General features: G+C 68.1%; 58 protein-coding genes, 1 tRNA gene and 1 pseudogene (1 of these 60 running past the window's edge). 25 read left to right on the top strand and 35 right to left on the bottom strand.

Annotated features, from left to right (window positions below):
* A protein-coding gene (locus ACQUQR_RS16800; RefSeq protein ID WP_435197549.1) for a MutS-related protein crosses the window boundary here: on the top strand, window positions 1-562 show its end. It extends 1,406 nt beyond the left edge of the window; the window shows 562 of its 1,968 coding nt (coding positions 1,407-1,968); its start codon lies off the left edge, out of view; it ends in the stop codon at window positions 560-562.
* A 46-nt stretch (window positions 563-608) separates the two neighbouring features.
* Window positions 609-1,727: an ORC1-type DNA replication protein gene (locus ACQUQR_RS16795; protein WP_435197548.1), complete on the top strand. Its 1,119-nt coding sequence runs from the start codon at window positions 609-611 to the stop codon at window positions 1,725-1,727.
* On the opposite strand, the pseudogene ACQUQR_RS16790 reads toward ACQUQR_RS16795, so the two are convergent.
* A pseudogene (locus tag ACQUQR_RS16790) lies at window positions 1,724-2,485 on the bottom strand (SDR family NAD(P)-dependent oxidoreductase). The gene ACQUQR_RS16795 and the pseudogene ACQUQR_RS16790 overlap by 4 nt on opposite strands.
* 134 nt (window positions 2,486-2,619) lie before the next feature.
* Between ACQUQR_RS16790 and ACQUQR_RS16785 the strand changes: the two are divergent.
* On the top strand, window positions 2,620-2,778 hold the full coding sequence (locus ACQUQR_RS16785; RefSeq protein ID WP_435197547.1) for a DUF7563 family protein: 159 nt from the start codon (window positions 2,620-2,622) through the stop codon (window positions 2,776-2,778).
* A gap of 6 nt (window positions 2,779-2,784) precedes the next feature.
* On the opposite strand, the gene glmM is transcribed toward ACQUQR_RS16785, so the two are convergent.
* Genes glmM through ACQUQR_RS16770 form a run of 3 tightly spaced genes read right to left on the bottom strand, consistent with a single transcriptional unit; the run spans window position 2,785 to window position 4,935 of the window.
* Entirely contained in the window at window positions 2,785-4,077 is a 1,293-nt protein-coding gene (glmM, locus tag ACQUQR_RS16780; RefSeq protein ID WP_435197546.1) for a phosphoglucosamine mutase, read from the bottom strand.
* A gap of 38 nt (window positions 4,078-4,115) precedes the next feature.
* On the bottom strand, window positions 4,116-4,739 hold the full coding sequence (locus tag ACQUQR_RS16775) for an SDR family NAD(P)-dependent oxidoreductase (protein ID WP_435197545.1): 624 nt from the start codon (window positions 4,737-4,739) through the stop codon (window positions 4,116-4,118).
* Between the two features lie 22 nt (window positions 4,740-4,761).
* A complete protein-coding gene (locus ACQUQR_RS16770) occupies window positions 4,762-4,935 on the bottom strand; it encodes a hypothetical protein (protein WP_435197544.1) in 174 nt (57 codons plus the stop codon).
* Between the two features lie 70 nt (window positions 4,936-5,005).
* Between ACQUQR_RS16770 and rpiA the strand changes: the two genes are divergently transcribed.
* A complete protein-coding gene (gene rpiA / locus ACQUQR_RS16765; RefSeq protein WP_435197543.1) occupies window positions 5,006-5,695 on the top strand; it encodes a ribose-5-phosphate isomerase RpiA in 690 nt (229 codons plus the stop codon).
* A gap of 27 nt (window positions 5,696-5,722) precedes the next feature.
* Here rpiA and ACQUQR_RS16760 read toward each other — a convergent pair whose 3' ends face one another.
* Window positions 5,723-5,890: a DUF1931 domain-containing protein gene (locus tag ACQUQR_RS16760; protein ID WP_435197542.1), complete on the bottom strand. Its 168-nt coding sequence runs from the start codon at window positions 5,888-5,890 to the stop codon at window positions 5,723-5,725.
* Window positions 5,891-6,028: 138 nt separating this feature from the next.
* On the opposite strand from ACQUQR_RS16760, the gene larB reads away from it, so the two are divergent.
* The 4 genes from larB (at window position 6,029) to ACQUQR_RS16740 (ending at window position 8,128) form a co-directional block, all read left to right on the top strand.
* Window positions 6,029-6,799 (top strand): nickel pincer cofactor biosynthesis protein LarB, encoded by a 771-nt coding sequence (gene larB, locus ACQUQR_RS16755; protein WP_435197541.1) that lies wholly within the window; start codon window positions 6,029-6,031, stop codon window positions 6,797-6,799.
* Window positions 6,800-6,908: 109 nt separating this feature from the next.
* Window positions 6,909-7,064: a DUF7563 family protein gene (locus ACQUQR_RS16750; RefSeq protein ID WP_435197540.1), complete on the top strand. Its 156-nt coding sequence runs from the start codon at window positions 6,909-6,911 to the stop codon at window positions 7,062-7,064.
* Between the two features lie 42 nt (window positions 7,065-7,106).
* Window positions 7,107-7,355 (top strand): GIY-YIG nuclease family protein, encoded by a 249-nt coding sequence (locus ACQUQR_RS16745; protein ID WP_435197539.1) that lies wholly within the window; start codon window positions 7,107-7,109, stop codon window positions 7,353-7,355.
* Window positions 7,356-7,426: 71 nt separating this feature from the next.
* Window positions 7,427-8,128, top strand: coding sequence for a helix-turn-helix domain-containing protein (locus ACQUQR_RS16740; RefSeq protein ID WP_435197538.1), 702 nt, complete (start codon window positions 7,427-7,429; stop codon window positions 8,126-8,128).
* On the opposite strand, the gene ACQUQR_RS16735 is transcribed toward ACQUQR_RS16740, so the two are convergent.
* Window positions 8,104-9,036, bottom strand: coding sequence for an alpha/beta hydrolase (locus ACQUQR_RS16735; protein ID WP_435197537.1), 933 nt, complete (start codon window positions 9,034-9,036; stop codon window positions 8,104-8,106). The genes ACQUQR_RS16740 and ACQUQR_RS16735 overlap by 25 nt on opposite strands.
* A 92-nt stretch (window positions 9,037-9,128) precedes the next feature.
* Between ACQUQR_RS16735 and ACQUQR_RS16730 the strand changes: the two genes are divergently transcribed.
* The 6 genes from ACQUQR_RS16730 to ACQUQR_RS16705 all read left to right on the top strand — a co-directional run bounded on the left by ACQUQR_RS16730 (window position 9,129) and on the right by ACQUQR_RS16705 (window position 15,681).
* Window positions 9,129-10,529: an ABC transporter substrate-binding protein gene (locus ACQUQR_RS16730; RefSeq protein WP_435197536.1), complete on the top strand. Its 1,401-nt coding sequence runs from the start codon at window positions 9,129-9,131 to the stop codon at window positions 10,527-10,529.
* Complete coding sequence (locus tag ACQUQR_RS16725) at window positions 10,529-11,290, top strand: ABC transporter ATP-binding protein (RefSeq protein WP_435197535.1); 762 nt, start codon at window positions 10,529-10,531, stop codon at window positions 11,288-11,290. The genes ACQUQR_RS16730 and ACQUQR_RS16725 overlap by 1 nt, the downstream gene beginning before the upstream one ends.
* Window positions 11,287-11,982: an ABC transporter ATP-binding protein gene (locus ACQUQR_RS16720; protein WP_435197534.1), complete on the top strand. Its 696-nt coding sequence runs from the start codon at window positions 11,287-11,289 to the stop codon at window positions 11,980-11,982. Before ACQUQR_RS16725 ends, ACQUQR_RS16720 begins: the two co-directional genes overlap by 4 nt.
* Window positions 11,982-12,974, top strand: a complete 993-nt coding sequence (locus tag ACQUQR_RS16715) for a branched-chain amino acid ABC transporter permease (RefSeq protein ID WP_435197533.1) — start codon at window positions 11,982-11,984, stop codon at window positions 12,972-12,974. The genes ACQUQR_RS16720 and ACQUQR_RS16715 overlap by 1 nt, the downstream gene beginning before the upstream one ends.
* 121 nt (window positions 12,975-13,095) lie before the next feature.
* Window positions 13,096-14,259 (top strand): branched-chain amino acid ABC transporter permease, encoded by a 1,164-nt coding sequence (locus ACQUQR_RS16710; RefSeq protein ID WP_435197593.1) that lies wholly within the window; start codon window positions 13,096-13,098, stop codon window positions 14,257-14,259.
* A gap of 51 nt (window positions 14,260-14,310) precedes the next feature.
* Entirely contained in the window at window positions 14,311-15,681 is a 1,371-nt protein-coding gene (locus tag ACQUQR_RS16705; RefSeq protein ID WP_435197532.1) for a phosphoglucomutase/phosphomannomutase family protein, read from the top strand.
* Here the strand turns inward: ACQUQR_RS16705 and ACQUQR_RS16700 are convergent.
* Together ACQUQR_RS16700 and samp2 are read right to left on the bottom strand one after the other, a co-directional pair.
* Window positions 15,673-16,017, bottom strand: coding sequence for a GNAT family N-acetyltransferase (locus tag ACQUQR_RS16700; RefSeq protein WP_435197531.1), 345 nt, complete (start codon window positions 16,015-16,017; stop codon window positions 15,673-15,675). The genes ACQUQR_RS16705 and ACQUQR_RS16700 overlap by 9 nt on opposite strands.
* Window positions 16,014-16,214, bottom strand: a complete 201-nt coding sequence (gene samp2, locus ACQUQR_RS16695) for a ubiquitin-like small modifier protein SAMP2 (protein WP_435197530.1) — start codon at window positions 16,212-16,214, stop codon at window positions 16,014-16,016. The genes ACQUQR_RS16700 and samp2 overlap by 4 nt, the downstream gene beginning before the upstream one ends.
* A gap of 92 nt (window positions 16,215-16,306) precedes the next feature.
* Here samp2 and ACQUQR_RS16690 point away from each other — a divergent pair, with 92 nt between their 5' ends.
* Entirely contained in the window at window positions 16,307-19,366 is a 3,060-nt protein-coding gene (locus ACQUQR_RS16690; RefSeq protein ID WP_435197529.1) for a replication factor C small subunit, read from the top strand.
* Between the two features lie 6 nt (window positions 19,367-19,372).
* On the opposite strand, the gene ACQUQR_RS16685 is transcribed toward ACQUQR_RS16690, so the two are convergent.
* Complete coding sequence (locus ACQUQR_RS16685; protein ID WP_435197528.1) at window positions 19,373-19,861, bottom strand: TspO/MBR family protein; 489 nt, start codon at window positions 19,859-19,861, stop codon at window positions 19,373-19,375.
* 30 nt (window positions 19,862-19,891) lie between these two features.
* Window positions 19,892-20,929 carry a sensor histidine kinase gene (locus ACQUQR_RS16680; RefSeq protein ID WP_435197527.1) on the bottom strand — a complete coding sequence of 346 codons (1,038 nt, stop codon included), beginning with the start codon at window positions 20,927-20,929 and terminating at the stop codon, window positions 19,892-19,894.
* A gap of 179 nt (window positions 20,930-21,108) precedes the next feature.
* On the opposite strand from ACQUQR_RS16680, the gene alaS reads away from it, so the two are divergent.
* The 4 genes from alaS to ACQUQR_RS16660 are packed head-to-tail and all read left to right on the top strand — an operon-like array spanning window position 21,109 to window position 25,966.
* Complete coding sequence (gene alaS / locus ACQUQR_RS16675; RefSeq protein ID WP_435197526.1) at window positions 21,109-23,883, top strand: alanine--tRNA ligase; 2,775 nt, start codon at window positions 21,109-21,111, stop codon at window positions 23,881-23,883.
* 44 nt (window positions 23,884-23,927) lie between these two features.
* Window positions 23,928-24,665: an alpha/beta fold hydrolase gene (locus ACQUQR_RS16670; RefSeq protein ID WP_435197525.1), complete on the top strand. Its 738-nt coding sequence runs from the start codon at window positions 23,928-23,930 to the stop codon at window positions 24,663-24,665.
* Complete coding sequence (locus ACQUQR_RS16665) at window positions 24,655-25,227, top strand: NUDIX hydrolase (RefSeq protein WP_435197524.1); 573 nt, start codon at window positions 24,655-24,657, stop codon at window positions 25,225-25,227. Before ACQUQR_RS16670 ends, ACQUQR_RS16665 begins: the two co-directional genes overlap by 11 nt.
* A 43-nt stretch (window positions 25,228-25,270) precedes the next feature.
* Window positions 25,271-25,966 (top strand): type 1 glutamine amidotransferase, encoded by a 696-nt coding sequence (locus tag ACQUQR_RS16660; RefSeq protein WP_435197523.1) that lies wholly within the window; start codon window positions 25,271-25,273, stop codon window positions 25,964-25,966.
* Between the two features lie 5 nt (window positions 25,967-25,971).
* On the opposite strand, the gene ilvA is transcribed toward ACQUQR_RS16660, so the two are convergent.
* The 10 genes from ilvA to lipA form a co-directional block, all read right to left on the bottom strand.
* A complete protein-coding gene (ilvA, locus tag ACQUQR_RS16655) occupies window positions 25,972-27,183 on the bottom strand; it encodes a threonine ammonia-lyase (RefSeq protein WP_435197522.1) in 1,212 nt (403 codons plus the stop codon).
* A gap of 168 nt (window positions 27,184-27,351) precedes the next feature.
* Window positions 27,352-27,762, bottom strand: coding sequence for an Hsp20/alpha crystallin family protein (locus tag ACQUQR_RS16650; RefSeq protein WP_435197521.1), 411 nt, complete (start codon window positions 27,760-27,762; stop codon window positions 27,352-27,354).
* A gap of 55 nt (window positions 27,763-27,817) precedes the next feature.
* Entirely contained in the window at window positions 27,818-28,624 is an 807-nt protein-coding gene (pheA, locus tag ACQUQR_RS16645) for a prephenate dehydratase (RefSeq protein WP_435197520.1), read from the bottom strand.
* A gap of 44 nt (window positions 28,625-28,668) precedes the next feature.
* Window positions 28,669-29,463 (bottom strand): hydroxyethylthiazole kinase, encoded by a 795-nt coding sequence (gene thiM, locus ACQUQR_RS16640; RefSeq protein WP_435197519.1) that lies wholly within the window; start codon window positions 29,461-29,463, stop codon window positions 28,669-28,671.
* Window positions 29,460-30,086, bottom strand: coding sequence for a thiamine phosphate synthase (gene thiE / locus ACQUQR_RS16635; protein ID WP_435197518.1), 627 nt, complete (start codon window positions 30,084-30,086; stop codon window positions 29,460-29,462). The genes thiM and thiE overlap by 4 nt, the downstream gene beginning before the upstream one ends.
* A gap of 76 nt (window positions 30,087-30,162) precedes the next feature.
* Complete coding sequence (gene lpdA / locus ACQUQR_RS16630) at window positions 30,163-31,587, bottom strand: dihydrolipoyl dehydrogenase (RefSeq protein WP_435197517.1); 1,425 nt, start codon at window positions 31,585-31,587, stop codon at window positions 30,163-30,165.
* Window positions 31,587-33,101, bottom strand: a complete 1,515-nt coding sequence (locus ACQUQR_RS16625) for a dihydrolipoamide acetyltransferase family protein (RefSeq protein WP_435197516.1) — start codon at window positions 33,099-33,101, stop codon at window positions 31,587-31,589. The genes lpdA and ACQUQR_RS16625 overlap by 1 nt, the downstream gene beginning before the upstream one ends.
* Window positions 33,101-34,081: an alpha-ketoacid dehydrogenase subunit beta gene (locus ACQUQR_RS16620; protein WP_435197514.1), complete on the bottom strand. Its 981-nt coding sequence runs from the start codon at window positions 34,079-34,081 to the stop codon at window positions 33,101-33,103. Before ACQUQR_RS16620 ends, ACQUQR_RS16625 begins: the two co-directional genes overlap by 1 nt.
* On the bottom strand, window positions 34,078-35,181 hold the full coding sequence (gene pdhA, locus ACQUQR_RS16615) for a pyruvate dehydrogenase (acetyl-transferring) E1 component subunit alpha (RefSeq protein ID WP_435197513.1): 1,104 nt from the start codon (window positions 35,179-35,181) through the stop codon (window positions 34,078-34,080). The genes ACQUQR_RS16620 and pdhA overlap by 4 nt, the downstream gene beginning before the upstream one ends.
* A gap of 296 nt (window positions 35,182-35,477) precedes the next feature.
* Window positions 35,478-36,404, bottom strand: a complete 927-nt coding sequence (lipA, locus tag ACQUQR_RS16610; RefSeq protein WP_435197511.1) for a lipoyl synthase — start codon at window positions 36,402-36,404, stop codon at window positions 35,478-35,480.
* A gap of 96 nt (window positions 36,405-36,500) precedes the next feature.
* Here lipA and ACQUQR_RS16605 point away from each other — a divergent pair, with 96 nt between their 5' ends.
* Together ACQUQR_RS16605 and ACQUQR_RS16600 are read left to right on the top strand one after the other, a co-directional pair.
* A complete protein-coding gene (locus tag ACQUQR_RS16605; RefSeq protein WP_435197510.1) occupies window positions 36,501-36,971 on the top strand; it encodes a TIGR00725 family protein in 471 nt (156 codons plus the stop codon).
* A 199-nt stretch (window positions 36,972-37,170) separates the two neighbouring features.
* A complete protein-coding gene (locus tag ACQUQR_RS16600) occupies window positions 37,171-39,006 on the top strand; it encodes a PAS domain S-box protein (protein ID WP_435197509.1) in 1,836 nt (611 codons plus the stop codon).
* A 6-nt stretch (window positions 39,007-39,012) separates the two neighbouring features.
* Here ACQUQR_RS16600 and ACQUQR_RS16595 read toward each other — a convergent pair whose 3' ends face one another.
* The 6 genes from ACQUQR_RS16595 to ACQUQR_RS16570 form a co-directional block, all read right to left on the bottom strand.
* A complete protein-coding gene (locus ACQUQR_RS16595; RefSeq protein ID WP_435197508.1) occupies window positions 39,013-39,864 on the bottom strand; it encodes an ABC transporter ATP-binding protein in 852 nt (283 codons plus the stop codon).
* Window positions 39,861-41,006 (bottom strand): FecCD family ABC transporter permease, encoded by a 1,146-nt coding sequence (locus ACQUQR_RS16590; protein WP_435197507.1) that lies wholly within the window; start codon window positions 41,004-41,006, stop codon window positions 39,861-39,863. The genes ACQUQR_RS16595 and ACQUQR_RS16590 overlap by 4 nt, the downstream gene beginning before the upstream one ends.
* Before the next feature lie 69 nt (window positions 41,007-41,075).
* The gene (locus ACQUQR_RS16585) at window positions 41,076-41,972 is read right to left on the bottom strand and encodes an FAD-dependent monooxygenase (protein ID WP_435197506.1); all 897 of its coding nucleotides are present in this window, start codon (window positions 41,970-41,972) and stop codon (window positions 41,076-41,078) included.
* Window positions 41,969-43,123, bottom strand: a complete 1,155-nt coding sequence (locus tag ACQUQR_RS16580; RefSeq protein ID WP_435197505.1) for an ABC transporter substrate-binding protein — start codon at window positions 43,121-43,123, stop codon at window positions 41,969-41,971. Before ACQUQR_RS16580 ends, ACQUQR_RS16585 begins: the two co-directional genes overlap by 4 nt.
* Window positions 43,124-43,188: 65 nt before the next feature.
* Window positions 43,189-44,355 (bottom strand): ABC transporter substrate-binding protein, encoded by a 1,167-nt coding sequence (locus ACQUQR_RS16575; protein ID WP_435197504.1) that lies wholly within the window; start codon window positions 44,353-44,355, stop codon window positions 43,189-43,191.
* Window positions 44,356-44,410: 55 nt separating this feature from the next.
* Window positions 44,411-45,574: an ABC transporter substrate-binding protein gene (locus ACQUQR_RS16570; RefSeq protein ID WP_435197502.1), complete on the bottom strand. Its 1,164-nt coding sequence runs from the start codon at window positions 45,572-45,574 to the stop codon at window positions 44,411-44,413.
* 120 nt (window positions 45,575-45,694) lie between these two features.
* Between ACQUQR_RS16570 and ACQUQR_RS16565 the strand changes: the two genes are divergently transcribed.
* Window positions 45,695-46,558, top strand: coding sequence for an SDR family NAD(P)-dependent oxidoreductase (locus ACQUQR_RS16565; RefSeq protein WP_435197592.1), 864 nt, complete (start codon window positions 45,695-45,697; stop codon window positions 46,556-46,558).
* Window positions 46,559-46,561: 3 nt separating this feature from the next.
* Here ACQUQR_RS16565 and ACQUQR_RS16560 read toward each other — a convergent pair whose 3' ends face one another.
* Window positions 46,562-46,951, bottom strand: coding sequence for a winged helix-turn-helix transcriptional regulator (locus ACQUQR_RS16560; RefSeq protein ID WP_435197501.1), 390 nt, complete (start codon window positions 46,949-46,951; stop codon window positions 46,562-46,564).
* A gap of 351 nt (window positions 46,952-47,302) precedes the next feature.
* On the opposite strand from ACQUQR_RS16560, the gene ACQUQR_RS16555 reads away from it, so the two are divergent.
* Entirely contained in the window at window positions 47,303-47,473 is a 171-nt protein-coding gene (locus ACQUQR_RS16555) for a hypothetical protein (protein ID WP_435197500.1), read from the top strand.
* Window positions 47,474-47,475: 2 nt separating this feature from the next.
* Here ACQUQR_RS16555 and ACQUQR_RS16550 read toward each other — a convergent pair whose 3' ends face one another.
* The 4 genes from ACQUQR_RS16550 to ACQUQR_RS16535 form a co-directional block, all read right to left on the bottom strand.
* Window positions 47,476-48,978 carry a hypothetical protein gene (locus ACQUQR_RS16550; protein ID WP_435197499.1) on the bottom strand — a complete coding sequence of 501 codons (1,503 nt, stop codon included), beginning with the start codon at window positions 48,976-48,978 and terminating at the stop codon, window positions 47,476-47,478.
* A gap of 100 nt (window positions 48,979-49,078) precedes the next feature.
* Window positions 49,079-50,158 carry a DUF3179 domain-containing protein gene (locus tag ACQUQR_RS16545; RefSeq protein ID WP_435197498.1) on the bottom strand — a complete coding sequence of 360 codons (1,080 nt, stop codon included), beginning with the start codon at window positions 50,156-50,158 and terminating at the stop codon, window positions 49,079-49,081.
* A gap of 100 nt (window positions 50,159-50,258) precedes the next feature.
* Window positions 50,259-50,393: a hypothetical protein gene (locus ACQUQR_RS16540; protein ID WP_435197496.1), complete on the bottom strand. Its 135-nt coding sequence runs from the start codon at window positions 50,391-50,393 to the stop codon at window positions 50,259-50,261.
* Window positions 50,394-50,598: 205 nt separating this feature from the next.
* Entirely contained in the window at window positions 50,599-50,835 is a 237-nt protein-coding gene (locus tag ACQUQR_RS16535; protein ID WP_435197495.1) for a helix-turn-helix domain-containing protein, read from the bottom strand.
* A 154-nt stretch (window positions 50,836-50,989) separates the two neighbouring features.
* On the opposite strand from ACQUQR_RS16535, the gene ACQUQR_RS16530 reads away from it, so the two are divergent.
* Window positions 50,990-51,790, top strand: coding sequence for an SDR family NAD(P)-dependent oxidoreductase (locus ACQUQR_RS16530; protein ID WP_435197494.1), 801 nt, complete (start codon window positions 50,990-50,992; stop codon window positions 51,788-51,790).
* Here the strand turns inward: ACQUQR_RS16530 and ACQUQR_RS16525 are convergent.
* The 3 genes from ACQUQR_RS16525 to ACQUQR_RS16515 form a co-directional block, all read right to left on the bottom strand.
* A complete protein-coding gene (locus tag ACQUQR_RS16525) occupies window positions 51,787-52,155 on the bottom strand; it encodes a DUF2237 family protein (protein WP_435197493.1) in 369 nt (122 codons plus the stop codon). The genes ACQUQR_RS16530 and ACQUQR_RS16525 overlap by 4 nt on opposite strands.
* Window positions 52,156-52,217: 62 nt before the next feature.
* Window positions 52,218-52,290: transfer RNA gene (locus ACQUQR_RS16520), tRNA-Gln, on the bottom strand.
* 93 nt (window positions 52,291-52,383) lie between these two features.
* Complete coding sequence (locus tag ACQUQR_RS16515) at window positions 52,384-53,253, bottom strand: homing endonuclease associated repeat-containing protein (RefSeq protein WP_435197492.1); 870 nt, start codon at window positions 53,251-53,253, stop codon at window positions 52,384-52,386.
* A gap of 96 nt (window positions 53,254-53,349) precedes the next feature.
* Between ACQUQR_RS16515 and ACQUQR_RS16510 the strand changes: the two genes are divergently transcribed.
* A complete protein-coding gene (locus ACQUQR_RS16510; protein WP_435197491.1) occupies window positions 53,350-53,976 on the top strand; it encodes an IMP cyclohydrolase in 627 nt (208 codons plus the stop codon).
* Here ACQUQR_RS16510 and ACQUQR_RS16505 read toward each other — a convergent pair.
* Window positions 53,959-54,455: RNA-guided endonuclease InsQ/TnpB family protein (locus tag ACQUQR_RS16505; RefSeq protein WP_435197490.1), on the bottom strand; the 497-nt coding region annotated here is incomplete at its 5' end. The two genes, ACQUQR_RS16510 and ACQUQR_RS16505, sit on opposite strands and share 18 nt — an antisense overlap.

Raw genomic sequence — 54,455 nt, 5'->3', positions numbered from 1 at the left:
GGTGGGTGGCGTGGCGATCCTCTCCGGCGTGAACTCCGGGGGGAAGACCTCGCTGCTCGATCTGGTGGGGCTCGTCGCCGTGCTCGCGCACATGGGGATGCCCGTGCCCGCGCGCTCGGCGCGCATCGAGCGGTTCGACGCCGTCCACTACCAGGCGAAATCGCAGGGCACCCTCGACGCGGGGGCCTTCGAGTCCACGCTCCGGGAGTTCGGCGATCTGGTGACGGGGGAGGGGACCCGCCTCGTGCTCGTGGACGAACTGGAGTCCATCACCGAACCCGGGGCGTCGGCGCTCATCATCGCCGGCATCCTGGAGGCGCTTTCTGAAAGCGATTCCACCGCCGTCTTCGTCTCCCACCTCGCCGGCGAGATCCGGGACGCCGCGGGCATCGACGTGACCGTCGACGGGATTCAGGCCGTCGGACTGGAGGACGGCGAGCTCGTCGTCGAGCGCTCCCCGAAGAAGGACCACCTCGCGCGCTCGACGCCCGAACTCATCGTCGAGAAGCTCGCACGCGGCGACGAAACGGGGTTTTACGCCCGATTGCTGGAGAAGTTCTGAGCCGCGGGAAAGGGCTAAGTAGCCGCGGAAGCGTGGTGAAAGTGAAATGGGCGAGGACATGCTCGGCTGGGACGAGTCGGTGTTTCGTGACGAGCACGTCTTCGATTTCGAGTACGTCCCCGAGACGTTCCGCCACCGCGAGACGCAGATGGAGACGCTGAAATACGCGCTCCGGCCCGCCGTGCGTGGCTCCCGCCCGCTGAACGTGATGGCGCGGGGGCCGCCGGGCACGGGGAAGACGACGGCCGTGAAGAAGCTGTTCTCCGAGCTGGATACCATCTCGGGCGTGCGACCCGTCAGCGTGAACTGCCAGGTGGATTCGACTCGCTACTCCGTCTTCTCCCGGCTGTTCGAGGGGCTGTTCGACTACGAGCCCCCCACCTCCGGGATCTCGTTCAAGAAGCTGTTCGGCCAGATCACGGACAAGCTCGTGGAGGACGACGAGGTGATGGTCGTCGCGCTCGACGACGTGAACTACCTCTTTTACGAGAACGAGGCGTCGGACACCCTCTACTCGCTCCTCCGGGCGCACGAGGCCCACTCCGGCGCGAAGATCGGCGTCATCGTCATCTCCTCCGATCTCGATCTGGACGTCATCGACGAACTCGATACGCGGGTGCAGTCCGTCTTCCGGCCGGAGGAGGTGTTCTTCTCCCGCTACGGCGAGGCGGAGATCGCCGAGATCTTAGAGGAGCGCGTGAACCGGGGGTTCCGCGAGGGCGTCCTCGACACGCGGGTGCTCGACCGCGTCGCCGAACGCACCGCGGAGTCCGGTGGCGACCTCCGCGTCGGCATCGACCTCCTGCGCCGCGCCGGGCTGAACGCCGAGATGCGCGCCTCCCGCGAGGTCGCGGTCGAGGACGTGGACACGGCCTACGAGAAGGCGAAACACGTCCACCTGTCGCGGCATCTCCGGGGGCTCTCCGACTCCGAGACGGCGCTCGTGCGCGTGCTCGCCGAACACGACGGGAAACGCGCCGGCGACGTGTACGAGGCGTTCACGGAGGAGACGGGGCTGGGCTACACCCGCTACTCCGAGCTCATCAACAAACTCGACCAGCAGGGGCTCATCGACGCCGAGTACACGAGCGTCGAGGGGCGCGGGCGCTCCCGGCAGTTGACGCTGGCGTACGACGCCGAGGCGGTGCTCGACCGGCTCGCTTAGAACTCTTCGACGGACGGCCTGAGGTCCAACTCCAGCGTCCACGCCGTCCGGTCCTGCTCCACGAGCCGCCAGTACTCCCGGGCGATGGCGTCGGGGTCGAGGAAGGAGTCGGCGTCCCGACCCTGCTGCTGTTCCCGCGCGCTGGGGGTGAGAATCTGCCCGTCGATGTCTTCGAGCGGCTACGCCGCTCGAACGGCCCGAGGCGGCTTTGCCGCCTCGCTGACGACGTGCGCGACGTGGATCCCCTCGGGCCCGACCTCCCGGGCCATCGACTCGGCCATCCCGCGGGCGGCGAACTTCGCGGCGGAGAAGCCGAGCGCGCCCTTTCGTCCCCGCGTCGCGGTGGTCGCGCCGGTGAAGATGACGGTGCCGCCCGAGCCGTCGAGCATGTCCGCGACCGCCTCGCGCGCACAGGAGAGCGCCCCGCGGACGTTCACGCCGAGCGCGTGGTCGAACTCCGCGTCCGTAATCGACGTGAGCCCCTTCCACGGCGCGGCGCTGGCGTTGAACACGAGCGTGTCGACGGGGCCGAGCGTGGTCCGCACCTGTTCGAACGCCTCCTCGACCGCGTCGGGGTCGGACACGTCCGTCGGGACGGCGAGCGCGTCGTACCCCGACTCCTGCAGTTCAGCCTCCAGGTCGCCGATGTAGTCGGGTGAGCGGGCGAACAGCGCGACGGCACAGCCCTCCGCGGCGAACGTCCACGCGAGCGAGGCACCCAGCCCGGGACCGACCCCGGCGATGACGACGGTGTGCATGTGTCACCCACGAGAGGGACACACATAGCCGTTGGGCGAATCCCACTCGTTCGCGGGTCTCCGGAGGGAAACGTCCCAACCGTGCGAGATGTTGCCACACTATTATTATGGGGGACCGTACCGTCTACTCTCGTATGCCGGAATGCCAGAACTGCGGTTCGTTCGTAACAGCGGCGTACGCACGGGTGTTCACTCCGAACGGTATCGAGGACCCTCGTGTCTGCCCTCGGTGCGAGGACAAGATCCGCGACGGCGCGAGCGTTCGGGAGGCTCGGTCCACCCGACGAACGTAGTTCTGGTCAGGAGACGAGGCCGCGCGCCTCGTCGAACAACTCGCGGGTCCGTTCTTCCTCGCGTGCCTCCGCCGTCACCCGGACGAGCGGCTGGGTTCCCGACGCCCGCAACAGGAACCAGCCGTCATCGAGTTCGACGCGGACGCCGTCCATCGTCGTCACCTCGTCGTACCGCTCTAACACCTGCTCCTCGATCCGCGCCATCACGGCCGTCTTGTCTTCGACCTCGATGCTGTCGCGCTCGATGGGGTAGGTGGGAATCTCCGCGACGCGGTCGTCCAGCGGGCGCTCGCTCGCCAGTTCCGCCAGCCGCAGGGCCGCGAACGGGCCGTCCGGACAGAGCGTCTCCTCGGGCCAGATCCACGCGCCCGAGGGCTCCCCACCGAACGCCACGTCCGCCTGCGTGGCCGCGGCCGCGACGTACACGTCACCGACGGGGGTTCGTTCCACCCCGACGCCGCGATTCGCGAGGAAGTCCTCGACGGCGAGGCTGGTGTCGACGGGGACGGCCACGCGCTCGCCCGCGCTCGCGGCGTCGGCGGCGAGCAGCGCGAGCAGCGTGTCCCCGGAGAGGAACTGCCCGGAAGCGGTGACCGCCCGCATCCGGTCGGCGTCGCCGTCGTGGGCGATGCCCACCTCGAAGGTCCCCTCGCGGACGAGCGTCGTCAGCGACGCGCAGTTCTCGGGTTTCGGTTCGGACGGGCGACCCGGGAACGCGCCGTCCGGCTGGGCGTTCAGCGTCTCCACCCGGCAGCCGAGGCGGTTCAGCGCCTCGACGGTGACGCCGCCCGCCCCGTTGCCGAGGTCGACGGCGACGTCGAGGTCGGCGACGGAAACCGACTCCAGGAGCGTCTCGACGTGCCGGTCGAAGGCGCTCGTCTCCGTCAGGCCGCCGAGCCCCGTCCAGTCCTCGAGCGCCGGGTCGTCCGCTGCGATGCGGGCTTCGATCTCCTCCCGGAGAGGTTCGTCGAACGCCTGCCCCGAGGGCTGCCAGAGCTTGATGCCGTTGTCGGGTGCGGGGTTGTGACTCGCCGTGATGGAGACCCCGGCGTCCGCGTCCTCCCACGCGACGGCGCGGGCGACCGTGGGCGTGGCTGCCAGGCCCAGCTCGACCACGTCGGTGCCGACCTCGCGCAGGCCCGCCGTCAACGCATCCGTGAGGAGCTTCCCGGAGTCGCGGGGGTCACGCCCGACGACGACGCGGTCGGTGTCGGCACCGAGTGCGCGTCCCACGTCGAGTGCCAGCTCCGCCGTGACGGCGTCGCCGACCGGTCCGCGGATACCGCTCGTTCCGAACATAGCGGGAGGTCACGCGGGGGAGAGAAGAATCACCCGACTCACGCGATGGTCTCGGCGTAGAAGCCGGGCGTCCGGTCGAGCCACGCGAGGTACCGCTCCGCCACGTCGTCGGCGTTGACGGCCTCGGCGAACTGGCTGTCGGCGGGCGCGACCGCCCGCGCGATCTCGGCGTAGACGACCGTCGCCTCCAGATCGCGGGCGACGGAGCGGGCGAGCCCCTTCGTCGCGGCCGCGGCGCTCCCCCAGTCCACGAGGTCGGCGGACCCCTCGCTCGCGTAGTTCGTCCCCGAGAACAGGACGGCGCCGCCGGCGAGGTCGTCCGCGGCGGCCTGCAGACAGCAGAAGGAACCGAGGGTGCGGACGCGCCACGTGCGCTCGAAGTCGGCGGGCGAACACCCACGGAGGGAGCCGCCCCCGGGGGCGCTGGCGTTGAGGACGAGGGTGTCGATACGCCCCAGCTCACGGATGCTCGCGAACGTCTCCCTGACGGCGTCGGCGTCGGTGATATCCACCCGGTGAGCGTGGGCGTCGAGGTCCGCGGCGAGCGGCTCGATGGTGTCGCTCGACCGGGCCAGCAGGACGAGGTCGTGGCCCGCGCTCGCGAAGCGCCGGGCGATGGCGCTGCCGAGCGTGGGCCCACAGCCGGCGATGACGGTGACCATGCGAGCTGTAGGTTCCCGAGGATTATGAGGGGGACCACTCGCAGGCGTTCCCCGTCGTCAGCCCCTCGTCGTCGATGTACGACGCGAGACAGGCGTAGTTGCAGAACGCCCCCCTCTCCTCGCGGTCGGTCCCCTCCTGGACGAAGACGGGGTCGTGTGCCTCCACCTCACTGCCGCAGTAGTCGCAGTCGGTCATGGCTGTGGGTGGGTCGGCGAGGAAAAAATGACTGACGGGGTTTTTGCTCCCCGCGCACGCGGGGTGAGCTATGAAATCTACAGGTGGAAGCGAGGAGGCGAAACGCCGCGCGGGTCGTGCCGCCGCCGACCGCGTCGCGGACGGGATGGTCGTCGGGCTCGGGACGGGCTCGACCGCGGCCCACGCCATCCGGGCACTCGGCGAGCGCGTCGACGCGGGGCTCGACATCGAGGGGATTCCGACCTCGTTCCAGTCGCGGCAGCTGGCCCGCGAGGCCGGGATTCCGCTCACGACGCTCGAAGACGCGTTTCCCGACGTCGCCATCGACGGCGCGGACCAGGTGGCGAACGGCGACCTCGTGAAGGGTGGCGGCGCGGCCCACGCCCGCGAGAAGGTGGTCGACGCCGCGGCGACGGCGTTCCTCGTCGTCGCCGACGAGACGAAACTCGCCGACACGCTCGACCACGCCGTCCCCGTGGAGGTGCTCCCCGACGCCCGACCGCTCGTGGAGTCACGGGTGCGGGACATGGACGGCGAACCCACCCTCAGGGCGGCCGAGCGGAAGGACGGCCCCGTCGTGACGGACAACGGGAACCTCGTGCTCGATTGTGAGTTCGGCGAGATCGGCGACCCCGCGAAGCTCGCGTGGGGGCTGGCGGAGGTCCCCGGCGTGGTGGCCCACGGGCTGTTCGTCGGGCTGGCGGACGCCGTGTTCGTCGGCTCGGAGGAAGGAGTGCGAACGCTGTCGCTGGAGGAGTGATAAATAACAGAAAGTGTTCGGACCGGGTTACAGGTCGCGGGGCTGGACGGTCTTCCGGTCGTTCTCGGAGGCGCGGCGGGCCGCGTCCTCGAGGAGCTCAGCGACCTCCTCGTCGAGGGCCTCGTAGAAATCCGAGGCGACGTTCATGTTGTCGAGCGCGTCCTTGACTGCGGCTTTGACGATCAGGTCTGCCATACGGAGCGTGTCTTGATGTGCCCCCTTTATAATATTTCCCACTTGACGCCGTCCTCACCGCTTCTCGCGCCCGTTCTCTATGCAGAATCATGCGAGTTAGGCCGATAGGTCCGAGTATCCCCCCCGCCAATCGCCGGTATGCGCGACATTCTGGAACGTGTAGCGGACGGGACGCTGACGCCCGCACAGGCGGAAGCCGAGCTGCGAGGCCACGCGCGCAACGACGCGGGGCGGTTCGACGCCGCGCGCGAGGGGCGCACCGGGATCCCGGAGGCCGTCCTCGCCGAGGGGAAGACGGCACGGGAGACGGCGACGATGGTCGCGACCAGCGTCGAGACGACGGGCCACGCGCTCGCGACGCGCGTGGTCCGCGAGCAGGCGGAGGTCGTGGAGGAGCATCTCGCCGACGAGCATCCCGAGGCGAGCCTGGAGTACGACGACCGGGCGCGGACGCTCGTGGCCCACGCCCCCGACTACGAGCCCCCCGAGCTCGCGGCGACGGTCGGTGTCGTCACGGCCGGGACGAGCGACGCGATTCCCGCGGGGGAGGCCGCCGTCACGGCCGGGGAGATGGGGGCGACTATCGAACGCGTCGACGACGTGGGCGTGGCGGGCATCCACCGGCTGTTCGACTCGCTCGACGGGATCCGGGAGGCGGACGTGCTCGTCGTCGCCGCCGGGCGGGAGGGGGCGCTCCCCACCGTCCTCGCCGGACTGGTAGACGCCCCACTCATCGCGCTCCCCGTCTCGACGGGCTACGGCCACGGCGGCGAGGGGCAGGCCGCACTCGACGGGATGCTCCAGTCGTGTACGCCCCTCACGGTCGTCAACATCGATGCGGGGTTCACCGCGGGAGCACAGGCCGGACTGGTCGCACGGGCCGTCTCGGCGGCACGGACGGGCGAATAGATGTGCTAGCACGATCCGAAAGCGGCACCCTGTCACCGTTTGCCGAGGGTATTTGTAGCGGCGGGGAGAAGAGAGAGTACCGACAGGGGGTATCCGTGTCGGGACAACAATGGCAAAGTGCGACCACTGCGACGCGCACGTCTCGGACAGGTTCGCCCGGGTGTTCGCGGACGAAACCGGGCAGATTCACGCGTGTCCCAACTGTTCGGCCAACGCGGGCATCGCGGAAGTCTCGAGAGAACGCGCCTACGAATCACGGCTCTGATCGGAGAGTCCCGGACCGCCAACGATTTTCGACATCGATAGCATGCACTACGTCTACATCCTGCGGTGTGCCGACGACACGCTCTACACCGGCTACACCACCGATGTCGAGCGCCGCGTGAGCGAGCACGGCGCCGGCGAGGGGGCGAAGTACACCCGCGGGCGCACCCCCGTCGAACTCGTGCACACGGAGGCGTACGAGGACAGGTCGACGGCGATGCGCCGGGAGTACGAGATCAAACAGCTCTCGCGGGCACGCAAGGAGCGGTTGGTCGGCGATGCTGAATGGTAAATAAGACTGACTGTCCAAGGGTAAGCGATTTCACCAGCGGTGTCGGTTGTTGTGACACCGCGGGCAGAACCATGATAGATCTCACCCTCGACATGGAGCAGTACGACTGCCCCTTCATCGACACCACCGTCGACCACGAGGTCTCCTTCTCGGCCGTGCACTGGGAGTTCGACGGGGCCGCGCGGGAGCTGGAAACGCGGATGCTCGTCGAGGGAGCCGACCGGGAGGCACTCGAGAACGGCCTCGATACCCTGACCAGTCACCAGAGGATGACCGGCTGTACCCTCCTCGCGAAACAGGAGGACGTTGCCCACATCCGCACCACCATCGAGGAGACGCAGGCGATGGGCGCGATTCGGAGTCACGACGGCTACGTCACCGGGCCGTTCCACATCGAGGCCGGGAGCGAACTCTGGCACGTCGGGTTCGACCGCGAGGTCGTCGCCGACGAGGCGCTCTCCCGGCTCGAGGACCACAACGACTACCGCGTCCTCGCCCGCGACCGCACCGACCTCGCCGACCTCACCGATTTCGTCCAGAACGTCGGCGCGGCGATGACGCTCATCGAGGGGTGTCGCGAGCTCTCCGACGCCGAGCGCCGCACCCTCGAGGCCGCCGTCGACGGGGGGTACTTCCGCTCGCCCCGCGGCGCGACCCTCGGCACGCTCGCCGAGGAGTTCGGCATCTCGAAACCCGCCGTCTCCAAGCGGCTCCGACGGGGACAGGAGAAGCTCTCCGAGCGGGCGATTCAGGCGCTCTCCGATTTGGAGTAGCGGTCCTGGAACGCCGCGACCGCGTCGTACAGTTCCTGCCTGCGAGCGCCGTGCATCGCGTAGTGGTCCGCCCCGCCGAGTTCGAGGTACTCCTTCTCCTCGTGGGGGAGCCGAAGCCGGTCGTACAGGCCGACCGCATCGTCACGCACCGAGATGGCGTCCTGGCTCCCCCGAACGACGAGCGTCGGGAGGTCGAGCACGCGGGCGTCGTAGGCGGCCGTGCCCGAACACGCCTCGCGGGTGTCGGCGAGCGCGCCCGCGGGGACGAGATATCGGTCCGCGCTCTCGCCCTGGCCCGACTCGACCTGCGTGGTCCAGATGGCCTCGAACAGCGCGTCGTCGCCGCCCTGTCGCTCGGCGACGGCGTCGTACCGCTGGTCGTAGTAGGCACCCAGATTCCCGTCGACGTTGAGCGCAGCGGCCACCTCGTCGAACGACCACGGCGGGAGATAGACGGGTGCGACCTGCGCGAGCGAGGCCGCGTCGTGCTCGTGGTCGGCGAGGAAGCGCCCCGCGGTCATCGTCCCCCACGAGACGCCGACGAGGTGCACCGTCTCGAACCGGTCGCGGACGTGGTCGAACGCGGCCCGGACGTCCTCGGCGGCGAGGTCGGCCCGCGGGGTCGCGGGATTGGCCGCCGGGTCCTCGGCCATCTCGGGCGGGCGCTCGCTGTCGCCGTACCCCCGGACATCGAGGGCGAACGCCGCGCGGCCGTCGCGCGCCGCGGCGTGGAGCCACGAGTAGGAGTCGTCGTTCTCGACCGGCGGCGCGAACAGCGCCCGCGAGCAGGTGATAGAGCCGTGCAGGAAGCAGACGGCCTCGTCGGCACCCTCGGGGACCAGTTCCCAGAGACGGAGCGTCGTGTCATCAGCGGCGGTGACCGTGCCGGGCGTCGGGGTGGGGTCCATGCAGGGAGGAACACACAGCGAGAGCCTGTACCCCGGTGTTAACATGTTAACCTCGGGGCACTTGGAGGGGTGGTGTCTCTAGTGAGTGTGTCATGGATGGCAATATCTCACGCAGACGGGTGCTGGCAGGACTCGGCGCGGCAGGAATCACCGGCCTCGCGGGCTGTGCGAGCGGGGATGGAACGCCGGAGCCGACCGACGGCGGCGGTGACAGCACCGAACAGAACGGAACCGTGACCGCCGGTGGCTCGGTCTCCGGCTCGGTGAAGATCGGCGTCCTCCAGCCGGTGTCGGGGGACCTGAAGTACTACGGCCAGCAGGCGCTGTGGGGCTTCTATCAGGGCTTCGACTACAAGGGCGAAGGGGGCTTTACCCCCCCAGCCGAGACGGGAACGCACACCGCGACGGTCGGCGACGTGGACTACGAGCTGGTCGTCCGCGACACGCAGCTCTCGGCGGACCAGGCGCAGACGCTCGCCACGGACCTCGTGCAGAACGAGGGCGTCGATATGCTGTTCGGCTGCACTTCCTCCGCGTCGGCGACGCGCGTCATCAAGACCGTCTCGACGCAGGCGAACATCCCGACGCTCATCGGCCCGGCCGCGAGCGCCAGCATCACCGCGAACGCGGAGACCTGCTCCGACGTGGTGTTCCGCACCTCCGAGAACACCGCGATGGACGCCCGGTCCGGCGGGAAGTACGTCGCCGAGAACACCGACGTGGAGAAGGTGTATCTCTTCGGCGCGGACTACTCGTTCGGCCGTGCGGTCGTCAACAACTACAAGACGGTGTTGCGGGCCAACGGCGTCGAGATCGTGGGCGAGAAGTTCGTCCCCCGCGGGTACAGCGAGTGGGATGGCCTCCTCGACAACGCGGCGGCCGCGGGCGCGGGCGGCATCGTGGCCGGGTTCACCGTCGCCACGCTCCCGCAGCTCTTTACGACCTACCTCAACGGCGGCTACGACTTCTCCGTCTTCGGCGGCTTCGCCACCCAGATCACGACGAGCATCATCGGCCAGACGCTCCAGAAGGTGCTCGGCGAGCCGCTAACGAGGGAGAAGCTCCAGAACGCGGGGCTCGGCCCTTTCACTTCCCGCTACCACTGGAACCAGTACGACAACCCCATCAACGACGCCTTCGTCGAGTCGTACACGAACGCCTACGGCATCGTCCCGGACCTGTTCACCTCGGGGACGTTCGCGGCCTCCTCGGCCATCGTCCAGTCCGTCGAGGCCTCCGGCTCCACCGAGGGCGCGGACATCGCCGCCGCGATGCGCGGGATGACCATCGCCGAGACGCCGAAGGGCGAGGACGCCTACACCTTCCAGAGGTACAACAATCAGGCCCGGTCGGCGATGACCATCGCGGACGTCGTGCCGAGCGACGAGAAGAACTGGAACGCGGCCATCATGCCCAGCGAACCGCTCGCGCGCATCGGGAAGGACCAGACCACCATCCCGGCCGACAGCGACGAGATGGGCTGCTCGCTGTAATGCTCCGAACGGCGGGCCTCACCAAGCGGTTCGGCGGCCTCACCGCCGTCGACGACGTGGACTTCGAGCTGTCGGACGGGGAACTCTGCTCGCTCATCGGCCCCAACGGCGCGGGCAAGACCACGTTCTTCAACCTCCTCACGGGGGCGCTCGAACCCACCGAGGGGTCGATTCACCTCCAGGGAACGGAGATAACGGGGACGCCCCCGCACGCCGTCGCCCAGCTCGGCGTCCACCGCTCGTACCAGATCACGAACGTCTTCCCCACGTCGACGGTGCTGGAGAACGTCCGTATCGCCGCGCAGGCCCACGGCGAGGACTCCTTCCGGGCGTGGCGGAACGTGAACAGCTTCGAGCCCTATCTCGAGGAGGCCCACGCGATTCTGGAGCGCGTGGGGCTCGCGGACGACGCCGAGACCATGGCCTCGACGCTCTCACACGGCGAGAAGCGCCAGCTCGAAGTCGGGGTCGCGCTCGCGGGCGACCCCGACGTCCTCCTCCTGGACGAGCCGAACGCCGGCGTCTCCTCCGAGAGCGTGGACCGCGTCATCGACCTCATCGAGGACGTGGCGACGGACCACGCCGTCCTGCTCGTCGAGCACAACATGGACATCGTGATGAACGTCTCCGACCGCATCGTCGTCCTCAATCGCGGGGCCGTCATCGCCGACGGCACCCCCGAGGAGGTCCGGGATGACCCCGCGGTGCAGGAGGCGTATCTCGGCGGGTACGAGCCCGGAACGCTGGAGGTGTCGGGATGATCCTCGAAGTCGAGGACGCCCACACCTACTACGGCGAGAGCCACATCCTCGAGGGCGTCTCCATCGAGGTGGCGGAGGGTGAGACCGTCGCGCTCATCGGCCGGAACGGGGTCGGGAAGACGACGACCCTGCGGACGGTGCTGCAGCTCACGCCGCCGCGGGAGGGCTCCGTGCGCTACCGCGGCGAGGAGCTGGTCGGGCTCGGCACCCACGAGGTCGCCGAGCGCGGCATCGGCTGGATTCCCGAAGATAGGAGAGTGTTCTCCCAGCTCACCGTCGCCGAGAACGTCCGCATCGCGGTGCCGAAGGGGGGTGACACCGAGGCCGCCATCGCCCGCGTCTACGACACCTTCCCCGCGCTGGCGGAACGCAAGGACGCGAAGGCCGGGGCACTCTCGGGCGGACAGCAGCAGATGCTCGCCATCGCCCGCGGGCTCGTCAACGAGAACGACCTGTTGCTCATCGACGAGCCGTCGGAGGGGCTAGCGCCGCAAATCGTCGCCGACGTGGGACAGGCCATCGCCGACGTGGCGGCAGACGACACCGTCCTGCTCGTCGAGCAGAACCTCCCGCTCGCCATGGACCTCGCGGACCGCTTCTACCTGCTCGACAACGGGAACGTCATCACGGAGGGCGAGGCCACCTCCGGCGTCGCGGACGACGAGGAGATACGGAGGTATCTCTCCGCATGATGCTCGTTCTCGACGCGCTCGGCCAGTTCCTCCGCCCGGAGGTGCTCTTCGGCGTCGCGGTCGACGGCCTCGCGAAGGCCGCGTTGTACGTGATGATCGCCTCGGGACTCACCCTCATCTTCGGCCTGATGGGCGTGCTCAACTTCGCCCACGGTTCGCTGACGATGATAGGCGCGTATCTGGGCGGCCTGTTCCTCGTGACGACGGTCACCGACGGGGCGGGCTTCTGGACCCGGATGGCGCTGTTCCTGGTGGCCGCGGTGGTCGTGGTCGCCCTGCTCAGCGCCCTCGGCGCGGCGCTGGAGGTGGGGCTGATTCGGCCGCTGTACGACCGGCCGCCCATCTACCAAATTCTCCTGACGTTCGGCATCACGCTCGTGCTGGACGAGCTGGCCCGTATCGTGGTCATCTTCTACGGCCTCCAGCCCATCAGCGACTGGCAGGCCGCGCTCGGCACGAAGCCCTCGGCGTTCGCCCAGCCCGTCGAGGTGCTGGGGCTCTCGATACGGGGGCTCGCGCTGTTCGAGATCCTCTTCGGCGTCCTCACGGTCGCCGCGGTCTGGGCCTTTCTCACGCGGACCCGCTACGGACTCGTCGTCCGTGCGGGCAGCGAGGACCCCGAGATGACCGCCGCGCTCGGCATCAACGTCCGGCGGGTGTTCACCACCGTCTTCGCGCTCGGCGCGGGGCTGGCGGGACTCGCCGGCCTGCTGCTGATGTGGGACCAGAACTGGGGCGCGTCGGTGCCGCTCGCCTCCGAGACCCTGCTGCCCGCGTTCGTCGTGGTCATCATCGGCGGGCTCGGCACGTTCAGGGGGACGGTCGTCGCCGCGCTCATCGTCGGGCTCACCGACGCCGTGATGACGTGGTGGTTCATCAACGCCGTGAACTTCTCCGGCCTGCCGGAGATGACGGTGTTCCTCATCCTCGTCGGAATGCTCATCGTGCGGCCGCAGGGCATCTTCGGCGTCGCGGAGGTGGGGGGCCATTAGCGACGCCGAGACGGTGACGGACCGCGCCGTCGCCACCACCGAGGAGTCGTGGGTCGCGCGCTATCTCCGTGAGCACGTCGCGCATCTCGCCGTCCTCGCGGTACTGGCGCTCTACCCCGGCATCTACACGGAGCTGACGGCTTCCTTCCTCGGCAGCGAGTTCGTCACGCTCCTCCCGCGCGTGGAGACGATGATCGCCGTCTTCTACTTCGGCCTCTTTGCGATGAGCTTCGACTTCATTTCGGGGTACACCGGCTACCTCTCGTTCGGCCACGCCATCTTCTACGGCACGGGGGCCTACTTCGTCGTCCTCGCGGCCAACGGGAAGGTGCCCGGTGTGCCGTACGACACGCCGTTCCTCCTCCTGCTGGTGCTCGGGGGCCTGCTCGCCGTGCTGGTGGCCATCGCCATCGGGGCCGTCTCCTTCCGGCTCTCCGGCGTCTACTTCGCGATGATAACGCTGGGGTTCTCGCAGGTGGTCTACGTCTTCATGCGCGACTGGTCGTACGTCGGCTCGTCGCCCAGAGACGGCCCCGCGGTGGTCGGGCCGGAGGGGGCGTCCCCCCCGACGTTCGAGATCGGCGTCCCGTTCGTCGACAGTCTGGGACTCGCCATCGGCCAACTGGCGGGCGACTCGCTCGAACTCGCGGGGCTGGCGCTCACCTCGACGGAGGTGTCCTACTACCTCATCGGCCTCGTGGTGGCGGTCTGCTATCTGAGCCTCCAGCGAATCATCCACTCCCCGTTCGGCCGGGTGCTCATCGCCATCCGCGAGAACGAGGAGCGGGCACGCGCCATCGGCTACGACACGTTCCGCTACAAGCTCGCGGCGTTCGCCATCAGCGGCTTCTACGCCGCCGTCGCGGGCGGGCTGTTCGCGGGCTTCCGGCGCTCCGTCTCCCCCGACAACTCCCTGTTCTTTCTCGTCACCGGGGACGCCCTGCTCGCCTCCATCATCGGCGGGTTCGGCACCCTCGCCGGGCCCCTGTATGGGAGATTATTCGACGAGACAGTTCGGGAGTTCCTCTCGAAGGAGGGCTCCGGCGGGGGGCTGCTCCCCTACCTCCGCGAGCACCTCTCGCAGGGGGCCATCGACACCGTCATCTACAACGGCCTCACCGTCGGCGAGGCCATCGAGACGTTCCTGAACGGCCACGCGGCGCTCTATCTGGGGCTGCTGTTCGTGGTGTTCGTGCTGTTCGTCCCGAACGGCCTCCTGGGAACCATCCGTGACCGTCTCGGCGGGCCGGTGGCCAAGCAGGTGGCCGAGCGACTGAAGCGGTAGTCGGACCCCCCCGATAACGGGGCTTTTTGTCGCGGCCACCGAAGCCCGCGCATGGACGAGATCGCGTTCGGGACGGACGGCTGGCGCGCCACGCTCGACACCTTCACCACCGAGCGGGTGCGCGTCGTCGGACAGGCCGTCGCCGACTACGTGCTGGAGGGGAACGGCTCGCGAGTGGCGGTGGGGTACGACGCCCGCGAGAGCTCGCGTGGCTTCGCCGACGCGCTGGCCGAGGTGCTCGCCGGAAACGGGATCGACGTGGTGCTCCCCCAGCGAGACTGCCCCACACCCGTCGTCGCGTGGACCGTCGTGGACCGCGAACTCGACGGCGCGCTCATGGTCACCGCGAGCCACAACCCGCCGGAGTACAACGGCGTGAAGTTCCTCCCCGAGGACGGCGCGCCCGCGCTTCCGGACGTGACCGAGCAGATAGAGCAGCAGCTCCGCGAACCGGACCTCCTCCCCGAATCCGAGTGGGGAACCATCGAGGAGTCCGACCTCGTGACGCCCTACGAGGAGCACGTCCTCGACCTCGTGGACACGGACCTCTCGGGAGTCACCGTGGCCTACGACGCTATGCACGGGTCTGGAAGAGGTGCCACCGACCGCATCCTCGAAGCCGCAGGCGCGGAGGTGGTCCCCCTCCGTACCGACCGCGACCCCACCTTCGGCGGTGGCTCCCCGGAGCCGAGCGCGCACCGACTCGGCGAGCTCACGGAGACCGTGATGGGGGGCGACGCCGACCTCGGCGTGGCGAACGACGGGGACGCCGACCGCATCGGTGTCGTCGCCCCCGAGGAGGGGTACGTCGACCCGAACCTCTACTTCGCGCTGATGTACGACCACCTCCTCGAAACGCGAGAGGGACCCGCCGTCCGGACGGTCTCCACCACGTTCCTCATCGACCGCGTGGCCGAGGCCCACGGCGAGGCCGTCTACGAGACCGCGGTCGGCTTCAAGTGGGTCGGCGCGGCGATGCGCGACCACGACGCGCTCCTGGGCGGCGAAGAATCGGGCGGCTTCGGGCTTCGGGGCCATCTCCGAAACAAGGACGGCGTGCTCTTCGCGCTGCTCACCGCCGCGGCTGCGGCCGAGGAGTCGCTCGACGACCGCCTCGCTCGCGTGCGCGAGGAGTACGGGGATGTCGTGCAGGACCGCGTGAGCGTCGACTGTCCCGATGCTCGAAAAGCCGACGTGCTCCTCGAACTGGAGGACCACATCCCTGAGGCGGTGGCCGGTGCGAGCGTGGAGAAAGTCGTCACCGTCGATGGCTTCAAAATACTTCTCGAAGACGGGTCGTGGCTCCTCATGCGCCCGTCCGGCACGGAGCCGAAGCTTCGGGTGTACGCCGAGTCCTCCTCGGAGAAACGCGTGAAGGCGCTGCTCGGTGAGGGGACAGCGCTCGTGGAGCCGCTAGTCTGAGTTCCGGGTTCCACACAACCTCCCATCCACTCCCTCTTCGATGTCGAACCCCAGTTTCTCGTAGAAGGGCCTGACCTTCGGGTCGAAGTGTGCGAAAATCGTCTCGCACTCCCCCGCGACGTGCGCCACGAGCGCGCGTCCGACCCCCTGGCCGCGACGGCCCGGCCTGACGGCGATGGCGTCGATTTCGTTCTCTATCAAGACGAGCGAACCCAGAATTCGCTCACCCTCGCAGGCGACGTACTGGGTACCCTCCTCGGGCACCTCCAGCATCGCCGCGTTGAGAATCGACTCGACAGTCGGCGCTTCCTCCGCCGTGGCCTCCCGGACGTTCATCCGCCCTTGATGAGGCGCAGGACCTGCACCTCCTCGGCCTCGATGGGGGCGTCCTCGGGGACGGGAGTGCCGGAGACGAGAACGCTGGCCTCGTGGAGCGAGAAATCCAACTCGCGCAGGAGGTCGCCGTAGGTGGCCTCGTCTGGGAGGGACAGGTCGTGGGTCCCCTCGCCGACGACCTCACAGGTGACGTGCATACCCCCTCTCTGGTGTGGAGGCGTTTGTGGATATCGCTCCTGCGCAGGGGCCTCTCGGGGCCTTTATACGGCCCCGTACCCGACTTCAGAACATGAGCGAGGCCGCAGAGCGCGGGCGTGAGGTCTGGATCGAGAAGTACCGCCCGCAGACGCTTGACGAGGTGGCCGGCCACGACGAGATCACCGAGCGACTGAAAAGCTACATCGAGCGCAACGACCTGCCGCATCTCCTGTTCGCGGGGGCCGCGGGGGTCGGCAAGTGCGTGACCGGGGAGACGCCTGTACTCACCAACCGCGGCGTGGAGCGAATCGGCGATGTCGTCGGGGATGTGGATGGCTTCGACGAGCCCGACGACGACCTACAGATACTGACGTTCGCCGACGACGGCTCGTTCGAGTACGTCGAGCCGTCACACGTGTTCGGGAAGGAAGCCGATGACCTCGTTCGCGTCACGACCCGCGACGGGAACGAGATGACAGTGACCCCGGAACACAAACTGTTGACCGTCAACCACGACGGTCTCGACTGGATTCCGGCCGGGGAGCTCGACGAGGGGATGCGTGTCGTCCGTCCCCGTCGCGCGCCGCTGCCGACCGACGACGGACAGCTCGATTGGGTCCACGCGATGGACGGCGACCGGACGTTCGTCCACGTGACGGCGCAGTTCGCGCGTAAACACGACATCCCCGCCGAAGAGAACTACGTCGGGAAAAAGAAGCGTGTAATCGCGGGCCTCCGACGCGACGAGGACGAGACGGATATCGCAGCAGCCGCGGATGTGACGGTGAAAACCGTCCAGTCGTACCGTCGCGCCCTCGATACTGACCTCGACGAACCGAGTACGGCCTGCTCGCTGTCGTCGCTCCGTGACCTCGAGGCGTCCCGAGAGGAATTGCGGGAGAACGTGACAGCGACCCAGTACGTGAGCCGGAACAACCGCCGTTCCGAGCCGATATCACCGCCGTGGGAGCTCACACCCGAACTGGCAGCGTTCGTCGGATTGGCGATCAGTGAAGCACAGCTCGATGGGGGGCGCGTGAAGTTCTACAACACCGACGACCGGCTACTCGACCGATTCGAGGACGCAGCACGGGCGCTGTTCGATATCGAAGTCCGACACGGTGAACAGCGGGGCGTTCCGTACCGAGCCATCGGGAACCGAACGCTGACGCACTATCTCGAATCCTGTTTCGACACGTTCGATGGTGCGGCCGACGGGAAGGGAATCGGTTCTGCACTCGTCCGTGGGGACGAAGAGAGCCGAGCCGCGTTCCTCCGGGCCGTCTTCGATGCGGAAGCGCACGTCACGGAGAACGGAATCATCGAACTGACACAGAAGAACGAGCGGCTGATCACCCTCGTCTCGTATTTGCTCTCTGGGTTCGGCATCCCAAGCCGACGCAAACGGCAGACGAAGGCGGCGACGAACGGCACCGGCATCGAACGGGAGTATCACACCCTGTACGTCTCCAGCGCACGCCATCTCGAACGGTTTGCCGACCACGTTGGCTTCACCCTCGATACGAAGGCGGAACGGCTCGAAACGAGTGCTGCGCGCGATTCGAACCCGAACGACGATACGGTGCCGACACAGCACGCGGTCCACACGCTGTGTGAATCGCTGTATCTGAACAAGTCCGAGTACGTTCCGGAGTCGCTGAATCCCAACTCACCAGGCTGTGAGCGGTATCTGGACTGTCTCGACAGTCTCGTTGACGCGGCAACAGCGAAACTCGACGACGCGCAAGTAGTTCTCGAACAGCTCGACGGACTGAAAGCCGACATCGACGCCGCGACAGCAGTACCGGCCGCGTGGAGCAGCCAGCGCGCCGCACTCGAACCCATCGAGACGCGCCGTGAGCTCTCGGAATCGGTCGGGGTTCGCTCCGACCGGCTTCTCGAATACTCGGATGGACGGCGGACACCGGGAAGCGACCGAGCAATCGAGCTCCTCCAGCGTATCGACGGGTCCGGCACGGTCGGACTCGACCACGTCCGGACGACGCTCGCAGACGCCATCGAGACGCTCGGGGCCCCGTACAACCACGTTGCAGAAGGGACGGGAATGCGAGGAACCGATGTCAGTAGCCTCCTCGACGGCGGGAACGACCTCGCCTCGCTGACCCGGTTCCACACCGTCGCCGACCGCGTGCGTTCGCTCGCAGCCGGGATGTGCTCGATGGCGGTGCTCGACGCGCTCGAACAGCTCGACACCCTCACCACGGCCGAACTGTACTTCGATGAGGTCGAAACCGTCGAGCCCGTCGAGGAGCCACAGCGCGTGTACGACCTGACGGTTCCGGGGACCCGCAACTACGTCGCCGGGAGCGTCCCGACGGTCATGCACAACACCACCTCCGCCGTCGCCATCGCCAAACACCTCTACGGCGACGACTGGCGCGAGAACTTCCTCGAGCTCAACGCCTCCGACGAGCGCGGTATCGACGTGGTCCGCGACCGCATCAAGAACTTCGCGCGGGCCTCTTTCGGCGGCTATAATTATCGCGTTATCTTCCTCGACGAGGCCGACGCGCTCACCTCGGACGCACAGAGCGCTTTGAGAAGAACGATGGAGCAGTTCTCGAACAACACCCGCTTTATCCTCTCGTGTAACTACTCCTCGCAGATCATCGACCCCATCCAGTCACGGTGTGCCGTCTTCCGCTTCTCCCCGCTCGCGGACGAGGCCGTCGAACAGCAGGTGCGGAAGATCGCCGACGCGGAGGGTATCGAGGTCACGGACGCGGGCGTCGACGCGCTCGTCTACGCCGCGGACGGCGACATGCGGAAGGCCATCAACGGCCTGCAGGCCGCAGCGGTCATGGACGACACCGTCGACGAGGACGCGGTGTATGCCATCACCTCCACGGCCCGGCCCGAGGAGATCACCGAGATGGTGACGACGGCCATCGACGGGGATTTCACGGCCGCGCGCTCGCAGCTCGACCACCTCATCTCCGAGCTGGGTATCGCCGGCGGCGACATCATCGACCAGATGCACCGCTCCGTGTGGGAGTACGGGCTCGACGACAGAGTGGCGGTGAAACTGATGGACCGCATCGGGGAGGCCGATTATCGCATCACGGCAGGGGCGAACGAGCAAGTCCAGTTGGAGGCGCTGCTCGCGTCGCTGGCGCTGGATTCTGAGTAACTCTTCTCAGTTCAGCACCCAGAATCCATAGTTGAGGTAGGCGGCGAAGCTCACCCACGCGAGATACGGAACGAGCAGCACGGCCGCTCGCCGGTCCACGCGGGCGAAGGTGGCGATGGTGGCGACGATGGCGAGCCACAGCATCGCGATGACGACGAGTCCCCAGAACGGGGACTGGAGGCCGAAAAACGCCGCGCTCCAGGCGAGGTTGAGCGCGAACTGGCCGGCGAACACCCAGAGAGCGAGCCGTGCGTCGGGCCCCCACTCGCGCCAGACGAGCCACGCGGCGACGCCCATGAGCGCGAAGAGGGTGGTCCAGACGGGGCCGAACACCCAGTCCGGGGGCGCGAGTGCGGGCTGGTCGAGGGTACGGTACCACGAGTCGAGGGAAGTGGCCGTAAAGACGGAGCCGGCGGCACCGACGAGTTCACAGACGAGGATTGCGGCGACGAGCGAGAGGCCGGGGCGCTCGCGGGGGATGGAGACGACGTTCATACCCGGAGAGAGGGCGGCAGGTGAGAAAAGTCAGGCGTCTGTCGAGGCGGGCGGTGTCGTGACGCCCGTGATCTCGATGCGGGCTCCGTCGCGGTCGGACGGCGTGACCTCCCAGCCGTGCGCGCGGGCGACCTCGCTGACGACGGCGAGCCCGATCCCCGCCTCGTCCGTAGCGTAGGTGAGCACGCCGTCGCGGGCGGTCGGGGCGAGCCCGGGGCCGTCGTCGGCGATGTAGAAACCGTCGTCGAGGACGCCGAGTTCGATGGCGATGTCGTCACCGGCGGTCAGCATGTTCTGGAACACCGTCTCGAAGAGGACGGCCAACGCGTCGGGGTCGGCCTCGATCCGTCGGGTGCCTCGGAGGAGGAACTGCGCGGTCGGGGCCTCCAGCCGGCCCCACGCGGCGAGCGCCTCCTCCCCCACGTCGACGGGTTCGAGGACGACCTCGCGGGTGCGGGCGATGGAGAGCAGCCCGTTCGTGATGGCGTCCATGCGGTCGTGTGCGCGCTCGATGCGGTCGAACGCCGTCGCGTCCCCCTCCCGGGCGAGCTCGAGGTAGCCGTCGGCGATGTTGAGGGGGTTCCGGATGTCGTGGGCGACGACGGCGGCGAAGCGATCGAGTCGGGCGTTGCGCTCACGGAGCGCCCGTTCGCGCCGCTCGAGCGAGTCGCGCGTGAGATTGCCGCGGACGTCGTAGAACCCGAGGACGACGCCCGTGAGCGCCCCCGTGTTCGTCGCGCTGAGGTAGATGAGCGGGACGTCCACGAGCGGGACGCCGGACTCGAGCTGGTAGGCGACGGCGAGCCAGCCGACGACGCCGGTCTTGGCGGCGACGAGGACGGACCAGCCGAGCACGCGGTGGGCGTACCGGCGGTAGGTGGGAGTGAGGAGGAGCAGCCCGCCGGCGGCGATGACGAGGACGCCGAACAGGGCGTCGACGCCCTCGAGGAGGAAGGCGTACCGGGAGGCCGTGGTGCCGAAGGCGAAGACGGCGGTGGTGAGCGCGAAGCCGAAGGCTATCAGTCCGAGACAGGCCCCGCGGTCGGTTACCCCCGAAATCCCCCGCATATACCACCCACACTGGCGACGGAGCGATATACCGTTTTGGGCCGACTGGGGGCAGAGAGCCGGGAACTGGTAGTCGCGCGCGTCCGGCGGGACCGCGCCTGAAACACGGCACCGGCTGACGAACGGGCGTGTGAGGGTGTTCGGAACCCTTTTAGACGAACGGGGACCAGATGCGGGCAATGAGCGACCTCGACGAGGAGTACCAGCTCGAGTACTTCGCGGAGAACGGGTTTACCCGCATGGAGTGCTCCGAGTGTGGTGCCCACTTCTGGACCCGCGACGAGGGCCGGGAGACCTGCGGTGAGCCGCCCTGTGCGGAGTACAGCTTCATCGACGACCCCGGCTTCGACGAGGCCTACACGTTAGAGGAGATGCGCGAGGCGTTCCTCTCCTTCTTCGAAGCGAACGACCACGCCCGCATCGACCCCTACCCGGTCGCGGCGAACCGCTGGCGTGACGACGTGCTCTTGACGCAGGCCTCGATCTACGACTTCCAGCCGCTCGTCACCTCGGGGAAGACCCCGCCGCCGGCGAACCCGCTGACCATCTCTCAGCCCTGCATCCGGATGCAGGACATCGACAACGTCGGCAAGACGGGCCGGCACACGATGGCGTTCGAGATGATGGCTCACCACGCCTTCAACACGCGCGAGGACGCCGAGGCCGACTACGCCTACGAGGGTGAGGTCTACTGGAAGGACGAGACGGTCCAGTACTGCGACGAGCTGTTCGAGTCACTGGGCGCGGACTTAGAGGAGATCACCTACATCGAGGACCCGTGGGTCGGGGGCGGCAACGCCGGTCCGGCCATCGAGGTCATTTATAAAGGAGCGGAGCTCGCCACGCTCGTCTTCATGTGCATGGAGCAGGACCCCGACGGGGACTACGAGATGAAAGACGGGAACCGCTACTCCTTCATGGACACCTACATCGTCGACACCGGCTACGGGCTGGAGCGGTGGACCTGGATGAGTCAGGGCACCCCGACGGTGTACGAGGCGGTCTACCCCGAGATGATCGCCTTCCTCAAGGAGCACGCCGGCATCGAGCACACCGAGGAGGAGGAGTCGCTCATCCACCGGAGCGCGAAGCTCGCGGGGCACATGGACATCGACGAGGCCGACGACATGGACTCCGCCCGCGACAACATCGCCCGGAAGCTCGACGTCTCGAAAGCCGAGTTGACGGCACTGATGGAGCCGCTGGAGGACATCTACGCCATCGCGGACCACTGCCGGGCGCTCGCGTACATGTTCGGCGACGGCATCGTCCCCTCGAACGTCGGGACGGGCTATCTCGCCCGCATGGTCCTGCGGCGCACGAAGCGGCTCGTCGACAACGTCGGCGTCGACGCCCCGCTCGACGAGCTGGTCGACATGCAGGCCGACCGCCTCGGCTACAAGAACCGCGACACCATCCGCGATATCGTCCGCTCGGAGGAGGCCAAGTACAGAGAGACGCTCGAGCGCGGGGGGCGGAAGGTCCGCCAGCTCGCCGACGAGTACGCGGCGCGGAACGACCCGATCCCCCTCGAGGAGGTCATCGAGCTGTACGACTCCCACGGCATCCAGCCCGACATGGTGGAGGAGATCGCCGCCGAGAAGGGCGCGGACGTGAACATCCCCGACGACTTCTACTCGCTGGTGGCCGCGCGCCACGGCGGGGAGACGGCGTTCGAAGGGGAGGAGACCGAGAGCGCGGCCGACCGCATCGACGACCTCCCCGCGACGGACAAGCTCTACTACGAGGACCAGTCGCGCATGGAGTTCGAGGCCGTCGTCCTCGACGTCCTCGACCGCGAGGACGGCTACGACGTGGTGCTCGACCAGACGATGTTCTACCCCGAAGGTGGGGGCCAGCCCGCCGACCACGGCACCCTCTCCACCGATGACGTGACCGTCGAGGTGGCGGACGTCCAGAGCCACGGCGACGTCATCCTCCACCGCACCGACGAGGACCCCGGCAAGGGTGAGTTCGTCCGCGGGAAGGTGGACGCCACCCGTCGCCGCCGGCTGATGCGCCACCACACCGCCACACACATCATCGGCCACGCGGCCCGCGAGGTGCTCGGCGACCACATCCGGCAGGCCGGCGCGCAGAAGGGGACCGACTCCTCCCGCATCGACGTGACCCACTACGAACGCATCACCCGCGAGGAGGTGAAACGCATCGAGCGGGTCGCGAACCAGCTCGTCACCGACAACTTCCCCGTCAAACAGCAGTGGCTCCACCGCAACGAGGCCCAGGAGAGACACGGCTTCGATCTGTTCCAGGGCGGCATCCCGCCGGGCACCGAGATCCGCCTCATCCAGGTGGCGGAGGACGTACAGGCCTGCGCCGGCACCCACGTCTCCCGAACCGGAGACATCGGGACCATCAAGGTGCTCACCACCGAGCGCGTGCAGGACGGCGTCGAGCGCATCGTCTTCGCCGCGGGTGACGCGGCCATCGAGGCCACCCAGCGCACGGAGGACGCCCTCTACTCGGCGGCCGAGGCGTTCGACGTGAACCCGCTCGAGGTCCCCGAGACCGCGGAGCGCTTCTTCACGGAGTGGAAGGACAGAGGCAAACAGATCGACGAGCTCAAAGAGCAGCTCGCGGAGGCGCGGGCGGCCGGCGGCGAGGCCGAGACCGTCGACATCGGTGGCGTCGAGGCCGTCGTCCAGCGCATCGACGCCGACATGGACGAGCTCCGCAAGACCGCGAACGCGCTCGCCGAGGAGGGGAAGATCGCCGTCCTCGGTTCCGGAGTCGACGGCGCGACGTTCGTCGTCGCCGTCCCCGACGGCGTGGGCGTCAACGCCGGGCAGGTCGTCTCCGAGCTCGCCGGCAAGGTCGGCGGCGGTGGCGGCGGCCCCGCAGACTTCGCGCAGGGTGGCGGCCCCGACGCCGAGAAGCTCGACGAGGCGCTGGAGGCGGCCCCCGACGTGCTGTTGCAGGTGCTCGACGCCTGAACCGGGACCAATCGTTTTTCTACGCGGCCGCGCGAAGGGTGAGCGTGCCAACCGCGACGAACGGAGGCGTGGCCCTCCACTACGACCGCGAAGGGAGCGGCGAGCCCGTGGTGTGCATCCCGGAAGCCGGCACCGGCGCGTGGCTGTGGAGCTGGCAGTTCCCGGCGCTCGCCGGCCCCTTCGACGCCATCGCCTTCGACCCGCGAGGGACCGGGCGGTCGGATGCGGCCGACGACTACTCGCTCGACGCGCTCGTCGCCGACGTGGAGACCGTCTGCCGCGACGCGGGCGCGAAGAAAGTCCACCTCGTCGGCTGCGGATTGGGGGGGATGGTCGCGCTCGCCCACGCCCGCCGCCACGGGCGCGCCCGGAGCCTCACGCTCTTCGGGACGCCCGCGACGGGCGAGGCCGTCGACACCGACGCGCTCGCCCGGCTCTTCACCGAGGAGTGGCCCGAGGTGGCGTTCTCGCCCGACTACCCGCTGGAACGCACACGTATCGAGCGCTGGCGGGAGGGCGACGCCGACGCCGAGACCCGAACCGAGTTGTTCGACACGATACGCGAATTCGACGCCGGCCCGCTGTACGAACTCGGCGTCCCCGCGCTCTGTCTCGGCGGGGTCGCCGACCCCGTCGTCCCCGCGAGCACGGTCGAAGAACTCGCTGACGGCCTCCCCCGCGGCCGGTTCGAGGCCGTCGAGGGGCGGCATCTCTGTTTCGCCGAGCACAGCGCGGCCGTGAACGACGCGATTTCCGGCTTCCTGGAGACCCATGCGACTTGACCTCGATTCCCTGTCGGGGTACGACCCCACCCGCATCGCGGGGGACCCCGACGAGCAGGCCGCGGTGCTCGCGCCCGTCATCGCCCGCGAGGACGGGGACTACCTCCTCTTCACCGAACGCTCACCCGACCTCGAACAGCACGCGGGGGAGATGTCCTTCCCCGGTGGCGGGCGGGACCCCGCCGACACCGACCTGCGCGAGACCGCACTGCGGGAGGCGGATGAAGAAATCGGACTGAATCCCGGCGAGGCCGACGTGGTGGGCCACCTCGACGACGTGCCGGGGCCGTTCGGCCACGTCATCCGTCCGTACGTCGGCCGGGTCCCCGACCGGGAGTACATCCCGGACGGGCGGGAGATCGTCGAGACCGTCGTGCTCTCGGTCGATGCCCTCACCGACCCCGCGAACTACCGGAGCGAGGTCCGGGACCGCCCCGAGCGCGGCCGCGTCGTCATCCCCTACTTCGAGGTCGACGGTGCGCTCGTCTGGGGGTTGACGGGCTTCATGCTCTCCTCGCTGCTGGAGTTGACGACCGACTGGGAGCCGCCCGCGCCGGAATGACGCGGGCGAAACGCCCTTTTCCCTCAATCGGGTAGGGAGGGTAATGACACGGCTTCGCCTCGCGCTCATCAACGCGGCACACGAGGCACAGGACACGAGCCGGAACTTCCGTCGGGAGCTCGACGCCGACCTCGCGGAGTTCCGCGCCGCACAGGGGGAGCTCCCGCCGGATTTCGACTTCGACGGTATCGTCGTCACCGGCTCCCGTTCGTCGGTCTACTGGGACGAGGAGTGGATCGAGCCGACGAAGGCGTGGGTCGGGGAGGCGCTCGACCGGGGGCTCCCCGCGCTCGGCATCTGTTACGGTCACCAGCTGCTCGCCGACGTGCTCGGCGGCACCGTCGAGGACATGGGCGACTACGAGATCGGGTATCGCACCGTCCAGAAGACGGCCGACTCACCCCTCTTAGCCGACGTGGACGAGGAGTTCCTCGTCTTCACGACCCACTCGGATACGGTCTCGGAGCTCCCGCCGGGCGCGACGCTCATCGCGGAGAACGACTTCGGCGTCCACGGCTTCCAGCACGGCCACGTCTTCGGCCTCCAGTCGCACCCCGAGTACGACGTGGAGACGGCGCGGGCCATCACGGAGTCGAAGGACCTCGACGAGGCGAAGAAACGGGCCGTCCTCGACGGCATCACCGAGGAGAACTACGCGACCGCGAGCCGGTCGAAACGCGTCTTCGACAACTTCCTCGCGTACGTGCGTGAGGTGCGGGCGGAGCGACAGGCCGTCTAGGCCGCTCAGGCGAGGATATCCACTTCGTAGCCGTGGGCCTCCAGCGCCTCGATGAGTTTCGCGACGTGCTCGTGCCCCCGGGTCTCGAGGTCCAACTCGACCTCGGCGTCGTTCATCGCCAGGTCGCGGGAGGTGCGGTCGTGCTGAATCCCGTAGATGTTGGCCTTGGCGTCGGCGATGACGTCGATGAGCTCGCGGAGCGCGCCGGGGCGGTCCTTGAGTACGGTCCTGATTTTGAGGTAGCGGCCGTCCTCCACGAGCCCCCGCATGATGACGGTCGTGAGGACGTTCAGGTCGATGTTCCCGCCGCACAGCGCGGGGACGATGACCTCCCCCTCCTCGTAGTCGAACGTGTCCTCCAGCAGGGCGGCGAGCGCGACGGCCCCCGCCCCCTCGACGAGCGTCTTCGAGCGTTCGAGCAGTTCGACGAGCGCCGTCGCGATCTGTGAGTCGGAGACGGTGACGACCTCGTCGACCCGTCGTTGAATCACCTCGAACGTCTGCTCCCCGACCGTCCGGACGGCGATACCGTCGGCGATAGTGTCCACCTGGTCGCGGGTGACGCGCTCACCTTTCTGGAGCGACTCGGCGACGGAGGAGGCCCCCTCGGCCTGCACCCCGATGACGCGGGCCTCCGGGCGGTGGGCCTTCACCGCGGTGGCGATACCGGAGATGAGCCCCCCGCCGCCGATGGGGACGACGACGGTGTCCACCTCGGGGCAGTCCTCGACGATCTCGAGGCCGATGGTCCCCTGCCCGGCCATGACGGCCTCGTCGTCGAACGCGTGGATGTAGGTGCGCCCCTCCCGCTCTTCGAGTTCGTGGGCCTTCGCCTGTGCCGCGTCGTAGTCCGGGCCGTGGAGGATGACCTCGGCGCCGTAGTCCCGGGTGGCGTTCACCTTCGAGATGGGGGCGTGTTCGGGCATGACGATCTTCGAGTCGATCCCCAGCCGGGAGGCCGCGAGCGCGACCCCCTGCGCGTGGTTGCCGGCGCTGGCGGTGACGACCCCGGCCTCGCGCTCCTCGTCGGTGAGCTGGGCGAGCCGGTTGGCCGCCCCGCGGATCTTGAAGGAGCCGGTGCGCTGGAGGTTCTCGAGTTTCAGATACACCTCCGCTCCGGTGCGCGCGGAGAAGGTGTGCGAGTAGTCGAGGGGGGTGTGGCGGGCCACCTCGCTTACGCGCTGGCGAGCCGCTAACACGTCGGCAACGTCGAGCATACCCACGGCTACCTGTGGGTGGCTGGTATGTCTTCCGGCAAAAGGGGAAGGAGCGTGTGTGCACCTGAACACGGGGGCCGGATTGGCATAAACCCCCGCCATGCGGAGTGAAAGTGAAACCGCACGAGGGGAGTGCCGCGCGTGAGCCGTCTGACGCCCGCGTGACGCTCAGTTCACCGGGATGTTCGTCCCGCCCGTCTCGGGGTCGCGCTTCGGGAGCGTCACGGTGAGCACGCCGTTGTTGTAGCTCGCGGACGCATCCGACTCCGCGACCGGGTCCGGGAGCGTGACCGACCGGGAGAGCGACGCGGTCGAACGCTCGCGGTGGAGGTAGTCCGTCTCCTCCTCCTCGGTCGACTCCTCACGGGTCGCCCGCAGGGTGAGCGTGTTGTTCTCCACCTGCACCTCGATGTCGTCACGCTCGAAGCCGGGGAGGTCGGCGGTGACGACGTACGCGTCGTCCGCGTCCTCCACGTCGATGGAGATGCTCCCCGGGAGCGAGGAGTCGAGTTCGCCGAAACCGCGGTTCAGCTGCTCGAACATCCGCTCGGTCTCCTCGAATGGATTGCGTCGAGTCATGGTTGCACCGGGGAGATAGGGGCCGAAATCTGATAAAAGGTCGAGGCTCCCCGGCTCAGTAGAGGACGTGTTTCGTGTCGTACGAGCCGAGCACGCGCACCCACCCCTGCTCGGCGAGCGATTCGAGCTCCGCGACCGCCTCCTTCGTGCGGTCCTCGTACATCCCCGCCTCCACGTCGATGTGGAAGACGTAGTCGCCGAGCCGTTCGCCCGAGGGGCGCGACTCCACCCGCGAGAGGTTGATATCGCGCTCGGCGAACGGTTCGAGGAGACGGAGGAGCAGCCCCGGGTAGTTCTGGTTCGGGTAGACGACGAAAGAGGACTTCCCGCCGGCGTCGGTGCGCTCCGTCTCCGGCGCGAGCACGAGAAAGCGCGTCGCGTTCGACGTCTTGTCCTGGATGTCCTCGGCGAGCACCTGCAGGTCGTCGCCCGCGTTGTCGGGGTGGCCGATGGCGGCCACGTCCGGGTCCTCGCGGGCGTGCTGGACCCCTCTCGCGGTGGAGGCGACGGCCTCCATCCGGGCGTCGGGGTACTCCGTCTCGAGGTAGCTCCGGCACTGCGCCAGCGCCTGCGCGTGGGAGGCCACGACGGAGAACTCCGACCGCTGGGCGATGAGCGCGTGGCGGATGGGGGTGACGAGCTCCTGGACCACGGAGACGTTCCACTCCGCGAGCGCGTCGAGCGACTCCGTGACGGAGCCCTCGATGCTGTTCTCGATGGGGACGACGCCGCGGTCGTACGCGCCGCCGGCGACCCCCTCGACGATCCCCGTCACGCTTTCGGTGAACTCGATGTCGTCCGCGACCGCACGCGCCGCGCGATGGGAGTAGGTGCCTTCCGGGCCGAGCGTGAGCGCTTTCATCGAGAGTGGGTATCAGGCGGGGCGTGAAAAGCGAATCGGCGGCGTCACCGGTCCGTGATTCGCGCCTCGCCGCGCGGTTCGAACCCCGCGACGGCGTCGAGGAAGGCCGTCTTGTAGCTCGCGGGACCCTGATACACCCCTTCCTCGGCCGCGCGCTCACCCGCGAGGCCGAAGGCGAGCGTGCCCGCGAGCGCGGCCTCCAGCGGGTCGTCCATCGCCGCGGCGAAGACGGCGAGCGTGACGCCGAGCATACAGCCGGTGCCGACGACCCGTCCCATCAACTCGTGGCCGGCCTCGATTTCATAGGCCTCCTCGGCGGTCGCGACCACGTCGGTCACGCCGGAGGCGACGACGACCGCATCCGTGGCCTCGGCACACGCCTTCGCCGCGGCGGTGATGTCGTCGTACTCGCCCACCGATTCGACCCCTCGCACCTCCGCGGCCTCGCCCGCGAGCATCGACACCTCGCCGTAGTTCCCCTTCACGATGGAGACGTCCAACTCCGTGACGAGCCGTTCCGCCACCCGGTTTCTGGTGGGCGTCGCCCCCACGCCCACGGGGTCGACGACGAGCGGAACCCCCTGCTCGTTGGCCGCCGCGCCAGCGGTGAGCATGGTGGCCTCCCCGTCCTCGCTGACGGTGCCCATGTTGAGGAGGACGCCCTGCGCCGCGGCGACCATATCGGCCACCTCGCGCTCGTCGTCGGACATCACGGGGAGCGCCCCCCAGTGGAGCGTGATGTTCGCCACGTCGTTCACCGTCACCTCGTTCGTCACGGAGTTGATGAGCGGTTCCGTCTCCCGAACGGCCGAGAGGGCCGCCTCGAGGTCGGGAGTCATGCCGGCACCCCCACGGCCGCGGCCAACTCGCGCGTGGCGGCTTCGGGGTCCGCGGCCTGCGTGATCGCGGAGATGACGGCCACGCCGTCCGCCCCGGCCTCGACCACCGAGGACGCGTTCTCGGCCGTGATACCCCCGATACCGACGAACGGGAGGTCCGTGGCTTCGCGGATGGCCCGCACCCGGTCGAGCCCGATCTCCGTCGACTCCTCCTCGACGTCCTTCGACCCGGTGGCGAACACCGCCCCGACGCCGAGATAGTCGGCCCCTGCGCGTTCGGCGGCCTTCGCCCCCGCGACGGTGGAGACGGACCGACCGATGATGGCATCGGGCCCGAGCTGCTCGCGGGCCACGCCGACCGGCAGGTCGTCGTCCCCGAGATGGACGCCGTCCGCACCGAGCGCGCGGGCGAGGTCCACCCGGTCGTTCACGAGGAAGGTGACCCCCGCCTCGCGGGTGCGCTCGCGGAGCTCCCGGCCGACCGCGAGCCGTTCGCGGACGGGGAGCCCCTTCTCGCGGAGCTGGACCACGTCGACCCCGCCGGCGATGGCGGCCTCGACCACTTCGGGCGTCGACCGCGCGGAGTGGCTCGCCTGCGTGACGAGATACGTGTTGAGATTCATGAGTGGTACTATCGAGTGATGCCACAAAGACGTTCGGGTCGCTGGGGGGTCGAAAACGAGGGAGAAACGCTGCAGATTACCGATTCAGCGTGTGAATCGCGTGGCCGCGCGCGTTCGCGGCGGCCTCCATCACGGCCTCCGCGAGCGTCGGGTGCGTGTGGATGGTGGACGCCACGTCCTCCAGTTGCGCGCCCATCTCGATGGCTAAGCCGAGTTCGGCGACCAACTCGGAGGCCTCCGCGCCGACGATCTGCGCGCCGAGGATGAACTCCGTCTCCGCGTCCGCGACGATGCGGACGAACCCGTCCGATTCGCCCAGCGTGAGCGCGCGACCCGAGGCGTTCATCGGCATCTTGCCGACGACGGGCTCGAAGCCCGCGTCCTCGGCCTCGGCTTCGGTCATCCCCACGGTCCCGATCTCGGGGTCCGTGAACACCGCGGCGGGGTACGCCTGGTAGTCGAGCGCGGACGGCTCGCCGGCGATGACCTCCGCCGCGACCTCACCCTCCTTCGAGGCGACGTGCGCGAGCATGGGCTCGCCGGCCACGTCGCCCACCGCGTGGATGTGGTCCACGTTCGTGCGGGCCTCGTGGTCCGTCGGGATGAACCCCTTCTCGTCCGTCTCGACGCCCGCAGCCTCGAGGTTCAGTGAATCCGAGACGGGGGCGCGACCGACCGCGACGAACACCTTGTCGCCCTCGTAGGTCGACTGCTCGCCGTCCTCCGTCTCCGTGGTGACGCGGACGCCGTCGCCCGCCTGCTCCCAGTCCTTCGCACCCTCGCCGAACTGGAACTCGATGCCCAGCGATTCGGCGTGCGTGCGGACGACGCGTTTCACGTCCGACTCGTACCCTGGCAAGACGTCGTCGAGCATCTCGACCACGGTGACGTCGGTGCCGAGTTTCGCGAAGACGGTGGAGAGCTCCATCCCGATGTAGCCAGCCCCGACGACGACGAGCTTCTCCGGGATGGTCTCTAATTCGAGGGCCTCCTTCGAGGAGAGGACGTGCTCGCCGTCGAACGCGAAGTTGGGAATCTGGATGGGACGCGACCCGGTCGAGATGATGCAGTGTTCGAACTCGATGGACTCGCTTCCCTGCCCTTCGCCGCCGTGGGCGACGCGGACCTTGTTCGCATCGGCGAACGTCGCCGTCCCCTGGACGAGGTTGACGCCGTTGGCCTTACAGAGCTTCTCGACGCCGCCCGTGAGCTGGTCGACCACGCCGTTTTTCCACGACTGCATCCCCTTCATGTCGACGGCGGGGTCGGCGTGGATACCCATTTCTTCAGCAGTGGCGGCATCGTACGCCACGTCCGTCGCGGTGATGAGCGCCTTCGAGGGGATACACCCGCGGTTCAGGCAGGCGCCACCGTAGGCGTCCTTCTCGACGAGCGTCGTGTCGAGTCCGAGTTGTGCAGCGCGGATGGCGGCGACGTAGCCGCCCGGACCCGCACCGATGACCAGTACCTCCGTTCCAGTCGAGATATCTCCGACAACCATTATTCTAACAGGAGCAGTTCAGGGGTTTCGAGGTACTGCTTGACCACGTTCGCGAACTGTGCGGCGTCGGCGCCGTCGATGACCCGATGGTCGATGGAGAGGGAGATGGTCATCACCTTGCGAGGGACCACCTCTCCATCAATCACGCGGGGCTTCTCCTTGATGGCGCCCAGCCCGAGAATCGCCGTCTCGGGGTAGTTGATGATGGGCGTGGCGTACTCCCCGCCGATGGCGCCGAAGTTGGTGATGGTGAACGTGCCGCCCTGCATCTCCTCACGGGAGATGCTGCGGTCACGCGCCTTCGCGACGAGCTCGTTCATGTCGCTCGCGATGTCGAGCAGCCCTTTCGAGTCCACGTCGTCCACGACGGGGACCATCAGGCCCGCGTCGGTGGCGACGGCGATGCCGATGTTGTAATACAGTTTCTTGATGATCTCCCCGTTCTCCTCGTCCAGCGTGGAGTTGAGGATGGGGAACTGCCGGAGCCCGGCGACGACGGCCTTCATCACGAACGGCATGTACGAGAGCTTGTAGCCGCGCTCCTCCGCGACACCCTTCAGCCGCGAACGGGCCTCCACGAGCTCCGTCACGTCGATCTCGTCGTGGTGGGTGACGTGGGGTGCCGTGTACTTCGACTTCGCCATCTGGTTGCCGATGGTCCGGCGGATCCCCTTGTACGCCTCGCGCTCCTCGCGCGGGCCGGTCGCGCCGGTCGCGGCCTCTGCGGCGTCGGCTGCTTGCGCGGCCTGCATCGCCTCGGCGTACTCACGCACGGCCTCGGGCGTGACGAACGGCTTGCCGTCCTTCTCCTCCTCGGTGGGAACGTCGTTGAGTTCGACGCCCAGCTCGTCGGCCAGCGAGCGGGTCGCCGGCGCGGCGAGCGTCTTGTCGCGACCCGCCCGTTCGACGGAGGAGGGGACCTGCGAGGGAGCCGACGCGGGCTTCCCCGTCCCGGCCTCGTCGGCCTCGTCGGTGACCTTCTTCGTCGCCGATTTCACGGCCTGCTCGGGTTCTTCCTCCTCATCCTCCTCGGCCGCAGCGCGCACGTCACCCTCGGTGACGCGACCGCCGGGGCCGGAGCCGGACACACTCTGGATGTCGACGCCCAGTTCGCGGGCGAGCCGACGGGCGGAGGGGGCGGCGAAGACGCGGCCACCCTTCGCGGAGGACTCCTCCTCGGCTTCCTCCTCGACCTCCGAGACCGCGGAGACGGCGGACTCGACCTCCTCGTCGCTCTCGCTGGTGTCGGCCTCGGCAGCGCCAGCGTCGTCCTCACCCTCGACATTGAACGTGATGATGACGTCGCCGACGGGGACCATCTCACCCTCCTCCGCGAGGATCTCGCGGACCGTCCCGTTGACGGGGGAGGGGACCTCTACGACTGCCTTGTCCGTCTCGACCTCGGCGACGGGCATATCTTCGGAGACCGCGTCGCCCTCGCTCACGAGCCAGGTGACGATCTCGGCCTCGGTCAGCCCCTCGCCGACGTCGGGGAGTTTGAACTCTCGAACCATCAGTAGTCCACCGCCTCGCGGATGCCGTCGATGATGCGGGCCGGCTCGGGGAGGTAGTAGTCCTCCAGCGCGTACAGCGGGAACGGCGTGTCGAAGCCGGTGATGCGCGTGACGGGCGCCTCCTGGTACGCGAGCGCTTCCTCCTGGATCGTCGCCGTGATCTCGCCGGCGAGCCCGCCCGTCTTGGGCGCCTCGTGGACGACGACGGCGCGACCGGTCTTCTTGAACGACTCGACGATGGTCTCGGTGTCCATCGGCGAGAGCGTCCGGAGGTCGACGACCTCCACGTCGATATCGCCGTCGAGTTCCTCGGCGGCCTCCAGCGTCGGACGGGTCATCGCCCCCCACGTGAACACGGAGACGTCCGAGCCCTCGCGGCGCACGGCGGCCTCGCCGAGCGGGACGGTGTAGGTCTCGTCCGGGACCTCCTCGCGGAACGCGCGGTAGATGAGCTTGGGTTCGAGGAAGACGACCGGGTCGGGGTCGCGGATCGCACTCGCGAGCAGCCCCTTCGTGTCGTACGGCGTCGAGGGGACGACGACCTTCAGGCCGGCCTCGTGGACGTAGAACGCCTCCTTCGACTCGGAGTGGTGCTCCGGGGCGCGGATGCCGCCGCCGTAGGGCGCACGGACCACGAGCGGGCAGGAGAACCGCCCGCGCGAGCGGGTTCGCAGCCGCGCCGCGTGCGAGATCAGCTGGTCGAACGCCGGGTACATGAACCCGGAGAACTGCATCTCGGGGACCGGCCGCATCCCGTAGGCGGCCATCCCGATGGCGGTGCCCATGATACCGGCCTCCGCCAGCGGCGTGTCGATGACGCGGTCGTCACCGAACTCGTCCCAGAGGCCCTGCGTGGCCCGGAACACCCCGCCGTTCTTCCCGACGTCCTCGCCCATGACGATGACGTCCTCGTCGCGCTGCATCTCGCCGTAGAGCCCGTCCCGAACCGCCTGGACGAGCGTGAGGTTCTGTGAACTCATTCTAGTAGCTCCTCGTCGCCGTGCGTCTCACGAAGCCGCCGCAGGTACTCACGCTGTTCCTGCAGGCGCTTCGGCATCTCCGCGTAGACGTACTCGAAGATGTCGTCCGGGTTGGGTCGCTCGTACGCCTCGGCCGTCTCGATGGCGTCCGCGACCTCCTCTTCGATGCCCGCGTCGATCTCCTCGATGCGGGCGTCGTCGAGCACCCCCTGTTTCACCAGGTACGTCTCCAGCCGTGGAATCGGGTCCTTCGCCTTCCACTTCTCGACCTCGTCGTCCTCGCGGTAGACGGTGGGGTCGTCCGCGGTGGTGTGCGCGCCGAAGCGGTACTGGACCGCCTCGATGAGCGTGGGGCGCCGCTCGCCCTCCTGCGGGTGCTTGGCCTTGTCGATGGCCGCCTTCGTCACCTTGTAGACGGCGAGCGGGTCCATCCCGTCTACCTGCACGCCCTCGAACCCGTAGGCGATTGCCTTCTGGGCAATCGTTTCCGAGGCCGTCTGGCGCTCCCGGGGAACCGAGATCGCCCACTGGTTGTTGTTACAGAAGAACACCGCGGGGACGTCGAAGACGCCGGCGAAGTTGAGCCCCTCGTGGAAGTCACCTTCCGAGGTGGCCCCGTCGCCGAAGTAGCACATGAACGCCTCGTCGTTCCCCTTCAGTTTGGAGGCCCACGCCAGCCCCGCGGCGTGGATGACCTGCGTCGCGATGGGGACCGCGACGGGGAAGATGTTGAGGTCCTCCAGTTGGTTCCCGCGCTCGTCACCCATCCAGTAGCGGAGCGTCTGGTCCAGCCGGAGGCCGTGGACGTACGCCGCCCCGTGCTCCCGGTAGGAGGGCACGAGCCAGTCCTCGTCGGCGAGGGCGGTGGCGGAGGCGATCTGCGCCCCCTCCTGCCCCGAGAGCGGGGGGTACGTCCCCATCCGGCCCTGCCGCTGGAGGCTCACCGCGCGCTGGTCGAAGTGGCGCGCGAGCTTCATGTTCCGGTACATCTCGACCATCTCCTCATCGCTCAGGTCGGGAACGGTCGCACCCTCGACGACCTCACCGTTCTCGTCGAGAATCCGTACCTGTTCCGAGGGGTCACGCTGTAGTGTGCTCACGGCAGCACCCTCCGTCCTGACATGAGCGAAAAATCCGTTGCATCGATTATAGGGTTTTCGTAAATACCTTTCTCTGCATGCCAGAATTGCCCAGAGTCCGTGACGCGTGTCCAGAAATCGGGGGGCAGAGCGGACGAGAACGTGCCGTTCGTCCATATCAGCTGACGAACACGGGTTCCCGGGGCGTGTGCACACGTGACTCGGTAGAAGGGCGACGGATGGTGATTCCGCCCGCGTGCGAGGGATAACGAGGGAGCGCGGGGGCGCGGGGGTGACGGACGGGCAGCAGCACCCAGCTACGCGGCGTTCGCCGCCTCCCGCGCCTCCTCCACCGATTTCCCCTCCCGAAGCAGCGCCTCGACGAAGAACTCCCCCGCCTTGAACGACGAGCGGACCATCGGCCCCGAGGCGCAGTAGAGGAAGCCGAACTCCTCCTCGGCGACCCGTTTCCACACGTCGAAGGTGTCCGGGTGGACATAATCAAAGACTTCGAGGTGGCTCCGCGACGGCTGGAGATACTGCCCGAAGGTGACGATGTCGACGCCGATCTCGTGCAGGTCGGAGACGGTCTGGTACACCTCGTGGTCATACTCGCCGACGCCGAGCATGAGCGAGGTCTTGGTGTAGATGTCGGACTCCTCGTGGACCTGTTCGAGCACGGAGAGGGACTGCTCGTAGTTCGCGCGGCGGTCCCGGACGGGCCACTGGAGTCGCTCCACCGTCTCGACGTTGTGCGCGATGACGTCCGGCTCGGCGTCGATGATCTTGCGTACGTCGTCGGGGTCGCCCTGGAAGTCGGGGATCAGCACCTCGACGAGGATGGAGGCGTCGCGTTCCTTGATCTCGCGGATGGTCTGCGCGAAGTGCGCGGCACCCCCGTCCTCCAGGTCGTCGCGGTCGACGCTCGTGAGGACGACGTAGTCCAGCCCGATCTCGGCGACGGCGCTGGCGACGTTCGCGGGCTCGTCGGGGTCGAGCGGTTCCATCCCGCCCGTTTTCACGTCACAGAAGTTACAGCCCCGCGAACAGCGGTCGCCCATCAGCATGAACGTGGCCGTGCCGGGGCCGTTGCGGCCGCTCCAGCAGTCGCCCATGTTCGGGCAGGAGGCCTCCTCACAGACGGTGTGGAGGTCGTACTCGCGGAGCGTCCGTTTGATGTCGGTGAAGCGCTCGCCCGACGGGGGCCGCATCTTCAGCCAGTCGGGCTTCCGCGAACGGCTCATACCCGCACCTTCGGCCCGCAGGGCAAAAGGGTACGGCTTTGCGGCGGGTGGACGGGTGTCCAGCAGGGCTATGCTCGCTCGGCGTGAGCCCCGACCATGCGCATCTCGGTCATCGGCAGTGGGAGCCCCAGTGAGGAAGCCGCAGCGCACGCCCGCGAGGTGGGACGGCTGCTCGCGGAGCGGGGCCACACCGTCGTCTGCGGGGGGCTGTGCGGCGTGATGGAGGCCGCGTGTCGCGGGGCCCGCGAGGAAGGAGGCGAGACCATCGGCATCCTCCCGACCGACCGGCTCGCGGACGCGAACCCCTACGTCACCACCCCCATCGCGACGGGGATGGGGAACGCGAGGAACGTCCTCGTCGTGCTGAACGGCCAGGGGGTCATCGCCGTCTCGGGGGCGACGGGGACGCTCTCGGAGCTCGGCCACGCGCTGGATTTCGGCAGACCCGTCGCGGGGCTCGGCACCCACGAGCTCACCCTCGAGGGGTTCGAGGCAGTCGGGACTCCCGAGGAGGCGGTGGAGTCGGTCGAACGCCGGGTGCAGGGCGACGCCCCGCACCGGCAGTAGCTCGCGGAACGGAAATCGGGTAGAACCGCCGCGTCGGCCGGGTGATGCCCACGGGGTCGGCGACGCAGCGGGGATGGTGCGGCACCGGGACAGGGTGTGCCACCCATCCTTTAGGCTGGCCTAAAACATAATAAATCGTTCGGTGTCGCACGGTGGAGACAGCGGTACTGGTATGGGGGTCCCTCGCGTACCTGTCGGTATGAGTGTACAGGGGGGAGAGGAGCGAGGCCCGGACGGCGAGAGTCCCCCCGTGCGCGTGCTCCACGTCGACGACGACCCGGCGTTTCTCACCGTGTCGAAACGCCTGCTCGAGGAGACGCAGGCAGGAGGGGAGATCGAGGTCGTCACCGCGGAGGGGATGGAAGCCGGGCTCGACCGACTGGACGCCGAGCGGGTCGACTGTATCGTCTCGGACTACGAGATGCCCGGCGGCGACGGCCTCACCTTCCTCGCCCGCGTGCGCGAGACGTACCCCGACCTCCCGTTCATCCTCTTTACCGGCAAGGGAAGCGAGGAGGTGGCGAGCAAGGCCATCTCCGCCGGCGTCACCGACTACATCCAGAAGCGCCCCGGTGGCGAGCGATACGACCTGCTGGCGAACCGCATTCGGAACGCGGTGACGCGCGACCGCTCCGAGCGGGCGCTCGCGGAGCACACCCGACGGCTCCAGACGCTCATCGACAACCTCCCCGGCATCGTCTACCGCTGCCGGAACGAGCCGTCGTGGCCGATGGAGCAGGTCGAAGGCGAGTGCGAGGAGCTGACCGGCTACCCCGCCAGCGCGCTCGAGTCCGGGTCCGTCTCCTACGGCAGCGAGGTGGTCCACGAGGCGGACCGCGACCCGCTCTGGGAGGCGGTGCAGGCGGCGCTCGCCGACCGGGTCCCGTTCGAGATCACCTACCGGATCGTGACGAGCGACGGCGGGGTGAAGTGGGTCTGGGAACGCGGCCGCGGCATCTACGAGGGGGACGACCTGGTCGCGCTGGAGGGGTTCATCACCGACATCACCGACCGGAAGCGCCGCGAGGCCGAGCTAGAGACGATGGCGCTCCGGCTCGACGCCATCCTCGAGCACACGATGACGCCGATGTTCATGAAGAACGCCGAGGGGCGGTACGTCTTCACGAACCGGCAGTTCGAGACCCTGTTCGGCCTGGCGCCCGACGAGGCGGTCGGGCAGACGGACCACGAGCTGAACCCCGGACCGGTCGCCGACCAGGTCACGGCGAACGACCGGACCGTCCTCGAGTCGGGCGAGCCGCTGGAGGTCGAAGAGCGGGTCGACACCGACGAGGGCTCCCGGACCTACCTCAGCTCGAAGGTCCCCATCTACGAGCCGGACGGGACGGAGCCCGTCGCCGTCTTCGGCGTCGCCGTCGACATCACGGAGCTGAAAGCCCGCGAGGAGGAGCTGCGCCGGGAACGCGACCGGCTGGACGAGTTCGCCGCCATCGTCAGCCACGACCTCCGGAACCCGCTTTCCGTCGCCGCGGGGAACCTCGAGCTCCACCGCGACGAGTGTGACGACCCGCGGCTCGACACCATCGAGCGGGCGTACGACCGGATGCGCGAGCTCATCGAGGACCTCCTCGTCCTCGCGCGGCAGGGCCAGGGCGTCACCGACTTCGAGCCGGTGCGGCTCCGCGAGCTGACGACGACCTGCTGGGAGACGATCGAGACGCGCGACGCCGAGCTGGTGGTCGAAAGCGAGCGCGTCGTCCGGGCCGACCGCAACCGGCTCAGACAGCTCCTCGAGAACCTCTTCGCCAACGCGGTCACCCACGGCGGCGACGACGTGACCGTCACCGTCGGCGACCTCCCGGACGGCTTCTACGTCGCGGACACCGGGGACGGCATCCCCGAGGAGCACCACGGGAAGGTGTTCGACTCCGGCTACACCACGACCGACGGGGGGACGGGCTTCGGTCTCGCCATCGTCCGGTCCATCGCGGGCGCTCACGGCTGGACGGTGACGCTCACCGAGAGCGAGGCGGGGGGTGCCCGGTTCGAGATCACGGGGGTCGACCGACCCTGACCCGCACTACAGCGGACGGTGGGGGACGATCTCGGGGCCCTCACGGACGGTGGCGTCGACGCCGAACACGGCCGCGAGCAGTTCCTCCGTCACCACGTCGGCCGGCGGGCCCCAGTCGTACGGCGTCCCGTCCTGGAGCGCGATGATGTTGTCCGCGTAGCGTGCGGCCTGGGCGATGTCGTGGAGGACGATGCCGACCGTCACCCCGCGCTCGCGGTTCAGCGTCCGCACGGTCTCGAGGACGCCGAGCTGGTGCTGTAAGTCGAGGAACGTCGTCGGCTCGTCCAAGAGGAGTAAATCGGGGTCCTGTGCGAGCGTCATGGCGATCCACGCCAGCTGTTTCTGGCCACCGGAGAGCTCCCCGAGCTCGCTGTGGCGGAACTGCTCGACCCCCGCGAGCTCGATGGCGCGGTCGACGGCGGCGAGGTCGTCCGCCGAAAGGCCCTCGAGGAAGCCGCGGTGAGGGTAGCGGCCGTACTGGACGAGCGCCTCCACCGTCGTCGTGCTGGGGGAGTCGTGCTCCTGAGAGAGCAGCGCCAGCCGGCGGGCGAGCGCCTTCTTCCCCATCCCGTACACGTTCTCGCCGTCGAGTTCCACCTGGCCGGTCCAGGGTGCGAGCTGGCCCGACAGCGCCTTCAGGAGGGTCGACTTGCCGGAGCCGTTCGGGCCGACGAGGGCGGTGACCTCGCCCGCCGGGAGGACGACGTGGTCGCACTCCACGATGGGCTCGGTGTCGTAGCCGATGGTGAGGTCGGTGCCGACGAGGGTGGGGGCGTCCGTCGCCGTGTCGCTCTCGGCCACGGACCCCTCGGTCTCCGGCAGTTCCTCTCGTTCGGGGGAGTGTCGTGCGTCGCTCATAGCTCACCCAGCTGCTGGCGTTTGCGCATCAGATACAGGAAGTACGGGCCGCCGACGAGCCCGGTGACGATCCCCACCGGTAGTTGGGTGGGAGAGCCGAGGACGACCTCGAACGCCAGCCGCGCACCCACGTCGGCGACGACGAGGAGCGCGGGGCCGGCGAACGCACAGCCGACGAGCAGGCGCTTGTGGTCGCTGCCGACCACCGTCCGCACGGCGTGCGGGACGATGAGCCCGACGAAGCCGACGATGCCCGCGACGGCGACGGAGGCGGCCGCGGCGAGGATGCCGACCCCCGAGAGGATGAAACGGGTCCGTTCGACGCGCATCCCGAGTGCGCTGGCGGTCGACTCGCCAAGGAGGAGGACGTTGAGCTGGCGCGCGCCGACGAGCGCCGCGGGGAGGACGATGAGCGTCCACGGGAGGACGACCCGGACCTGCTCCCAGTCCACGCCCGTCAGGGAGCCGGTCGTCCACGCGACGGCTTGCTGGACGGTGCCCACGTCACCCGCGAAGAAGAACAGCGAGGTCTGCAGCGAGTTCAGGACGGTGCCGACGATGACCCCCGCGAGCACCAGTCTGACGGGGGAGGTGCCGCCCTTCCAGGCGATGGCGTAGACGACGAGGAAGGCGACAGTGCCCCCGACCGCCGCGGTGACGGGGAGGAGCGCGGCGAAGCTCGGGAAGACCACGAGGGTGAGGAGGATGGCGAACCCCGCTCCCGAGGAGACCCCGAGGATGAACGGGCTCGCGAGCTCGTTCTTCGTGACGGCCTGGAAGATGGCGCCCGACAGCGCGAGGTTCAGGCCGACGAACGCGGCGACGAGCACGCGCGGCATCCGGATGGTCCAGACGATGAGCGTCTCCTTCGAGAGGTCGTACGCCGTGGAGAACCCGAGGTCGGTCGCCAGCCCCTCTCCCAACAGAAGGGTGGCGAGCACGTTCGGGTTCGACCAGACGACGGGGTCGAAGACCGCCTGCCACGCCTGGCCGAGCGTCATCGAGAACGTCCCGAAGCTCACCTGAACGAGCCCGGCGAAGACGGTGAGGGCGAGGGCACCGCCGCACAGGCCGAGCAGCGTCGGGTCCACCCAGTCGAACCGGTCGAACGGGTGGCTCCCGCCCTCCGTCTCAGTCGCCATCGACGCCTCCCTCAGTGTCCATCTTGGTTTTAGGTTGCCCGAATTATTCAAAAGGGCTCCGGTCTTTTCTCACTCCCGCGAGTCGAGGTACGCGCGGATGGTCGCGTCGTCGATCACATCGAGCATCGCCTCGGGGTCGAGATGTTCCGCGAGCGCCCGGTGGCCCTCGCCTCGAAGCGCCTCGACCTCCTCGGGGGAGCGTTTCGTCTCGAACGCGCGGTCGATGTAGCGCTCGCGAAGCTCGGTGAACCGTTCCTCGGAGAGCTCGTGGTCGCCCAGCTCGTTCGCGAACCACTCGCGCCAGCGGTCGCGCTCGGCCCACTCCCCGGTGAACTCCGAGGCGGGGCGGAGCCAGTCGTAGCGGCGGGCGACGACGCCGGAGAGCCCCTCCGCCTGGCGGCGGTCCTCGATGAGCGAGCGGGCGACCTGCGCGCCCTGCCCGGCCGCGACGATGGCCTGGGCGTTGCGCTCCCCGTTCGGCGCGGCGACGTACAGCCCCTCGATGGGGGTCCGGCCGTCCTCGTCGGGGAAGTCGGGGGCGAACCGCTCCTCCTGCTCGCCGTGGTGTTCGTGGGTCTCGAACAGCTCGCCGTCGTCGAGCGGGCGGAGATACGAGCCGTCGTACCACGCGGCCGCGACGACCGCGTCCGCGGCGACGACCGTCCCCTCGTCCGTCGCCACGCGGAACCCGTCCTCACTGCGCTTGACGGACTCGACGAGTTCGGGGTGGACCGAACACCCGGCCTCCGCGAGGTGGGCGTGGAGCAGGTCGGAGAGGGTCTGGATGTCGATACCGCCGGGGAAGCCGGGATAGTTCTCGACGTAGGCGGCCCGCGGCAGGGCGGCCTTCCCGCGGTCGAAGACGACGGTTTCGAGGCCGTAGCGGGCGAGGAACACCCCGGCTGCGCTCCCGGAGGGCCCGCCCCCGACCACGACCACGTCGGCCTCGCGGGTGGCCTCGCTCACGCGTCACCTCGGACGATGCGCGCCACGCGCTCGCGGTCGAACAGCTCCTCGTCCGCGCCGTAGAGGTCGGCGGCGAGCCGTTCGGTGAGCACCATGTTCGTGATGGGGCCGGCGTAGAGGCCGCCCGCGCGGTAGACATCGCCGTGCTGGACGGCCTGGAGCTCGCTCGCGGTGGGGTGCTCCTCCAGCGAGGCGACGACGGTGTTCTCGAACTCGGCTGCGGTCTTCGACTCGTAGCCGCGCAGCAGGAGCACCTCGGGGTCGACCTCGAGCAGCGTCTCGACGTCGATGGCCGCGCGGGAGCCGTGGAAGTCCTTGATGTCCGTCTCCGCGAGCGCGTCGCGGACCCGGAGGTCGCGCAGGTGTTTGAAGCCCGTGCCGCCCCCGATGAGGTAGGGGTAGAACTGCTCGGGCGCGTCGCCGACGCCCCAGAGGACGGCGACGGCGGGCCGCTCGCCCGTGCCGGGGACGACCGGCGCGAGGGTCTGCTGGAACTCGTCGTGGACCTCGGTGAACGCCTCGTAGCGGTCGGTGCGCTGGAACACCTGCGCGAGCCTCTCGAACCCCTCGTACAGCGAGTAGTAGCGGTAGTCGTCGTGCCACGGGTAGTGCTGGGCGTAGATGCAGTTGCCGAAGAACGGGCCGATGTTCTGTGCCACCTCGTCGACGTCGGCCTGCTTCCACCCCTTGAAGCGGTTCATGAGGAAGTTCGGGTCCATCACGTGGACGTCGGCGTCGAGCTCGTAGAACAGCTCCTTGCTGACGCCGTCCTGATAGAGGTCGACCATCCCGGACTTGTCGACGGAGACGCCCGGGATCGAGTCGTAGTACTGGGTGTGATACCGGGAGGTGAGCCAGACGCCCTTCGGCGGCTCCAGCCCGAGGGCGATGCCCATGTCGGCCCAGCTCCCGTTGTTCGCCACCCACGTCTCGGGGACGGAGTCGAACTCCACGCTGCCGACGGGGACCATCTCCACCGAGTAGGAGGTGTCCTCGGGCGTCGGGGTCGCCGTCTCCTCCTCCTCCGAAGGCGTCGAGTCGTCACCCGTATCGGGCGTCTCGGTCGAGCTGTTGCCGGTGCAGCCTGCGAGCAGCGCGCCGGCACCGAGGGCGCCCACCCGCAGCAGGTCACGTCGCGTACGGTCTGACATACGGTTTAGGCTTGCCTAAACGGACTTAACGTCTCCGGTTTTTAGGCGCGCCAAAAAGAGGGAGCTTATCCGGTGATGATGCCCGCGAGCTCGTCGCGGTCGAACAGTTCGCCCTCGAAGCTGTCCGGGAAGTAGTTCGTCGCGAACCGTTCGGTGAGGAACAGGTTGTGGATGGGGCCGGCGTAGATGGGACCGCCGCGGAAGACCTGGTCGTTCTTCACGGCCGTCAGTTCCTTCGCCGTCGGGTGCTCCTTCATGAACGCGACGACCGTGTCCTGGAACTCCTGTTCCGTCTGCGTCTCGTGGCCGCGCAGGAGGATGGAGTCCGGGTCGACTTGGAGTATCGTCTCGTAGTCGATCTGCCCGCGGTCGGACGTGGAGAGCCCCTCGATACCGGTGCCCGCGAGCGCGTCCGTGATGCCGAGGTCGTGGAACTGCTTCTTGTTCGTCCCCTTATCCGAGAGCCGGTACGGGTAGAACGCCTCGGGTTCGTTGCTCGCGGCGAAGAGCAGCAGGCCGTTGGGGCGCTGGTCGGCGGATGGAAGCTTCGTCTGCACGTCCGCGAGGAAGGCGTCGTGGAGCCGCTTGAACTGCCGGTACTTCTCCTGTTCCTGGTGGACCTGCGCCACCTTCTCGAACGCCTCGTACAGCGTGTAGTAGCGATAGTCGTGCCACGAGTCCGTCCGGCGGAAGATGGTGTTGCCGAGGAACGGCGCGACGTTCTGTGTGAGCTCCTCGATGTCCTTCTGTTCGAGCCCGAAGAAGCTGTTCTGCGTGAGCCAGACGGGGTCGATCATGTGGAGGTCGCTGTCCAGCTCGTAGAAGATCTCCTTGTCGATACCGCTGTCGCCGATGAGCGCGGTCAGCGACTCCTTGTCGACGCTCACGCCGGGGAGCTCCTCGTAGGCGTCGACGTGGTACCGGGAGGGGAGCCCCACGGAGGTGACGGTGTCCCCGTGACCGAGCGCGACGGCCATGTCCGCGTAGCCGGGGAAGTAGTGGGCCACCTTCTGCGGCGGCTCCTCGAACTCCACGCTCCCGACCGGCGCCATCTCCACCGAATAGGAGGTGTCCTCGGGCGTCGGGGTTGCCGTCTCCTCGGTCGGCGTGGCCGTCGAGTCGTCGCCCGCGTCGGCCGTCTCGGTCGAGCTGTTGCCGGTACAGCCCGCGAGCAGGGCACCCGCACCGATGGCACCCACCCGCAGCAGGTCGCGTCGCGTGTGGTCTGACATGGTTTTAGGCTCGCCTAAAGACACTTAACGGCACCGATGTGGAGGCGGCCCGAACTCAACCGGTGATGATGCCCGCGAGCTCGTCGCGGTCGAACAGTTCGCCCTCGAAATGGTCGGGGAACAGCCCCGTCGCGAACCGTTCGGTGAGGAACAGGTTGTGGATGGGGCCGGCGTAGATGGGGCCGCCGCGGAAGACCTGGTCGTTCTGCACGGCGGTCAGCTCCTTCGCCGTCGGGTGCTCCTTCATGAACGCGACGACCGTGTCCTGGAACTCCTGTTCCGTCTTCGTCTCGTGGGCGCGCATCAGGATGACCTCGGGATCGACCTCCAGCATCGTCTCGTAGTCGATCTTCCCTCGGTTGCTCTCGGAGAGCCCCTCGATGCCGGTGCCGGCGAGCGCGTCCGTGATACCGAGGTCGTGGAACTGCTTCTTGTTCGTCCCCTTATCCGAGATGCGGTAGGGGGAGAACGACTCCGGCTCGTCGCCAGCCCCGTAGACCAGCAGCGCGCTGGGACGGCTGTCGGCCGGGGGGAGCTTCGTCTGCACGTCCGCGAGGAAGGCGTCGTGGAACCCCTTGAACTGCTGGTACTTCTCCTGTTCCTGGTGGACCTGCGCCACCTTCTCGAACGCCTCGTACAGCGTGTAGAAGCGGTAGTCGTGCCAGGTGTCCGTCCGGCGGAAGATGCTGTTCCCGAGGAACGGGGCGACGTTCGTGGTGAGCTCCTCGATGTCCTTCTGTTCGAGCCCGAAGAAGTCGTTGCTGGTGAGCCAGACGGGGTCGATCATGTGGAGATCCGCATCCAGCTCGTAGAAGATCTCCTTGTCGATGCCGCTCTCACCGATGAGATCCGTGATGGAGTCCTTGTCGACCGAGACCCCCGGTAGCTCGTCGTAGTAGGAGGTGTAGTAGCGCGAGGGCGTCCCGATGGAGGCGACGGTGTCCCCGTGACCGAGCGCGACGGCCATGTCCGCGTAGCCGGGGAAGTAGTGGGCCACCTTCTGCGGCGGCTCCTCGAACTCCACGCTCCCGACCGGCGCCATCTCCACCGAATAGGAGGTGTCCTCCGGGGTTGCGGTCGCCGTCTCCTCGCTCGTGGAGGTCGACTCGTCGCCCGCGTCGGCCGTCTCGGTCGAGCTGTTGCCGGTACAGCCCGCGAGCAGCGCGCCAGCGCCGATGGCTCCCGTCCGAAGCAGGTCACGTCGCGTGTGGTTGGACATGGGTTTAGGCATACCTAAACACACTTAACCGCGTCGATGTTTAGGCAGGCCTAAACAACCGTGAGGGATACGGGGGCGGAGTTATTTGACACCCCCAGCCAAAGGAGGGATATGGCTGATATGAGTGTCGAGGAGGCCCTCGAGAAGTACGGACCCAGCGAGATCACCCCCGACGACATCCTCACCGTCGACGACCCCCATTTTACCAGTGAGAACGTCGCGCTCGTCACGGGCGCGGGTAACGGCATCGGCTACGCCACGTCGCTCTGTCTCGCCGGCAACGGGCTCACCGTCGTCGGCACGGACATGGACGAAGAGGGGCTCGCCGAGCTGGAGGCGCGCGCCGCGGAGCTGGACCTCCCCGGCGCGGTCGCCACGGTCACCGGGAACCTCACCGACGACGAGGACATCGAGCGCATCGTCGCGGAGGCGAGCGAGCACGGTCAGCTCCGGTATCTCGCCAACATCGCGGGGCTCCAGACCATCGCGCCCATCAAGGAGTTCCCGATGGAGAAGTACGACCTGATGCAGGACGTGATGCTGCGGGCCCCGCTCGCGCTCACGAAGGAGTGCTGGCCCCACTTCGAGGCGGGCGGGGGCGGCGCGGTCGGCAACATGTGCTCCGTCCACGGCCACATCGTCACGAAGGAGAAGGTCGCCTACAACACCGTGAAGTTCGGACTGCGGGGCCAGACCCAGTCCATCGCCGCGGAGGGAGAGGGTGACATCCGCGGGTTCTCCGTCTCCACGGCCTACGTGAAGACGCCGCTCGTCGCGAAACAGCTCCCCGACTCGGCCGACTCGCGCGGGCTCACGGTCGACGAGGTCGTCAACGACGTGATGCTCGGCCCCACGCGCGTGAAGGAGATGATGGAGCCCTACGAGGTCGGCAACCTCTTCGTCTGGGGGTTCTCGAAGCACGCGAAACACCTCAACGGCGGCGACATCACCCACGAGGGCGGGATGAGTCTGACGTACGAGTGAGGCTCAAACGACCGGCTCCACGACGACGTGGGCGTGCTTGAGCCGGGGCGCCTTCGCGCGGCCGTCCTCCTCGTACTCGATGACGTCGATGCGGGCGAGTCGCTGGAGGTCACGGCTCACCACGCCCTTATCGTACCCGAGTTCACCCGCGAGGGCACGCACCGACCGCGGCTCGTTCTCCGCGAGGTAGTCGATGATCTCCAGTTGACGCTCGTCGAACACGTCCTCGGCTCGCTCCCGCGAGAGGACGAGGGTATCCGGGAAGCCGTGCTGTGAGAGCGTCTCGGAGAAGGCCGCACGGAACGCGAGGCGTGCGTCGGGGTCGTTGTCACCCTCCTCGAACGCGTTCGGGTCGGGAACGGTCGACTGCCGTTCGTCGAATTCACCACTCATGTGCGTTCACTTATCGTTGTTAGTTTTGCAACAGTCATAAACCCTCGCACGAGGCGAACCTATACAAACGGGAACGGGGCGAGGACCCACCGATGACCCGTACGACGCGACACCGGGACGGGCGGGGCGTCCCTGACAGCCACCGAGCGCTCCCGGGCGACGGATAGTGTACCGGTTCGAGTCGATCGACCTCGGTGAGTATCGGGGGGACGACTACCTGCTGGTGGGGTTCGTGGAGCCGGAGCCGCGAGAGCAAGCGGCGTACGACCCGGACACGGATGCGAGCGAGTACGGCGTTACGGTCGTCAGGACCGCAGCACATCCACTCGGGGAGACATCGAAATCGTCCGAATGGACACGGCACACGGCCAGCCACACATGGACCGGCTGTATCTCCCACCCGACAGCGACGAGGACCGGAAGGAGTGGCTCGACGACGAGTACACCTACGCGCGGATGAAGGCCTACCTACTGGCGAACTGGAAGGCGTTCGTGGACCTGTACGTCCACGTCAACGAGTAGCGCTACAGCCAGTCCGTGAACGAGCCCTCGATGAGCGTCTCCTGCTGGTGGTCGATGTACTCGGATTGGACCGCCCAGATGGCCTCGGCGAACGGCTCACCGGCCAGTACGCGGTCGCGCACGCGGGCGTGCTTCCACGAGGCGGGCGTGATGCCGCGGTCCACGCGCTCCCGGAGCGGCTGGATGTAGCTCGTCGCCTCCTCGGGGGAGAGCCCCCGGAGTTCCAGCCCGTCGCGGGCGTGTTCGAACAGCTCCGCGTACACCTCCTCCGTGTCGGTCGTGTGGTCGCCGTCGCCGGTCACCCACGTCAGGTCGGCGTCGAGGCCGTCACGGACGGCGGCGTAGAAGTTCTCCTCGGCGTCCGCCCACGCGAGCGAGCGCACGGGGTGGTCACGCCGCGGGAGCGACTCCATCAGGCCGGCGAAGACGGCAAGCAGCGCGACCGAATCGGCCACGGTGGGCTGGGCGGGCAGCGGGCGGAACTCGATGCGGGCGTTCGCGTTCGTCCGCGAGGGGCCGTCGAGCACCGGGCGCACCCACCGCCAGTAGGAGCCGTGTTTGTGCCGGAAGTGGGCGAAGCGGTCGTCGAACCGGCCGCCCTCCTGCTGGAGCATCGGGACGACCGTCTCGTCGGCGGCGATGCGGTCGATCGCCTCCTCGACGGTGGCGAAGTCCTCGGGGAAGGTGACCTTCGGCGCGTCGTCGGGGTTGAGCACCGTCTCGAAGACAGGGACCCGGTTCTCCATCCAGCCGTCGGCGAGCACGACCTCCGGTTCCGCGTCGTAGAGGTCGGGCGGGAAGAAGGGGCTGTTCACGGCGATGGCGAGCAGCGGCCCCGCGACCCGGAGCGCATACCGGAAGTACGTGGGGAGGTCGTCCGCCTGCGCGACCTGATAGTGCGGCTGGATGGAGGTGATGAGGCTCTCCGGCATCACCGTGTCCGCGTCCAGCGAGACGTGCGGGGCGTCGAGTTGCATCCCCGCGGCGAAGTCGGTGTTCGCCATCGCGTGGTACCGGACCGCGTCGCTCATGTTCGTCGCCAGCCGGATGCCGTCCTGTTCGACGCTGTCGGCGAGATACTCGGCCGCGGTCTCGCCGATGGGCGGCTGGGTCCACATCCCGTCGCTGATGAGCCGCATCCCCTCGGCGGAGACGACCTCCTCCGCCGCCGAGAGCTTCGCTCTGACCTCCGCGGTCTGTGCCTGTAACCCGTACGACGAGAGCGGCTGCGGGCTCGTCTGCATCTCCGCGTTGTGCAGCCCGAGCTCCTTCTCGAAGCCGATGTACTCCAGCAGCCGACGGGGGACGCGCGCCAGCGCGCGCGTCTCGTCGTCGACAGCGTAGAACTCGTACTCCAGCCCGACGATGGCCTGGGGGTTGTCGAAGGTCCCCGCCGCGACCTCGGCTTTGAGGTCCTCCACCTCCCGTTCGACGCGCCGTTCGAACTCCGCGCGGTCGACATCGAGTGCGCCGCGTACCCGCTCGGCTAGCTCGGACCCGGACATGCACCCGGCTTCGCGTCGCTGTCGTTTGTATCCTCTGGCATCGCGACCGAAAGGCGGGGTCGTTCTCCTCGAATCTCTGTAACGTGAAAGCGCGATGTCTTCATCGACCGAACAGCTCGGTGTCGGGATGGAACGCTGACCAGCCGCTCCAGAACATGGGCGGGAGGTCGGCCGCCCGCCCGAGCGTCGTTCCACGGAAGGGGCCGTCGACCGCCTCGCCCGTCGTGCGCACCCACCGTGACCCCCCCGCACGGAGATGCCCCGGGCCGGCCCCCCGGAACGACAGAACCCGCCCGTCGACCCCCCGCTCGTACGCCGCGAGCCCACCGTCTGGCGTCACCGTCACGACCACCGGCAGGTCCCCGACGCGGTCGTTCACGACCCCCCGCTCCGCGACGGCGGGGAACGGGTACGCCCGGGTCACGCCGTCCCGTTCGAGGCCGACGACGAGCGTGCGCGGCCCCACACCCGTCCCGTCGTAGCCGATGAGCTGGGTCTGGGTCTCGTAGTTGTACTTCGAGTTGAAATACGAGAACGTGGCGTCGCGCCCCCGGACGGTGTTCGAGTGCGGGGGTGGGAGCAGCACCTCGGTGTCGGGGTGTTCCGCGCGCCAGGCTTCCCAGCTGGTGAGCGACGCGGGGACGAGTGAGAGCTGTGTTCCCGTCTTCGGGCCCCGGATGGCCGTCGCGAGGAGCTGGGACCACAGGCTCTCCGTCCGGCGGTCGTACAACACGAGGTCGTTTCGCCACAGCGCCCCCGAGACGCCGAAGACGGTCTCCGCGCCGTCGATGACACGCTCCGTGACGACCGCGGAGCCACACAGCGGGCAGTAGGTGACGAGCAACCCCTGTGGCGCGTTCACCACCTCGTGCCAGTCGAGGACGGCGAGTGGGTACGCACGCGCGACCCCCTCGTACTGGACGCCGACGACGGCGGTCTCGTCCGGCAGTCCCTGTAGTTCCGCGTTCGCCGGCACGTCGAGCCCCGACCAGTCCCGGGCGAACGCGGGGTCGACGATCGCCGGGATGTGGTCCGTCGCGACGGCGTCGGTGAGCTCCTCACGGGGGACGGGGAGCGAGACCCCACCGACGGTGGTGTCACCGTGGTAGCCGACCTGGCAACCGGCGAGACCCCCGGCCGTCCCCGTCGCGAGCGCGGTGAGGAGCCGTCGGCGGCGCATGGGGAGGTGTATGTGAGACACGACCAAAAGCCTCCGCTGGTCTGGCAGCAGTCACGCACGCGTCGCTCGCGGCGGGTGAAAAATCGAGAACGGACGGCGATCAGGTGAGCCGCTTCGGCTGCGGGCCGTGCTGGCGCTGAAGCGGGATGAGTCGGCGGTCCTCCGGCGACTCCGTAGTTTCGGGAGTGGTTGGTGTGTCGGTCGGTTCGGTTTCGGTCGTGGAATCTCGGGTCATGTGGGATGAGTGCGGGTGGTTTCCGCGCAGTGCCGTCGGAGTGGGCTACCCGAGATGTACCGTTGCAGCCATCACCAGCCGCTACCGGCGCATCCATCATAAATGTTCATGTTCTATTCGCGTGTCGGGGGGTCCGGAGAGGGCGAACCCCCTCGTTTCAGGTGGAGAGCCACGCCACAGGGCGCGTCAGACGCCCGTTCAGGAATTATTCTTCCGCGAGCGAGTAAACCCGCTTGCGGGCGTCGCGGAGACAAACCTCCTCGGTGATGAGCCCCGACTCGGAGAGCTGGCTGAGCGCCGAGCGGACGGTGCGCTCCGAGAGCCCCGTCGTCTCCGTCAGCTGTGACTGCGTGAGTTCGGTGCGCTCCTGGAGCACGAAGCGGACGAACTTCGCGCTCGGTGTCAGGTCGGTGTCCGGGGGTGTGTCCGTTGTCGTAGCCATGGAGATGAAGCGGTGGCGAGTGGCCACCCGTGTACCGACACGTAGTGCGTCGGCGCACTTAGCCTTCCTCGGCCATCGGTGTTACCAGGTGACACGTGAGTTACCACCCTCGCGAGCGGGCGGCTTTACCATTCTCGGGAGTCAGTCCCACGGTATGAGCCACCACTCACCGACCGTGAACCCGCTCGACGACCGCACCGCCTTCGTCACGGGCGCGAGCCAGGGGATCGGACGCGCCATCGCCGTCGAACTCGCCGCGCAGGGCGCGAACGTCGCCCTCGCCGCCCGCGGCGACGGCATCCACGAGACCGCCGCCATCATCGGCGACGACGACCGCACGCTCGCCGTTCGGACGGACGTGACCGACGAGGCCTCCGTCGAGTCGGCCATCGCCGAGACCGTCGACACCTTCGGCGGGCTCGACTGCCTCGTCAACAACGCCGGCATCGCCGGTCCCACCGCGCCCGTCGAGGACGTGAGCGAGGCGGAGTGGGAACACACCATGGACGTGAACGTCACCGGCGTCTTCCGCTGTGTCAAACACGCCGCCCCCCACCTCCGCGAGAGCGACCAGGGGCGCGTCGTCACCATCTCCTCCATCAGCGGAAAACGCCCGCTGGAGGGGCGAACCCCCTACACCGCCTCGAAGGCCGCCCTCATCGGCCTCACCCGGACGCTGGCCTTCGAGCTCGGCGACGACGACGTCACCGTCAACACGGTCTGCCCCGGCGCGACCCGCGGCCCTCGCATCGACGACGTCATCGAGAAACAGGCCGCCCAGCGCGGCGTCGACTTCGAGACGGCGAAACAGGCGGTGTTCACCGACGACACCGCCCTCGGCCGGCTCACCGACCCCGAGGATATCGCCGAACAGGTCGCCTTCCTCGCGAGCAACGCGGCCCGCAACATCACCGCCCAAGATCTGAACGTCGACGCCGGAAGCGTCTGGTACTAACCCTCGTACTCGGCGGCGTTCAGCGTCGAGAACCCGATATCGTCGAGGACGGACTCGTTCGTCGCCTCGAGGACGACCGGCGGCGCGACCCCCTCCTCGTGGGCCTCCAGCCACCGCCCCACGCAGAGACACCAGCGGTCACCCGGCTCCAGCCCGGGGAACTCGAACTCGGGCCGGGGCGTCGTGAGGTCGTTCCCCCGCGCCGCAGAGAACTGGAGGAACGCCTCCGTGACGACCGCACAGATCTCGTGGCGACCGGTGTCGCCGGGGAGCGACCGACAACAGCCATCCCGGAGATAGCCGGTCATCGGGTCGGTGCTACACGGCTCGAGCTCGCCACCGAGGACGTTCCGCTCGTCGGACATGGGTGGCGCTTCGACACCGCACGGAATACACCTGCTGGTGTCGGGTGTGAGGATGTGAGGAGTAGTCCATACTGGATTCGAACCAGTGTCGTCGGCCCCAGAAGCCGACAGGATTGGCCGCTACCCCAATGGACTGACACGTTCGCCGTCGGTCGTACTGACCTCGGACATACCACCGTAGCGGGTTGGCGAATATGAAGATTGCGAAGTAGCTACGTCACGCAGAATTCAGTCAAGCGGGGCCGGGAGTCGATAGTGCTCCTTCCTATGGCAGTTTGCGCACAGGACGACACACTTCTCAATCTCGTCTCGAAGCGTTTGCCAGTCGCAGCCGTCGGAGATGAGGCGGCTGACGGTCGCGGACTTCTCTCCGGGGTGATGGTAGTCGAGAGACACCGCCTCGTCCGTTGAGCATCGTCGACAGCCGGCTCCTGATCGATGGAGACTGGTCCACACTCGAAACGATTCGCGCTTGTCGAGGGGAGGCAGCATTTCCCGAAGGTCAGTGGGTGATAACGTCCGAACATCACCCGACAGTGATTCAATCAAACCGCTCCTGTCCGAGTCGTGCTGGTGCGTAGCCCGATGGCAATTGGCGCACAGTATCTCGCATTTCTCGATTTCCGCGTGTATCGCCTCCGCGGAGTACCCCTGAACGACCATCTTGTTCACTGCCAGCTCCTTCTCCCCGCGGACGTGGTGAAAATCGAGGCAGGCAGGGTCGTCCTCGTCACACTGCGAACAGCCGAGGGACGATTTGTGGATGTGTAACCACGCGCGGAGGCGTTGCCGCCGGTCGAGTGTTCGCTCGCGGTTCGTTTCGACATGGCGATAATGCCACCGCTGGTCGACGGACATCGCCGCCCACTCCTCGTCAGAGATGTCCAGCCCGCTCGGCTTCGAGCCGACACGCGACCCGCGGGATGGGTTCGTCGCCAGCCCCGCCTGCTCCTTCGCCGCGTTCCAGCCGCCGCAGACCCGGATGATCGTCCCCGACGCGGGCGTGAGCCCCAGTGCCTCGTACTGCGTTTTCGTGGGGGACTCGCCCAGCTCCGCCGCGGCCTCGCGCAGGGCGGCCAGGCAGTCGCGTTCGGTCACCACGGGGGGACTGCCTCGGCTTCGTTTATGAACCCTCACACCGACGAACGTGCTCACATCGCCACCTATATTCCACTGAAGTATGCATACTCGCGTATGTACGTTGGACGCTTCGTCGTCGTCGCCCCGGAGTTCGCCGCCTACCGCGTCTCCTCGCGGTCGTTCCCCAACCGTCGCATCCTCGACCGTGAGGACGCGCTCACCGTCGGGCCGACGGAGGACGCCCCGGAGACGGACAACCCCTACATCTCGTACAACTGTCTGCGTATCGTCGGCAGCGAGGCTTCAGCCTCGGGCAGCGCGAGCGGCGGGACGCCGCGAGCGGCCGTCATCGGCAACGGCTCGCAGGTCGACCCCATCGCGGAGAAACTCGAGTTGGGCTACCCCGCCCGCGACGCGCTCGCGGAGAGCCTGCTCGCGCTGGATTACGAGAAGGACGACTACGACACCCCGCGCATCGCGGGCGTCGTCGGGGAGGAGAGCTACATCGCGACGGTGCGCAAGGACGCGCTGCTCGTCCACGAGGTGGAGGAACCGACGCTCGTCGCGACCTACGAGGAGGACACCCCCCGGGCGTTCGCGTTCGAGGCCGACGACGCGTTCGAGGCGGCCCGGACCGCCTACGACCTGGAGTTCGAGCACGCGGTCTGTGCGGCGGGCGTCGAGCGCACGGCCGACGGCTTCGAGACGGCGTTCGTCAACGAGTCATCGACCCACGACTGAAGTCGTGGGCTTGTCCGTGGACTCCCGGTCTGCCTCCGGAGTGGAGGAGGCGGTGTACTCGCCATTCCCGTTCAGCGTCCCAGACTTGAGGGCGAGATGACCGTCGCCCAACCCATCGGGACGTTTGCCCGATGGTAAAGTTAGCAACTTGAGACCGATGTTCTTGCTCGCGTTGTAGTCGCCGTCAACCGAGTACCCACACTCGTTGCACTCGAACCAGCCGTCCGAGTTCCGGTTCGTGCTGGACCGATGCCCGCATCGAGAACAGGTCTGCGAGGTAAACGCAGGCGGAATCTGCTCCACACGAATCCCGTACTCACTGGCCTTGTACGCGAGCATCTCTTGGAGTTCGCGGAACGCCCAGTTGTGCAGCTGACGCTTCACTTGGTCGTTCCGATTACTCATCCGCTCGCGGATGTGGGTCAGGCGTTCGACGGCGATGTACGAGCAGTCGTGGGCGTCGGCTTCCTCCACGATGC

It is taken from the genome of Natronomonas sp. EA1, assembly GCF_051195035.1.
In the GTDB taxonomy this organism is placed as follows: domain Archaea; phylum Halobacteriota; class Halobacteria; order Halobacteriales; family Haloarculaceae; genus JBNTJV01.
The sequence above is the reverse complement of the archived record's forward strand: the minus strand, read 5'-3'. Positions and strand labels throughout refer to the sequence as shown.

Coding starts and splice junctions, on each gene's coding strand:
- ACQUQR_RS16795 (WP_435197548.1), top strand. CDS start 609: ATGGGCGAGGACATGCTCGGCTGGGACGAGTCGGTGTTTCGTGACGAG.
- ACQUQR_RS16785 (WP_435197547.1), top strand. CDS start 2,620: ATGCCGGAATGCCAGAACTGCGGTTCGTTCGTAACAGCGGCGTACGCA.
- glmM (WP_435197546.1), bottom strand. CDS start 4,077: ATGTTCGGAACGAGCGGTATCCGCGGACCGGTCGGCGACGCCGTCACG.
- ACQUQR_RS16775 (WP_435197545.1), bottom strand. CDS start 4,739: ATGGTCACCGTCATCGCCGGCTGTGGGCCCACGCTCGGCAGCGCCATC.
- ACQUQR_RS16770 (WP_435197544.1), bottom strand. CDS start 4,935: ATGACCGACTGCGACTACTGCGGCAGTGAGGTGGAGGCACACGACCCC.
- rpiA (WP_435197543.1), top strand. CDS start 5,006: ATGAAATCTACAGGTGGAAGCGAGGAGGCGAAACGCCGCGCGGGTCGT.
- ACQUQR_RS16760 (WP_435197542.1), bottom strand. CDS start 5,890: ATGGCAGACCTGATCGTCAAAGCCGCAGTCAAGGACGCGCTCGACAAC.
- larB (WP_435197541.1), top strand. CDS start 6,029: ATGCGCGACATTCTGGAACGTGTAGCGGACGGGACGCTGACGCCCGCA.
- ACQUQR_RS16750 (WP_435197540.1), top strand. CDS start 6,909: ATGGCAAAGTGCGACCACTGCGACGCGCACGTCTCGGACAGGTTCGCC.
- ACQUQR_RS16745 (WP_435197539.1), top strand. CDS start 7,107: ATGCACTACGTCTACATCCTGCGGTGTGCCGACGACACGCTCTACACC.
- ACQUQR_RS16740 (WP_435197538.1), top strand. CDS start 7,427: ATGATAGATCTCACCCTCGACATGGAGCAGTACGACTGCCCCTTCATC.
- ACQUQR_RS16735 (WP_435197537.1), bottom strand. CDS start 9,036: ATGGACCCCACCCCGACGCCCGGCACGGTCACCGCCGCTGATGACACG.
- ACQUQR_RS16730 (WP_435197536.1), top strand. CDS start 9,129: ATGGATGGCAATATCTCACGCAGACGGGTGCTGGCAGGACTCGGCGCG.
- ACQUQR_RS16725 (WP_435197535.1), top strand. CDS start 10,529: ATGCTCCGAACGGCGGGCCTCACCAAGCGGTTCGGCGGCCTCACCGCC.
- ACQUQR_RS16720 (WP_435197534.1), top strand. CDS start 11,287: ATGATCCTCGAAGTCGAGGACGCCCACACCTACTACGGCGAGAGCCAC.
- ACQUQR_RS16715 (WP_435197533.1), top strand. CDS start 11,982: ATGCTCGTTCTCGACGCGCTCGGCCAGTTCCTCCGCCCGGAGGTGCTC.
- ACQUQR_RS16705 (WP_435197532.1), top strand. CDS start 14,311: ATGGACGAGATCGCGTTCGGGACGGACGGCTGGCGCGCCACGCTCGAC.
- ACQUQR_RS16700 (WP_435197531.1), bottom strand. CDS start 16,017: ATGAACGTCCGGGAGGCCACGGCGGAGGAAGCGCCGACTGTCGAGTCG.
- samp2 (WP_435197530.1), bottom strand. CDS start 16,214: ATGCACGTCACCTGTGAGGTCGTCGGCGAGGGGACCCACGACCTGTCC.
- ACQUQR_RS16690 (WP_435197529.1), top strand. CDS start 16,307: ATGAGCGAGGCCGCAGAGCGCGGGCGTGAGGTCTGGATCGAGAAGTAC.
- ACQUQR_RS16685 (WP_435197528.1), bottom strand. CDS start 19,861: ATGAACGTCGTCTCCATCCCCCGCGAGCGCCCCGGCCTCTCGCTCGTC.
- ACQUQR_RS16680 (WP_435197527.1), bottom strand. CDS start 20,929: ATGCGGGGGATTTCGGGGGTAACCGACCGCGGGGCCTGTCTCGGACTG.
- alaS (WP_435197526.1), top strand. CDS start 21,109: ATGAGCGACCTCGACGAGGAGTACCAGCTCGAGTACTTCGCGGAGAAC.
- ACQUQR_RS16665 (WP_435197524.1), top strand. CDS start 24,655: ATGCGACTTGACCTCGATTCCCTGTCGGGGTACGACCCCACCCGCATC.
- ACQUQR_RS16660 (WP_435197523.1), top strand. CDS start 25,271: ATGACACGGCTTCGCCTCGCGCTCATCAACGCGGCACACGAGGCACAG.
- ilvA (WP_435197522.1), bottom strand. CDS start 27,183: ATGCTCGACGTTGCCGACGTGTTAGCGGCTCGCCAGCGCGTAAGCGAG.
- ACQUQR_RS16650 (WP_435197521.1), bottom strand. CDS start 27,762: ATGACTCGACGCAATCCATTCGAGGAGACCGAGCGGATGTTCGAGCAG.
- pheA (WP_435197520.1), bottom strand. CDS start 28,624: ATGAAAGCGCTCACGCTCGGCCCGGAAGGCACCTACTCCCATCGCGCG.
- thiM (WP_435197519.1), bottom strand. CDS start 29,463: ATGACTCCCGACCTCGAGGCGGCCCTCTCGGCCGTTCGGGAGACGGAA.
- thiE (WP_435197518.1), bottom strand. CDS start 30,086: ATGAATCTCAACACGTATCTCGTCACGCAGGCGAGCCACTCCGCGCGG.
- lpdA (WP_435197517.1), bottom strand. CDS start 31,587: ATGGTTGTCGGAGATATCTCGACTGGAACGGAGGTACTGGTCATCGGT.
- ACQUQR_RS16625 (WP_435197516.1), bottom strand. CDS start 33,101: ATGGTTCGAGAGTTCAAACTCCCCGACGTCGGCGAGGGGCTGACCGAG.
- ACQUQR_RS16620 (WP_435197514.1), bottom strand. CDS start 34,081: ATGAGTTCACAGAACCTCACGCTCGTCCAGGCGGTTCGGGACGGGCTC.
- lipA (WP_435197511.1), bottom strand. CDS start 36,404: ATGAGCCGTTCGCGGAAGCCCGACTGGCTGAAGATGCGGCCCCCGTCG.
- ACQUQR_RS16605 (WP_435197510.1), top strand. CDS start 36,501: ATGCGCATCTCGGTCATCGGCAGTGGGAGCCCCAGTGAGGAAGCCGCA.
- ACQUQR_RS16600 (WP_435197509.1), top strand. CDS start 37,171: ATGAGTGTACAGGGGGGAGAGGAGCGAGGCCCGGACGGCGAGAGTCCC.
- ACQUQR_RS16595 (WP_435197508.1), bottom strand. CDS start 39,864: ATGAGCGACGCACGACACTCCCCCGAACGAGAGGAACTGCCGGAGACC.
- ACQUQR_RS16590 (WP_435197507.1), bottom strand. CDS start 41,006: ATGGCGACTGAGACGGAGGGCGGGAGCCACCCGTTCGACCGGTTCGAC.
- ACQUQR_RS16580 (WP_435197505.1), bottom strand. CDS start 43,123: ATGTCAGACCGTACGCGACGTGACCTGCTGCGGGTGGGCGCCCTCGGT.
- ACQUQR_RS16575 (WP_435197504.1), bottom strand. CDS start 44,355: ATGTCAGACCACACGCGACGCGACCTGCTGCGGGTGGGTGCCATCGGT.
- ACQUQR_RS16570 (WP_435197502.1), bottom strand. CDS start 45,574: ATGTCCAACCACACGCGACGTGACCTGCTTCGGACGGGAGCCATCGGC.
- ACQUQR_RS16565 (WP_435197592.1), top strand. CDS start 45,695: ATGAGTGTCGAGGAGGCCCTCGAGAAGTACGGACCCAGCGAGATCACC.
- ACQUQR_RS16560 (WP_435197501.1), bottom strand. CDS start 46,951: ATGAGTGGTGAATTCGACGAACGGCAGTCGACCGTTCCCGACCCGAAC.
- ACQUQR_RS16555 (WP_435197500.1), top strand. CDS start 47,303: ATGGACACGGCACACGGCCAGCCACACATGGACCGGCTGTATCTCCCA.
- ACQUQR_RS16550 (WP_435197499.1), bottom strand. CDS start 48,978: ATGTCCGGGTCCGAGCTAGCCGAGCGGGTACGCGGCGCACTCGATGTC.
- ACQUQR_RS16545 (WP_435197498.1), bottom strand. CDS start 50,158: ATGCGCCGCCGACGGCTCCTCACCGCGCTCGCGACGGGGACGGCCGGG.
- ACQUQR_RS16540 (WP_435197496.1), bottom strand. CDS start 50,393: ATGACCCGAGATTCCACGACCGAAACCGAACCGACCGACACACCAACC.
- ACQUQR_RS16535 (WP_435197495.1), bottom strand. CDS start 50,835: ATGGCTACGACAACGGACACACCCCCGGACACCGACCTGACACCGAGC.
- ACQUQR_RS16530 (WP_435197494.1), top strand. CDS start 50,990: ATGAGCCACCACTCACCGACCGTGAACCCGCTCGACGACCGCACCGCC.
- ACQUQR_RS16525 (WP_435197493.1), bottom strand. CDS start 52,155: ATGTCCGACGAGCGGAACGTCCTCGGTGGCGAGCTCGAGCCGTGTAGC.
- ACQUQR_RS16510 (WP_435197491.1), top strand. CDS start 53,350: ATGTACGTTGGACGCTTCGTCGTCGTCGCCCCGGAGTTCGCCGCCTAC.